Genomic DNA, 57671 nt, shown 5'->3' with positions numbered 1-57671 from the left:
TTGTGTTATTGGTTGTTGCTTTATTGTTAAATTTTGAAAGAGAGTAGAGAGTGCTTAGCGCCGTTTCAACTGATTAATACTCATCGGTTGATGAGTATTAATCATGCAAACAATAACCTTGTTTAATTATGTAGTTTTTGTTGCCCAGGAATAATACATGGATGACAAAAACTCATCCAAGCCCTCCGAAAAAGTCGTTTGTTTGTTGCGGTTTTGTTAATCAATATTGGCATCACTAACACAACACGATGTTGTACGCACTGGATGCAACTCGACTTTCGGAGATAAGAATATGAGCAATGTCAACCAAACCATTATTCCTGTTGAACTTGTTGATAAAGTACTAAACCCAATCAGCGAAGCGACAGGGATGCCAAACGAAGCCTACACAAATGCTGAGTACTTTACGTTTGAGCGTGATCAGGTGTTTGGTAACACATGGGTATGTATTGGTTTTGCCTCGGACCTTCTTAAAGATGGCTACGTGATGCCAATAGACTTCATGAACCTACCACTATTAATGATGAGAAACCGTCAAGGTGAAGTTCAAGTATTCCACAACGTGTGTAGTCACCGTGGTATGAAGCTGGTTCATGAAGCGGGTGAGGTGCAAGGCATGATTCGCTGTCCTTACCATTCATGGACTTATGATCTTGACGGCAACCTAAAAGGCACGCCACATATCGGCGGTATAGCGAAGCATAAAGATGACCGCTTTAAATGTGAAAAGCACGGTCTGAAACCATTGCGTTCAGCGGTATGGATGGACATGGTTTTTGTCAACCTGTCGGGTGATGCAGCAAGCTTTGAAGAACATATTGCACCGTTAGAACAACGTTGGCAGACATTCTTGGGTAAAGACGGTTTGGGCCTTCTGCGTCGTGTCAACATGGGTGGTAACTTAGAAATCGAAGTGAACAGCAACTGGAAGCTAACAGTGGAAAATTACTGTGAAGCGTACCACCTGCCATGGGTACACCCAAGTTTGAATAGCTACTCGCGTTTGGAAGATCACTATAACATCATGTTTGACGAACGTTTTGCAGGCCAGGGCAGCCTTGCATACAACCTGTCTGACACGGCGGGTACGCATCTTCCAAAATTTCCTAGTTGGCCAGAAGACAAACTACGCCATGCAGAATACGTAGCGTTATTCCCGAATGTGTTACTTGGCATTCAGGCCGACCACGCCTTTGCGATGATGATCGAACCAATTAATGCCGACAAGAGCATTGAGCACCTTCGCGTCCTTTATGTCGGCGACGAAGCAACCAAAGATGAATTTGCCGCTTGTCGCACTGCCACCGTTGAATCTTGGCGTGTGGTATTTGGTGAAGATATCGGTGCGGTAGAGGGCATGCAGCAAGGTCGCTATTCACCAGGCTTCGGTGGTGGCGTGTTCTCACCTGAAATGGATGTCCCAACTCACTTCTTCCAAACATGGTTAGCGAAACAAGTCAAAACGGCAATGGAGCAGTAATATGATGCATTACCTCAATTATATTGACGGTGAATGGTGCAATTCCGAGCATTCACTTATGGTCATAAACCCAGGCACCGCAGAAGCTTACGCGACAATTGCAGAAGCGACTATTGCCGATGCAGATCGAGCAATGGCAGCTGCTCGCCGAGTGGTTAATCAAGGTATTCTGTCGGACATTCGTCCTGCAGTAAGAACAGAATGGATGCTAAAAGCGGCCGTGGCGATTCGTGAAATGGTTGATGAAGGTGGGCTCGTTGCCTGTCGTGAAAATGGTAAATCTTTGCAAGATGCTAAAGATGAGTTTTTAGAATCGGCACGCTACTTCGAATACTACGCGGGTATGGCAGACAAGCTGGAAGGAACGTCGATACCACTGGGTAAAGACTATGTCGATTTCACTCAGTACGTTCCGTTTGGCGTTTCTGTGCAGATCGTACCGTGGAATTTTCCGGTATCGATTTGTGCTCGTTCCTTAGCACCAGCATTAGCTGCGGGTAATGCTGTGGTTATTAAGTCGCCTGAGATCTCACCACTGGCCATGACGTTACTGATTAAAGCGATTGAAAAAGCGGGCTTCCCGAAAGGCACGATTAACCTGCTATGTGGTAAAGGCTCTGTGGTTGGTAGTCATTTAGTGCAGCACCAAGAGGTCGATCAAATCGTATTCACAGGCTCGGTACCGACCGGCCAACGCATATTGAAAGATTCAGCGCAACGCGCCACACCATCAGTGATGGAGTTAGGTGGTAAGTCTGCCGCTATCGCACTGAAGGATGTAAACCTTGAAACACTGCTGAAAAGCGTTCAGGTCGGTATTTTCTTCAATGCGGGCCAAGTGTGTTCAGCGATGTCTCGTTTATTGATCCAAAAAGAACGTTATGAAGAAGTGAAAGCGGCTGTAGTCGAAATGGCCCAAGACCTGACCATTGGTCAAGGTGAAAGCCAGCCAGATCTCACACCGCTTGTCTCTGCTGATCAACAAGCGCGTGTACTTGAAATGATAGCGCAAGCGAAAGCAGACGGCGCGAAGATTCTTACTGGTGGCTACGCACCTGATCTATCGGGCTACTTTATCGCTCCGACGGTGATTGAAGCCACGCCGGATATGCGTATAGCGCAAGAAGAAGTGTTTGGCCCTGTGTTAGTGGTTATATCGTTTGAAACCGAACAAGAAGCCATCGAGATCGCGAATGGCACTGATTTTGGTTTAGTGGCTGGTGTATTTGGTGAAAAGCTAAACCAAACATTACGTGTGGCGCAGCAACTTCGTGGTGGGCAAGTGTTCATCAATGAATGGTTTGCTGGTGGTATTGAAACACCATTTGGTGGCGTGGGTTTGTCCGGCTTTGGACGAGAAAAAGGACAAGAAGCGATTTATAGCTATGTCCAGACGCGCAATATTGCCATTCGTTTACAGCAAGACGGCGACGTATAACTACTGTGTCATTTGATTTCATTACCTCGTACCGGCTTGGATTTCAGACCACAAGATCGGACGAGGTTGATGAAATAAATATAAATCTGACAGAGGTTTGTAGACACGGGAATTTAGAACAAGGTAGTTGGAGTAAAGTTGATGAAAAAGTGGCTCTGTATTATTTGCGGCTTAATCTATGATGAAGCACAAGGTTGGCCATCCGATGGTATTGCACCGGGAACAGCATGGGAAGACGTACCAGACGATTGGTTATGCCCGGATTGTTTAGTGGGTAAGGCCGATTTTGAAATGATCGACATCACCGATGATGCGCCGATCGAAGAGGTTACTGCGGTGTCTTCGGTATCAGTAGGCTCGGCTGTTCAGCCAAATACGGCTCAGCCATTGCCATCTGAAGTTACTCAGCCAGCATTCTCAAATGATCCTATCGTTATTATCGGCAGCGGTCACAGTGGTTATCAGCTAGCGGTCGCGCTTAGATCGCAATCTGCGACAGTTCCGATCACTGTATTTACCGCTGACGATGGCGCACTGTACAGCAAACCTGCGTTGTCTAATGCATTGGCCATGAATAAAGGCGGCGATGCATTACAAAGTGAAAGCGCATTGGAATGGGAAAGCCGCTTGAACATCCGTGTTTACCCGCATACCCGTGTAGAACAAATCGATCGTGCCAACTTAACGTTGCACACCTCCATCGGCAAATACGCATACAGCCGCTTGGTGTTGGCAACAGGTGCATCACCGATTGAAATCCCAATTGAAGGTGATCGCTCTTATGTTATGAGCGTGAACGATTTGGTCGACTACCGCCGTTTTAGAACTCAGCTACAAGATAAAAAGCGTATCGCGATTCTTGGCGATGGCTTAATTGGTTGCGAATTTGCGAATGACCTGATCGAAAGCGGCTATGAAGTCACGGTGATTGGTTTGGGGAAATGGCCAATGGAGCGTTTGATTCCACACCAACTCGGTGAGTCACTGCAAAGCGCGCTCACAGATCGCGGCGTGGAGTGGGCATTGCAAGACAGCATTGCCAGAATCGATGCTATGTCCGAATCAAGCGCGGTTTTACATCTTAATAGTGGGAAACAGATTGAAGCTGACTTAGTGCTAAGTGCGGTTGGTCTTAAGCCAAATGTTTCTCTGGCTGAGCTAGCGGGACTCGAAGTAGGCCGAGGTATTAAAGTGAATCAATTCGGTCAGACGAGTGATGAGAACATTTACTCACTCGGTGATTGTGTTGAAACAGATCAAGGTTGGCAACCGTATATTGCGCCAATTAATCAAATGATTCCTTCCGTGGCGAAAAGCTTGCTAGGTGATATTACGCCTATCTCTTTGACGCCAACACCAGTGATTGTGAAAACGCCGCTCCTTCCTTTGACGATTTTCCCTGTTGCGCCAAATGCACAAGGGCAGTGGTACATCGAACACCAAGGCGATGACCTCACGGCGGGATTTTATTCGCCAGAAGGAGTGATGCTGGGATTTGCATTGCTTGGGCGACAAGTACAGTCATTGCGCGCGCCTTGGTTAGAGCAATTGTCATTTAAGCAAACTGCAGCGTAACGGAGAAAGAAGATGATTCATTTACCCAACGATGATGCGACATGTGGTTGGTACCACGCGCTATCCAGTATCCCAGAAAAACCGACATTAAAAGGCAAACAAACGGCGGATTACGTTGTGCTTGGTGCAGGGTTTGCTGGCCTAGCGATGGCAAGACGCCTAGCGGAACACGCGCCGAATGCCCGTATTATACTGATTGATGCACAGAAAATTGGTCAAGGCGCATCGGGGAGAAACTCAGGCTTTGTGATCGACCTGCCGCACAAGTTTTCATTAGAGCATCCGGATCCTGCGCATAAACAAAAACTCTTAGCGTTAAATCGATCGGCGATTGCTCAATTAGATTGTTTGATCAGCCAATACAGCATTGATTGCCAGTGGTCAGCGAAAGGAAAATATCAAGGTGCGGTAGGTGAGCGTGGTGAAGCGTACCTCGATCACTTTGAACATCTGATGCAAGACCTTGGCGAACCATACTCTCACGTTGATGGTAGCGAGTTAGCAAAAGTGCTGGGGACGAACTACTACAGCCGCGCTATCTATACGCCAGGCGGCTATTTAATGCAGCCTGCTGCGCTGGTGCGAGGTTTGGGGGAAAGCTTGCCTGATAACGTAGAAGTGTTAGAAAACTCACCAATCCGCAAACTGAGCAAAGAGAACGGGCATTGGGTTCTGCATGGTGACGATGGCTTAGTTGAGACAACCGAATTGTTACTCGGCACCAGTATTTTTACCCGCGAGTTTGGTTACCTGAAAAACAGATTGCTACCTGTGATGACATTTGCGAGTTGGACTCGTCCACTAACTGATGCTGAAATGCAGCGTTATGGTGGCCAATTGAACTGGGGGCTAACCCCTGCAGACCACGCGGGAACCACATTACGTATGACAGCCGATCGCCGAATTTTGATCCGCAATACTTACAAACATGTGCCGAAGTACGGCTCAAGCATGAGCGATAAAGTCAGAGAGCAAATTCGCGACGATCATCGTCAAGTCTTTCTGGCTCGTTACCCCGAGCTGGCCGACGTACCATTCACCCACACATGGGGTGGGGTATATGCCATCTCACGCAACTTTACGAACTTCTTTGGACAATTAGATCAAGGTGTGTACGCCAGTGCGTGTGATAACGGTGTTGGAGCCGCTTGGGGAACGATTTCGGGCACACTGTTGGCTGACTACGTGATGGGCGCGACCTCCAACTCGTTAGGCGATATTCAAAGTGTAACTGGCATGCCGAGCATGAACCCACCAGAGCCTTTCTTAGGTATGGGCGTGAAAAGCCGCATTCAATTGGCAAAATGGCAGAGCCGGAGCGAACTATGAAACAAGTAAAACGAGTAGACAGTAAAGCGTTAGATTTCAATGTACGTGGTGACACGCCAGGAATGGCCTACGTTGCACGTGCACTTAGCTCCGAAATTTCGCCAAATATCGGGGTGGGCTTTGCTAAGTGGGAAGGCGCGAAAGTCGCATGGACCGTATTGTACGATGAAGTAATTTTTGTGATTGAAGGCTGTTTTGAGCTCACTGCAAATGGCGAAACACATTTTGTTCACCCAGGACAAATGCTCTGGATTCCAGAAGGAACCGAGCTGGTTTATGGTGGCCATGCGTTATTTGGTTACGTGGTTCACCCTGGTAACTGGAAAGAAATTCATGGTATCGAGTAACTATCTATCGTTCTCTTTAATTTTCAAAGGGTCCGCAGTGCTATGGTAGAAAACGCGGTTAGGAGGCTCCGATTTAGCCAACGTAGGATCGCCGGAATCAGAGGCAAGCGGAAAGAGTGAGTAATGTTAGAGCGAAAAATTGGAAAGTTATGTCTTACGCCAGAAAAACATAACAATAAAGCTTCCCTTTAGGGGAAGCTCAAATAGTAATTGGAATAGACGGTAAGCTCGTTGAGAGTTAAAGCTAAAGCGCGCTTTCTAATGTTGTTAGGAAAGTAGCAATGTCTTCTGCGCTAATGTCTCGGTGGGTAACAAAACGAATAGGGTTCCCTGGTGACATCGTAATGCCTTTTTCACCTAACTCTCGTGCGATACGGTTGATATCAACAGACTCATCTAATTTAGCAAACACAATGTTAGTTTGGATGAAATCAGGGTTAACCGAGAAGCCTTCTAGCTCGTTTAAACCAATCGCTAGATTTTTTGCATTGTCGTGGTCAGCTTTAAGTTGAGCAACGTTCTCGGTCAGCGCCATTTTACCTGCAGCAGCAAGGATGCCGGCTTGACGCATACCGCCACCGACCATTTTACGTAGTCGACGTGCTTTAGCGATGTACTCTTTGCTACCAAGTAGGAGGGAACCAATCGGAGCGCCCAAACCTTTCGATAGACAGATCGTCATCGAATCAAAGTATTGTGCGATTTCCTTGATGTGAACATCCAGCGCCACTGCTGCGTTGTATACGCGCGCGCCATCTAGGTGCATTTGTAGGCCGTGTTGGTTTACGAACTCACGAGCTTCGGCTAAGTAAGACATCGGCAGTACTTTGCCATTAATCGTGTTTTCTAGGCTTAAAAGCTTAGTGCGGGCGAAGTGGCTGTCGTTTGGTTTAATCGCAGCAGCGAGCTTTTTGAAATCTAATGTACCGTCAGGGTTGTTCTCGATTGGCTGAGGTTGAATCGAACCTAGTACCGCAGCGCCGCCAGCTTCGTACTTGTAGTTGTGCGCTTGTTGGCCACAAAGGTATTCGTCACCACGTTCACAGTGCGCCATTAACCCGAGTAGGTTGGCTTGCGTACCTGAAGAGGTGAACATAGCGGCTTCAAAGCCCGTTTCGTTGGCTGCCCACTGCTCAAGTTCGTTTACGGTTGGGTCGTCGCCATAAACATCATCACCTACTTCTGCGTTTGCCATTGCATCACGCATAGCTTGTGAAGGTTTAGTTACGGTATCAGAACGAAAGTCCATGTTTTCTCTCCTTGAGTACTTTAGGTAGTCATATAATTGGCTATAGATAACCACATAGTTGGGCTTTACTTAAACAAGCGATAGTTTTGGCATCAGTGATTTGGTCGTGTCGTATTTTGCCATGCAGTTCTTCTAAGCTTAGCTCGATTACTTCTATGACTTCATCTTCGTCACACTCAAAGCGGGTAGTGAGGCTAAGGTCTTTCGCGACGAATAGATGTTGTATCTCATCACAGAAGCCAGCCAAAGGCGTAACTTGCCCCAAGCTTTGAAAGGAAGTTGCACTGTAACCGGTTTCTTCTTCCAGTTCGCGTTGAGCGCATTGAAGAGGTGTCTCATCATTTTCCATGGTGCCCGCAGGTAACTCTAGAAGCCATTTTTTAAGAGAAGGACGAAACTGATTAATGAGGATAATCTTTCCAGACGAAGTGATAGGAAGAATAACGGCCGCGCCAGGGTGGCTGATTGTGGTATGTTTTACCACGACGTTCGTAGGGAGCGTCACGTTCTCTTCAATAAGAGAAATACTTTTCCATTGATGGATAACTTTACTCATGCAGTCTGGCCACATTCCTTGCCAATTTTTCGATAACTGAAGACGTGCACTACCATAACGTCTATGGTGTCGAAAATAAAAGAAAAATTGAGCTTAGTAATAGGTTTCGTTTCACGCCGTTCGTGATGTTACTCTCATATTTGGAATCTATGATTACATCAAAATTACGCCCCTAACCATCTGATATAAATGCAACTCAATAATAAAATGCACTTGTAACAAAGTGCTAACAAATGTATAAAAACGTATCTACACTCTCAACAGTTCAAAGATTTTCGGAGTAACGCATGAACCCTTCTATTTCCTCACATGCTGACAAAGCGCTACTCTCTGAAAGAATCAATAAATTAGCGCATGCTCTCTCAGATGGTGTCTATGAAAGAGAAGACACGATTAAGCTCTGTTTACTCGCGGCTCTCGCCGGCGAAAGTGTATTCCTATTAGGCCCTCCAGGCATCGCAAAAAGTCTTATCGCTAAACGCCTGATCCAAGCTTTTGACAACAGTAGCTATTTCGAATACTTGATGACACGTTTCTCTACGCCAGAGGAAGTATTCGGCCCGTTAAGTATCCAAGAATTAAAAGACAACGGTCGCTATGTACGACTGACCGAAGGCTATCTACCAACCGCACAAGTAGTGTTCCTTGATGAGATCTGGAAAGCAGGTCCTGCAATCCTGAACACACTTCTAACTGTGGTTAACGAAAAAACATTTAAGAACGGCAGTGACATTGAGCGTGTACCGATGCGCTTGTTGGTATCTGCATCGAATGAACTTCCAGACGAAGACAGCGGCTTAGAAGCGCTTTATGACCGTATGTTGGTTCGCGTGTTTGTAAACCGTATTCAAAACAAACAAAACTTCAAATCGATGCTGACGACTGGCACATCTCAAGAGGCTGTGATTCCAAAAGGTTTGGCGATTACTGATATTGAATACCACCAGTGGCAGAAAGAGCTCGACAAGCTAGAGCTGACCGATAACTCGTTTAACAAGCTGTATGAACTGAAAACCATGCTTGAGGAAACAGTTAAGAAGCAAGGTTCAGCATCAGAATCTGATTTGTATGTATCAGATAGGCGTTGGAAGAAAGCCGTTAAACTATTGAAAGCGAGCGCCTTCTTTAGTGGTCGAGACAGCGTAAACCCTCTGGATATTATGCTTCTGCAAGATTGTTTATGGCACAGCCCCGAATCACGTGATGTGGTTCGTAGCGTGGTAAAAGACTTTGCATTGAACCGTGCGTTCGATCAGCAAGAGTCAAAAGCACAAATCGAAATGTCCCGTGAAGAGCTAGAAGAGATTCAAGATGACGTTGAATCGACATTGTCAGTGTCGCTGTCAATGGAGTCTACCAGTGGCTTGCTGCGTAAAGGCGTTTACCAAAACGATATCAAGAACGCGAAGATGTACAGTGTTGGTAACGCGTACAACTTAGTGAAACTGGTTCTGCTGCAAAGCAACATGTCAGTTTCTGAATCTGAGAAAGGCGATAGCCGCTGGGTATACGTAGCCAAAGACGATTTTGACCGTGTGCTAAAAGAAGGCCATGGGGATATTTACGGTTACGTAAACGAAAACAAGAATCTGTGTCGCTTGAAGCTGGATCTTGATGCATCGAACCAATTGGTCATCAAAGATATCGCGAATCGTTCAGTATTGGTGAGTGTGGTTACCTCTGATGGTTTAAACCAAGATCTTTACAACAAGTGGCTGACTGGCGCAGAGAGAGTGTTAGAGCAGTTAACCGAAGCTGAGTTTAAGTTGAAACGAGTCCGCACTGAATTCCATGATGTACTGCCTCATAACTACATTGACCCGGAGCTCCCTAAAGCGATGGAATCAAGCTTACAAGCGGTCACACAAGATTTGGAAACCACTAAGGTGAAAAGCAGCAAGATCGCTCAACGCATCAAGTTCATGAGCCAGTACTTCGAGTAAGGGGAGACAAGTATGTTAGGAGCAGACGGCTTAAACCTTGCTTTAATGGTTGCTGACTCAGGCATCATAGATACCGCGATGAATGATCTCATCGCTCGTTCTCAGGTCATGATGGCCGCTGAGAACAAAGGCGTGAAAACGTCGGTAAAAAACCACTTGGTTAAATGGCGCGGCAAAGTGAAAAAACGCGTCACTAAGGTGTGTGAAACTGATCGATTCCAAGAAGAAATCGCACTTTACCAAGAAGTGATCCACTGGGATGAGTCCCAGTTTTTTGATGAAATTGACAGTGTCATCAAAAAATTGGAGTGGCACTCAGCGTTTTATCTTCAAGCTAGACGCCTAATGGAACACAATAAGGGCGTTTACAATGCGATGTTCCCGCACTATTTCTGCGACCAGTGGTATCAATCACTGTCCGACGCGATCAAGCAAGCGCAAGTTACCGAACTTGAAACCAGCAAAGAGAAAGTCTTAGCCGATCTATACCAGCGCATGGAAACCATGAAAAACATGGATAAAGTGACGGAGTCTGGTGATGAAGGCAGTGTGGGGCGCTTGTGGGATATGGCATCGGCTAAGTTGAGTAAAACTGACTTAACCGTAATGAAGCGCCATGCCGAGTTTTTAAATAAGCATAAAGGTCTTCAAGAGATCGCCGAAAAGCTTGGCCGTATGGCTGGTGAGGAAGATGATCCTTCGTTGCACAAAGCCCCTGTAGAAGAACTGCAAATGGTGGAAGAGAAAAGCGATGAAGCGGTTGATGACATTGTAGGGATTCACGAGAGCGATGACCTCAATAAAATGCTGCCAAACGAAACCATGTTTTTAGCTTACCCTGAGCTTGAAGTTATCTTCTATAAGCACTTGGCTGACAAGCGTTTATTGAGCTACCGTTCGCAAGGGAAGTCTCGTACGTTACGCAAAGTGAAGGCGCAAAAGCCAGATAGCAAGAACGTCGATATTGAAAAAGGTCCATTCATCGTTTGTGTGGACGCGTCTGGCTCAATGAGTGGCTTCCCAGAGCAATCAGCCAAAGCAATGGCGTATGCCTTGATGCAAATCGCGCTCGCGGAAGAGAGAGACTGTTACGTGATTTTGTTCTCTTCAGAACACATTACTTATGAATTGACTCGACAAGATGGCTTGCGCGAAGCGAGTGACTTTTTAAGTTACTCATTCCACGGTGGTACGGATCTAGAGCCTGTTCTGATGAAGTCGATTGATTTGATGATGGGCGATAAATATAAGAATGCTGATTTGATTGTACTTTCTGACTTTATCGCGCCTAAGCAGTCTGATGAGATGATTGCTCAAGTCGAGAAACTTAAAGCGCACAAAAACCGTTTCCATGCGGTGAGTCTTTCTAAATACGGCAACCCTCAACTTATGACGATGTTTGATCATTGTTGGGCGTATCACCCGAGCTTGGTTGGTCGTTTTATGAAGAAGTGGTAGTGCAAAAACACTTTAATTTGGCCTATTTTGCTGTGTATTTTTTGACTAAAGAGATCGAACATGCAGCAATTTGATTTAAATATCAGCAAGCGAAGTTTAAATTCACTTTTTTGTTTGACTATCGCCCTTCAATCCGTAAAGTAAGCACCCGAATGCAGCGGTGTGGCTAATCTAAGCCCTTAAAGCGTTGAATTAAAGGCGCCTTGGCAGAGTGGCTATGCAGCGGATTGCAAATCCGTGGACCTCGGTTCGATTCCGGGAGGCGCCTCCATTCTCTCCTACTTATTCTTGTTGTTTACAAGAAGGGATAAGCAAGAAGAATGACATTGCGATACTAGCTCAGTTGGTAGAGCGCAACCTTGCCAAGGTTGAGGTCATCGGTTCGAACCCGATGTATCGCTCCAAATTTTGTAATGTCGATTCATTTTGACATTAAGATGGTGTTTTACTTTTCAGTAATCGGCATCGCAATAAAGAATTGCGTGCCCTGGTGGTGGAATTGGTAGACACAAGGGATTTAAAATCCCTCGACGATCGCGTTGTGCCGGTTCAAGTCCGGCCCGGGGCACCATCTATTTGAATGTTACCTCTCTAGGTAGTATTCAAAAGAGTTGTTCTCTTAAAACACTATTGAAGGCGCCTTGGCAGAGTGGCTATGCAGCGGATTGCAAATCCGTGGACCTCGGTTCGACTCCGGGAGGCGCCTCCACCATTTAGAAGAAACCAGTCCTTGTGGCTGGTTTTTTTCGTTTCTGGCTTCCCCCGTTTTTGAGTCACGATTTTTTCTTAAACAATTTGCTTTGCATCACGTCACACCTTCTACCCTGAGTTATCTTCGATTAAATCTACAATTCATCTGTCGTTGATAAACCGGTAAATAAATCGAAGTCACAATTAAACATAATGCTCAATTTGTTTCATTTTTTTATGGGATACCCCTGATTAAAACATGCGTATGAGTGATAGTGTTCTTCTCTATATTTCTTTAATTGCTCTATAAGAGGTTCTTAATATGCAATTTAGTCTAAAGAGGAAAATGGTTTTCTCTGTCGTTTTGGCGATTGCAGTGACATCTGCCATTCTTCTTTTTATGGGTTATAAAACCTTTCAAAACAACAGCTGGCAAGCGATAGAAAGCGAGAGCCGCAATACATTGCAAGCACACGCGAAAGGGATCAGTGATTGGTTCCATGATAAGAAACAAGCCGTGCATGGCTTAAAACAGCAAGTGCAACTTAATCCATCATTAGATATTGTCCCTCATTTGCGTCAAACCCTTGTATCTGGTGGCTTTGGATTGAGTTATTACGGTAATAAAGAGGGGGAGATGTTTCGTCATGATCCTTCGCTTAATAAAGCGGGCTATGACCCAAGAGTCCGAGGTTGGTATAAAGAGACTTTGGCTCAGAATAAAGCCGTCACAACAAAGCCGTATGTTAGCGTCACAATGCAAGCGTTAGTGGTAACACTTACTGACCCTGTCACTGAAAACGGCTCTATTATTGGTGTTGCCGCTTCAAACCTTGCGTTAGATAAGCTGATTAAAGACGTATTGGCGATTCAGGTTCCAGGAAATGGACGTGCGATTCTCATTGATAAAGAAGGTACGGTCGTTGCGCACCAAAACAAAGAGTTCATTCTTAAACAAGTTAATGAGATCGCACCCGAACTCAGTGTTTCTGGTTTAAACAACGCTGCGCAGAGTCTAACGACGATCTTTACTCAAGTTGATGGTAACGAACGCGTGATCATGGCGGAACCAATCAATGGCACCGACTGGTTGCTTGTGATTGAAATGGATAAAGATGTATTGGAGCAACCACTGTTCGATATGTTAGTGAGCCAAGTTACAACAGGCTTGATTGTATTGATCGTGATGGCGGTAGCAACGTCTTGGTTTGTTGCTCGACAGCTGGTGGAGTTAGGGCGAGTAAGTGAAGCTTTGGCGGATATTGCTGAAGGCGAAGGTGATTTAACGAAGCGCCTCCAAGTATCGAGCAAAGACGAAGTAGGGCAACTCGCCGATAAGTTTAATGTGTTCGTAGACCGACTTCATGGAATGATGACAAACGTCACCCAAGTTTCAACTGCAATGAACAATGGTGCAGAACACGCCAATAGCAGCGCATTGAAGCGTAGTGATAGCGTAAGCAGGCAGCAAGACGAAATCACCATGGTGGCAACCGCAGTGACTGAGATGGCGACGGCGACCTCTGAAATTGCTGCTAACGCTGATAACACAGCCAAAAGTGCGACTCACTCTGTTGAATTGAGCGAGCAAGGCTTCCAACAAATGGCCAAGAGTCAATCTTCTATCAACGAGCTTGCAACCGAGCTAACCAGTGCTGTATCTATTATTAGTGAGTTGGAAGAACACGGTCAGCAAATTGCGTCTATTTTGGCAACAATACGTGAAATTGCTGAGCAAACGAATTTACTAGCGCTCAATGCAGCGATTGAAGCCGCTAGAGCTGGCGAACAAGGTCGTGGTTTTGCTGTGGTTGCGGATGAGGTTCGAGTGCTTTCTCAACGCACTCATGCTTCAACAGAAGAGATCGAAGACAAGATCAAGCGTTTGCAGCAAGCGACCAATGGTGCGGTGAAAGTGATGACACAAAGTCATGATATGGCGAAGACAAGCGTATACGATGTAGACATGGCGGGAGAGAGCTTGGCTCAAATCCGTGAAGCGATTCAGATGATCAGCGACATGGCGACTCAGATCGCTTCTGCTGCTGAAGAGCAATCACTGGTTACCGCGGAAATTAATACCAATACTGAGTCTGTGCGTGAAGTGAGTGATGTTATGGCGTTGGACGCAACTGATGCTGTTTCACAAGCGGATCAGCTCAGCCACTTAGCCAGCGATTTGAAGCAAGAGTTGTCACGGTTTAAGCTTTAATAGATAAATAAGCATCAACATAAGTTCGATACTAAAAAGAGCACAGGCTGTAATAAGTCTGTGCTCTTTCTTTATTCGAGTTAAGAGATGCTCAGTGTTGGTCAAAGAAATCCTTATTGCGGATATATTTGCTCATCAAGTGATAAGAGAAAGGTCGTATCAACCAGCTAAAAATAGATCGTCCAAGACGAATAAAGGTTGGCGTATTCTCATAGATTTTGCCGTTGTAGAGCCAAAGTACCTTTCCTACATGCCAATACAGTAAAGGTACGGGCGGCATGAAGGTCACGATGTCGATGTCACAACAGATGCGGTAGGTTTTCCTACGCAAACGATAGTGCTTTCGAAAACTCCAGTCACCAATCGCAGGTTGTCCAAAGGTCACGATTCGTTTGATGCAACCTGGGTATTTTTGGTCAAAGTAGTCGGCAAACACGCAACCAATCGCTCCACCGGAAGAGTGACCCGTAATGGAGATTCTTTTGCCTTGTTCTAAAAGAGGGATGAGCGTCGTTTCCAATCGTTCGATTACCGTCAAGCCGAGCTTATCTTCATTCCTGTTTGGTTGGCTTTCTTGAAACATTAGATGATAGAAACCTGCATGAACACGATAATTGAGCCCAATTCTTTTGCAACTTCTTGTCCATAGAGCAAAAGTCAGTAACCAATCTGAGATGCTGTGCGATCCTTTGATAACCACAACCACTTCATCTTTGTCGCTGCTCCACAACACGCGAATCATGGTTTTGCCAAACTGGTTCTTTATGATGCGTTGTCCATTAGGGTCGAAACCATAACGAGTTTGCTTGAAAACTCGGGGGTAGGCGAGGTTACAGAGAACGGCGTAGCGCTCATATTGGTATCGTTTTAATGGTTTCACATTTTTACTTCTTAATAAGAGTTACTTAAAACTTTAGTTGTTGAATGTGAAAAGCACATGAAAACACCATTTGTTTGATTCATTACAGAAAAGCCGAAATAGGCCGCAGTCGCTAAAGCTAATCATGGTTAGTCAATTACACTGTTAAACCAGAGAGTGGCGTATAAAAACCGTACAATCTGAATCAAATTTATTCTTTGGAGAGTGATAATTAATCATTTGAATTAAAAGATAAAACTTATTGTTGACGAATTTTTTTCATCCGTTAAAGTACATCTCGTTCTCACGGCTTAGGTCGCAGAGAGATGGTGTTTTACTTTTCAGTAATCGGCATCGCAAGATTGCGTTGCCCTGGTGGTGGAATTGGTAGACACAAGGGATTTAAAATCCCTCGGCGTTCGCGCTGTGCCGGTTCAAGTCCGGCCCGGGGCACCATCTATCTAGCTTCTACTTTTGAGTAGAGTGATGAACGAAGAGTTGTTCTCTTTAAACACTTCAATATATTGTTATGTTGATAAAGGCGCCTTGGCAGAGTGGCTATGCAGCGGATTGCAAATCCGTGGACCTCGGTTCGACTCCGGGAGGCGCCTCCATTCTCTCTTACTCTTTGTTTACAAGAAGAGGTAAGTACGAAGAATAAAATTGCGATACTAGCTCAGTTGGTAGAGCGCAACCTTGCCAAGGTTGAGGTCATCGGTTCGAACCCGATGTATCGCTCCAAACTATTCAGATATGGTAATTACGATATCTTGATGCTAAAAGCATTAACTAAAACCAGCGAAAGCTGGTTTTTTTGTATCTGAAGATTAATAAATTTATCTCTCTTCAATGATTTATCACTTGATTTATATCAGTCACTTTCAGGTGTTTTAGGTATTGGGTAAGCCTTGATAGTATCGAAAGATGTTACCAAGGCTTAGCTGTGGCTTCGTTATTTGAGGGAGTTCCGTAGTAATGACAACAACTAAAAAGATCGCATTGCCGCCGCGGCAATGATGCCTGCTGCGATTGCTGGTAGAGGCTTTTTGACGATGAACATGACGACAGCTGTCGAAAAGAGTGCCGCTCTAGCGCCGTTGTCACCTTCTACTGCAAGAGGTGCTAGAAGGGCAACTAATACAGAACCTGACATCGCACTGATGAAACGTTGAATACGTTCGCTAATTGGAACAAACGACATGACATACACACCACCCCAGCGGGTGATAAGCGTGACTAATGCCATTGCGATGATTATCAGTAGTGTTCCACCTACGCTCGTCTCGATATTCATGCTTTTTTCTCCTTCCAACAAGCACCCAAAACTCCGCCAGAGATAGCACCAACTACAACATGGCTATTTTCTGGTAAATACCAATACGCCAGCATTGAAGACGCTGCTGCAGTCGTCCAAATAGCAAAAATTCTTAAGCTTTTAGGCCCGACTACCACCATGGAAAGTAAAAAACAGCCCATAACCATATCGAGCCCAAGACTCACAGGATCTTGGATTGCGCTACCAAAGTAAATTCCAACCCAAGTGCCAATAATCCAAAATGACCAAAGTGCTAAACCACCACCAACGAGCAAGCCAAATCCCGGCTCTTTCCTCCCAAATGCATTGAGTGCCATTGCCCAGTTTGCGTCCGAAGCTACCAACATCACACCATATCGTTTTGCCGGTGGGAGTTGACGTAACCAAGGATATAGCGTGGCCCCCATCAAAAGGTGGCGAGCATTGATCGCAAACACGGTAATAAGAACTGGAATAAGGGGCACTTCTGCTCCCCACATATCCAACGTAGCAAACTGTGAAGCACCTGCAAAAACGAGAGTGCTCATTAACATAGTTGGAAACTCATCCAGCCCTGTTTGTGCTGCTGCAACACCGAATGCGAGGCCAAAAACGATCACAAACATAGAGAGAGGCAAAAGTTGGGTGAAGCCGTTCCAGACGTCGATTCGTGTAAATTCGTGTAATTCAGTTGAGGAGCGTTGAAGGTGTTGAGTATTTTCTGTCATAGAGGTTCCTAGCCAGCAGGCAAAAGGGCAGAGCCATGGAAGGATCTTGTTGTTATTTTGTGAACTGCATGTTTAACATCAATTGGATAGGCTTTCAAACGTTATGTCGCAGATGAAAACACATAAGCGTTAGCGAAGATAGAATCTTGAAAGCCTAATTTAATCAATAATATGGCCAAACCATTAAATTATAAAGCGAGCACGAGGCTCGCTTTATAATTCTGTTAGGAATATCGAATTAGTTTACTTTACATATACACGAGGGTTTGCAGTGCCCCAAATAGTGTATAGCTCAGGGAAGATCACTTGTGAGTTATTTTCAATTTCCGCAGCGGAAATGGTCTTGCCTTGCTGAGAACCGAATAGCACAACTTCGGAGCCCGGAGCGACATCTTTGATATCGGAGACATCAACCATGGTAGTGTTCATTGAAGCCACACCCGTAACCTTAGCGCGTTGGCCATTGATGAGTACTTCTGCTGTATTGCCCATTTTTCTCGGGTAACCGTCAGAGTAGCCAACAGGAATATTCGCCATTAAGCTCTCTTTACTTGTCTTGTAACTGCTGTCGTAGCCGACAGTACTATTCTTTGGTAGATGGTGAAGTGATGCGATGCGTGTTTTGAAAGAGACGATTGATGGGTATTCTGGGTTGGTTGGTAAATCACCATATAAAACGCCACCTGGACGAACCATATCAAGTTGTGCTTCTGGAACATTAAGCGCGGTATAAGAGTTTGCAACGTGCAATAAAATGTCTTCACGCTTTAGATCCGCTTCTTTAATAAGCCATGCTGAGCTGTTTTTAAATGAAGCTAACTTTTGACGAACATCGTCCGCATTGTAGTTTGGAAAGTGAGTCATAATACCGACAATGTTAACGCCATTTTGTTGAGCGATCTCTAGCGCTTCTTGTTGACCTTCTTCGGTTGTCATATCCACGCCATTTCGCCCCATACCGCCGTCGTTTAGAGCAAGGTGAATCTTAACTTCTTTATCGGTTTTTTCTGCTAACTTAGACAATGCTTTCGCTTGCTCAGTACTGCCAATAAGCTCTTCGACATTGAGGTCGATTGCCGCTTCAATTTCACCAATGTCAGCAGAGCGTACACGCATAAGTTGACCTTTAAAGCCACTATCACGAACGGTTTTCGCTTCTGCATTACTTGCGATCGCAACACATGGGATGTTCTGTTCTATGATGGTCGGCATGAGACCGGCGATGCCATTGCCGTAGGCGTCGGCTTTCATCACTGCGCATATTTTTGTTTTGTCATCCATGTGTGATTTAAACTGTTCAATATTTTCTTGGAACTGACTCAAGTTTACTTCTAACCAAGCGTTAGCACCTTGAACTTGCTCTGCTTTTACTGCGGCATTGGTGATCTGAAGAGGGGCTGCTGTTGCTTGCATCGCTGGCGCAAAAGTTGCCGCGGCGATGGTAAGTGCTAGTAAGGTTTTATTTAAGTGCATAAAGTCTCCGTACGCATTTTTATTGGTTATGTTATTGATTCTTTTAGGAGAATACCTGACGAAGTAAAACGCTCCAAGTGGTTATTTGGAGCGTTTTTTGAGGAGCGTGATTTAACCTAGTGTTAGATTAACCTAGAGTCGGATTAACTTAGTTTGAAGCGACCCATCACATCTTTAAGAGAAATAGACAGCTGGCTTAGCTCGCGGCAAGCTTGAGCGGTTTGATCTGAACCTTGTGATACTTCTTGAGAGGCCAAATGTATATTTTCAATGCTTCGGTTAAGCTCTTCTGCAACTGAGTCCTGTTGGTTACAAGCGGTCGCGATTTGGCTACCCATGTCTGAGATGTCAGAAATAGAGTGCTCAATGTCGCTCATCAGTTGTTTCGATTGAACTCCTTGATCTGCACATTCTGAAATGCTGCTTCTAGAAAGTTCTGTGGCAGATTTTGCGTCTTTCGCAAGCGATTGGAGCTGTTCAATGATCGCAGTGATTTCACTGGTTGAATCTTGTGTACGACCAGCAAGTGTTCGAACCTCGTCCGCAACCACCGCAAAGCCACGACCAGATTCACCAGCGCGTGCAGCCTCAATTGCAGCGTTAAGCGCAAGTAGGTTAGTTTGATCGGCAATGTCGCGAATAACATCTACGATAACGTTAATTTTGTTCGATTGCTGTTCTAGTTCCGCCACAGTATCCCCAGCAGCACCAATAACGTTTGAAACTTCTTGAATCGAGTCAACCATGCTTTGAGTTTCACGAACGCCGTGCTGTGTGCGACGGTTTGCTTCGTTAGCATGGTTCGCTGAATCTTCAGTGTTACGTGCTACGTCGGCTACCGCTGCTTTCATTTCTGTCATTGCAGTTGCAACGTGCGTGATTTGCATCTGTTGGTCTTTCATCCCTGATGCCGAAATATCAGAGATTTGGTTCATTTCTTCTACTGCGCTACTTAACTGAGTCACAGCTGAAATAACGTTGTCGATTACTTGTCGTAAATCGTCTTGCATCTTCGTGGTTGCATCAGCTAGCTCACCAAGTTCATCATTGCCTATCGCTTTACGGTCAATATCGCTTGATAAGTCACCGGTTGCGATCGCGTTTGCTTGCTCAACAACAAGTTTGAGTGGGCCGCAAATCAACAGTGTTAGGGCATACGTCATGCCAACCATAAGCAATAGAATAATTACATTGCTCGCGATCGATGAATTGCTTAATCCGTTTACAGAAGAAAGGATTCGAGTTTTATTGCTATCCATGGCATTTTTAAGCAGTCGGATCAGTTCGCCTAGCTCAGATTCAACCGCTTGAAACGAAGATAATGAATTGGCCAAGATTGGTTGGGCCTTGCTTTTGTCGTTGGCTATCATTGCTTCGTTGTATTGGTCCATAGTGACCAAATACTGTTTCCACTGACGCATAAGACGCTGGTAAGTTTGTTGCTCTTCACCTGGCCAAATTGTCTCACCGTAAGCGTGTAGGTCTTGACTGATTTTCTCGCGTTCGCGAATGTTACTGGCGATTTTATTTCTGATTTTGTCAGCATCTTCATAGGTATAAGTCGCAAATTGAGTACGGCGCCAGAGAGACATGTGATCTCGAATAGCGTCTACTCTTTCCATTGCAGGCAGAGTATCATCAGTATAATTTAATAGTTCAGTTTTAATACTTTTGAGCTCTGTAGATAAAAATACGCCAAACGCAATGTTGACAATGGCAATAAGTAAAAATGATAGCGATATCTTTTTCGCTATAGAAAGGTTCTTGATAGACATTGGTGATATACCTTGTTGGTCTTATGTTGTGTCGCCAAAGTAAACCACTTCCCTATATGTGATATTTGTCCATTAAATTACTGCAACGGATGTAACGTACCATTTATTACTGATATTTTCGATAATGAATTGAGCTTCAAATGAAAATAAAAAATGTCAATGATTTTGTAAGAGTTTGATTATACTAGTTATGGATTTGTCAGTAGTGAGTTCTAATGTTTGGTAAGAATGAGTGTCAGGCTAAGGGCCTTAATTATTAAGGGGGGAGTTAAGACAGTGAATGTTTTTTTTGAAAATCAATGCTAACTGGTTGCTTTACGAACAACGTTTGTGAGCCATATACGTATTGATGCTTCTTGCGTTATTCTTGTTCTATGTGAGATTGAAAGATCGTTGGTTAGATTGTTTTATAACCGGTTGAATAAAATAAATAAATTTATTATTGACTCATTACTTTAATCAGTTAAAGTGCATCTCGTTCTCAGGCAATGGCCCTAGAGAAAGTAATCTTACGAAAATTGGATGTAAGTCTGTTTAGACTATGGTGCCGATTATCGCAATAAAGAATTGCGTGCCCTGGTGGTGGAATTGGTAGACACAAGGGATTTAAAATCCCTCGACGTTCGCGTTGTGCCGGTTCAAGTCCGGCCCGGGGCACCATCTATTTGATTGTTACCTCTCTAGGTAGTATTCAAAAGAGTTGTTCTCTTAAAACACTATTGAAGGCGCCTTGGCAGAGTGGCTATGCAGCGGATTGCAAATCCGTGGACCTCGGTTCGACTCCGGGAGGCGCCTCCATTATTCAAAGTGAAAGGTCAGCTAAAATGCTGGCCTTTTTGCTATCTGCAATTTGATATATTTTCGTTTTCTATCATCGTTCTACGCTTGTTTGTCTAAGTCGATAAGTTCTTCACATTTATATACAGTTACTCATGATTCTGTAACGCTTTCATCCGTTATTACATATCTTATCGTTATAAATGAAAATGATTGTTATTTATTTTTGTTGTTACTAGTCTATTATGAAATATTACAACGCACTCTGTCGTACATCAAAGTGACGATAAACCGCCCTTAAACCTTGTCATATCTATGGTTATTCGTTATGGATAATGAAAGGGCAGCGACTTCTACCTCTTTTGTTCTACCCCTTTTGGGTAGTTCGATTTCGTAATTGATTTACATCATATTTTCATTTTCTTTCATAATTCATTATTCGCTCAGTTAAGAAATATATAACCTTCAGGAATTCTTATGAGCAAGATGAAGCTAGTCGTAATCGGTAATGGGATGGTTGGCCATCGCTATATCAAAGATTTAGTCGAGAAGACAGATGTGGCTAACATGGATATCACGGTGTTCTGTGAAGAGCCTCGTGTAGCCTATGATCGTGTACACCTTTCTTCTTATTTTTCACACCACACTGCGGACGAACTTTCTCTAGTTAAAGAAGGCTTTTACGAGAAACACGGCATCACCATGCTGATCGGCGAACGTGCTATCAACGTTAACCGTGAAAAGAAAACCGTTTACTCAAGCACTGGTCGTGAAATCCAATACGACAAACTCATCCTTGCTACCGGTTCTTTCCCGTTCGTACCGCCAATTAAAGGCAACGAAGGCAAAGACTGTTTCGTGTACCGCACTATTGAAGACTTAAAAGCGATTGAAGCAACGGCTAAGAACTCTAAGTCGGGTGTTGTTGTTGGTGGTGGTTTGCTTGGCCTTGAAGCGGCGGGCGCACTGAAAGCGCTTGGCGTGACAACACACGTTGTTGAGTTTGCTCCTAAGCTAATGGCTGAGCAGCTTGACCAAGCAGGTGGCAACCAACTTCGTCAAAAAATCGAACGTATGGGCGTAAACGTACATACAAGCAAAAACACGCTTGAGATTGCTCCTGAAGGCACTGAAGCTCGTAACGTGATGCGTTTTGCAGACGGTACCGAGCTAGACACTGATTTCATCGTATTCTCTGCTGGTATCCGCCCACAAGACAAACTTGCTCGTCAAATGGGTTTGGGTATCGCGCCTCGTGGCGGTATCGAGATTAACGATCACTGTCAAACGACTGATAAAGACATCTACGCTATCGGTGAGTGTGCGTCTTGGAACCAAACGTTCTACGGCCTTGTTGCTCCTGGTTACAAAATGGCGACAGTTGCTGTTGACCACGTTGTTGGCAATGAAAGCACATTTGAAGGTGCTGACATGTCTGCGAAGCTGAAGCTTCTTGGCGTGAAAGTGGGTTCTATCGGTGACGCAAATGGCCGTACTCCTGGTTGTAAGAGCTACGTTTACCAAAACGAAGAATCAGAAGTTTACAAACGCCTAATTGTTTCTGAAGACAACAAGAAACTGCTTGGTGCGGTAATGGTTGGTGATACGTCTGACTACGGCGATCTTTTACAGCTTATGCTGAACGAAATCGACCTACCAGAACACCCTGATGTATTGATTCTTCCTGCTCACGCTGGCGCTGAAAAGCCAACACTTGGCGCGGACTCGCTTCCTGAATCTGCAGTTATCTGTTCTTGTTTTGATGTGACTAAAGGCAAGATCGCTCAAGCGGTTGCTGAAGGTCATCACACCATCGGTGATATCAAAGCAGTAACGGGTGCGGGTACGGGCTGTGGTGGTTGTATACCACTGGTGACTTCAGTACTAAACGCTGAACTTGCTAAAGCTGGTGTAGAAGTGAAGAACGACGTGTGTGAGCACTTTGCTTACTCTCGCCAAGAGCTTTTCCACCTGATTCGTATTGAAGAAATCAAAACATTCGACGAGCTACTTGAGAAGTATGGTAAAGGCTACGGCTGTGAAGTATGTAAGCCTCTAGCGGGTTCTATCCTTGCTTCTTGCTGGGGTGAACACATCCTTAAGCCTGAACTAGTGAAGCTGCACGATACCAACGATAACTTCCTAGGTAACATGCAAAAAGACGGTACTTATTCTGTTATCCCTCGTATGGCGGGTGGTGAAGTAACGCCTCAAGCGTTAAGCGTTCTTGCTGATGTGGCGGCTGAATACAATCTGTACACCAAGATCACGGGCGCACAGCGTATCGGTCTATTCGGTGCTCAGAAAGATGACTTACCAGCAATCTGGAAGAAGTTAATCGCTGCAGGCTACGAAACGGGTCAGGCTTACGCAAAAGCACTTCGTATGGCGAAGACATGTGTAGGTTCTACTTGGTGTCGTTACGGCGTTCAAGATTCAGTTGGCCTAGGCGTGATGATCGAGAACCGTTACAAAGGCATCCGTACTCCTCATAAGATGAAGTTTGGTGTGTCTGGTTGTACTCGTGAATGTGCAGAAGCTCAAGGTAAAGACTTAGGTATTATCGCGACTGACGCGGGTTGGAACATGTACGTGTGTGGCAACGGTGGTATGAAGCCTCGTCACGCAGACTTACTGGCAAGTGACCTAAACCAAGAAACGCTGATCAAGTATATCGATCGTTTCATGATGTTTTACATCCGCACGGCTGCGCCATTACAACGTACATCGGTATGGATGGACAACCTAGAAGGCGGCGTTGATTACCTACGTGAAGTGATTGTAGACAACAAGCTTGGCATCAATGACCAGCTTGAAACTGACATTGCAGGCTTGGTTGATAACTTTGCTTGTGAGTGGACAGATACACTCAACGATGAAGCTCAACTTCAACGCTTTGCACACTTCATCAATGCTGACGAACGTGATGAAAACGTTGTGTTTGTTGACGATGGCCGTGAACAACACCGTCCAGCGACATTCACTGAGAAATATTCTGAAGCCATTACTTCAAGGCATCAAGGCGACATCATTCACGTAGAAACTGTGTAACGGGAGAAGACATCATGGCATTTACCAAAGTTTGTAAGATCGAAGATATTATTCCAGGTACCGGTGTTTGTGCGTTGGTTGGTGGTGAGCAAGTGGCTGTCTTCCGCCCAACTAAGGCTGATGAAGTATTCGCGATTAGCAACACAGACCCTTTCTTCCAATCAAATGTGTTATCACGTGGTTTGATTGTAGAGCACAAAGAAGAACTTTGGGTGGCAAGTCCGCTTAAGAAGCAACGCTTTAACCTAGCAACAGGTACGTGCATGGAAGACGAAAACTTCAACGTAAAAGCGTACAAAGCTCGTGTTACTAAAGGCGCTGTAGAAATCTCTGCGTAGTTAATTGGAATCTTATACATACATAGTTAGTTAGCAAGATTTGATAGTTCAAGGGTTCTAGCTCTCGATATTGCCTTAACTCGGCAACTAGAGCCTTTTCCTATCCAATTTTAACTTTTTAAGGACAACCTTATGTCTACTGATTTTAAACCCGCTGAATTCGTTCAAACGATGATCGATGTGGGTGAAGCAAAAACGAAAACAAGTACTCGTGATCTTCTGATTCGAAGCACTATGGCTGGTATCATTCTCTCGCTTGCTGTCGTTGTGGCAATCACGACTATTGTACAAACAGGCATCGGCACTGTTGGCGCACTTGTGTTCCCAGTGGGTTTTGTGATTCTAAGTGTGATGGGTTACGACCTAGTAACTGGCGTATTTGGCCTTGCCCCTTTAGCTAAGTTTGATAACCGCCCAGGCGTGACTTGGGGGCGTGTTTTACGTTGTTGGGGTATTGTTGGCCTTGGTAACCTTATCGGCTCTCTCATCGTTGCCGTACTGATTGCTATCTCATTGACAGGTAACTTCTCTTTAGATCCAAATGCAGTCGCCCAAAAATTCATTGCGGTTTCAACAGCTCGTAGCTTAGGTTTTGAAAACATGGGTCTGGACGGGTGGATCACGTGTTTCGTACGCGGTATCTTCTGTAACCTCATGGTATGTCTAGGTGTGATTGGTAACATAACAGCACGTACAGTGTCTGGCCGTGTAGCAATGATGTGGTTTCCTATCTTCATCTTCTTCGCGCTAGTATTCGAGCATACAGTAGTCAATATGTTCCTATTCCCATTGGGTATGATTCTAGGCGCTGACTTTGGTATCGCGACATGGTTGAACTTCAACCTTATCCCTACCATTCTTGGTAACATCGTTGGTGGCCTACTGTTAACGTGTGTTCCTCTATACCTAACTCACGCTAAAACGGCTCCTTCTCTAGGTGCTAAGTAAATCTGAATACGGTGAAACGTAATTTAGTCTGAGGATTGAAAGCCCCAACAAATTGTTTGGGGCTTTTTTGTTCGAACGTTTTAAGCACTATTAATGTGTTGATTGTTATTGAGCAAAATACCTGCAATAGATTGTTTTGTTATAATTACTTCTATCTTCGTTAGTATTTAGACAGAATATTTAATTCAACACCTGATAGTCTAAGGGTTAAGGATTTGGATAAGTCATCACAAATACAGTGACTTACCACATAGATTGAAGCTTGAGAAAAAACAAGCAAACCTTCGGAGCACAGCATGTCAGAAGTATCGTCATCGAATGTTAAAGAAGTAACCAAAGGATTGGTTTCATTAGTAGGGGCTGGCCCTGGTGACCCAGATTTACTTACCCTAAAAGCGGCACGTGTTATTCAACAGGCTGACGTGGTCGTTTATGACCGCTTGGTATCTAAAGATATTTTGGCAATGGCCAACTCCGATGCAGAAATGCTGTATGTGGGAAAAAAGCTCGACCATCACTGTGTACCACAAGATCAGATCAACCAACTGCTCGTGACTAAAGCGCAAGAAAATAAGCATGTGGTTCGCCTGAAAGGTGGTGACTCGTTTATCTTTGGTCGTGGAGGTGAAGAGTGTGAAACCCTAGCGGAGCATGGCGTCAGGTTTGAAGTGGTACCCGGAATCACCGCCGCAGCAGGCGCGACGGCTTACGCGGGCATTCCACTAACACATCGAGATCACGCACAAAGCGTCCAATTCATTACTGGACATCTAAAGAAAGATGGTGAAGATATTGATTGGCGCTCGCTTGCTCAGCACAATCACACGATCGTGTTTTACATGGGTCTGAAAGAGAGCCCGAACATTCAGAAAAACTTATTGGATAACGGTATGCGAGCAGACATGCCCGTTGCGATTATTGAAAATGGTACACGCCAAGAACAGAAAGTGTTCCGAGGTGGATTGAGTGATTTAGCGAACCTTGCTGGCGTTGCAAAAAGTCCTGCGTTGATTGTTGTCGGCAGCGTGGCTCAACTTCATGAAAAATTAGCTTGGTTTAACACGCAAGTTTAACGACGTAACCTCAAAGCCGATAAACAATCAGCCAGTGAATAAATCAAGAATCAAATACTGCAGCGACTACTTTGTCGCTGCATTTCTCGTTGGCGCATTGGCATTTCGTCAATGATATTGGTGATTTTCTGCCAATCTGTTTTACCACTCCATCTGTATTTCTCTTTACCGTCTTTACCTATCAACACAGCGGTGTGTGAACCTTTAGGTATCTCATAAATACGGGTTACGGCATCTAAGTTAAACTCTTCTTCTAGCCAAGTAGGCACAGTGTAACCGCTCTCTGCTATTACCATGATGACGACATCTCGTTCGTCTAATTGACAGTTATTGATCAACACTTCATTGAGAAACTCTTTAACCACTGAATCTTCTTTTGGTGCGAAATAAATCACACTGCGGTGTGGTAATGAATTGGTGTGAGAACTCGCTGGATAGGCGAGTGCTGAGCTGATGGTTAAGCTCATTATCAGTATCATGCTGATGGTGAGAAACTTAAGTAAATCAGAGCAAACGTTTGAGTTATCGCTTGTTTGTGCCGATCTGGCTGTGTTGAGGCTTACACACGGTTTATGTGTTTGTCGGTGTAGCATGGCCAACCTCCCTTTAATAACACTGAGCCTGAGTACGATTTGATTGAAACGTGAATGTAGTTATGCGAAGAATAATTCCGGGTAACTGGGGAACAAATCGACCTACATTAAGCATAGTTAGGTTTACGTTGAAGATGCTTAGATTTACGTTGACGCTAGCTAAAGGGTTCATTTTTTTTTAAATAAAGCGACTCGCATTTCCTCATTGAATAGAATAGGGTATACGGAAAATCTAAAGGTATGAATTTATGGAAAACATAGCAATTCTGGTCGACGTTCAAAACGTTTACTACACCACTCGTGACAAATATCGTTCTAACTTCGACTATAACCAGTTTTGGTATGTTGCCACGGAAGGGCGTAACGTTGTTACAGCGAATGCTTACGCAATCTCTAGCCAAGATCCTAAACAGCGTCAATTTCACCATATCCTCCGTGGTGTTGGTTTTAATGTGAAGCTAAAACCATTTATTCAGCGCCGAGATGGCAGTGCAAAAGGAGATTGGGATGTGGGTATTGCGTTAGATGCTATAGAGCTTGCAGAAACGGTTGATACGATTGTTTTGGTCTCTGGCGACGGTGATTTCGAAATCCTTGTAGAGCGAATCAAAGAACGTTTTGGCAAACCGGTTGAAGTATATGGAGTTCCTGGGCTAACCGCGCAAAACCTTATCGACTCTGCCTCAAAATTTGTTCCGATTGAAAAAGATTTTTTATTATAGAGTAAATCTCACATTTATAATTGAAATCAATAATAACGATTATTAGAATGCAAACTATTATTATTTATTGGTTTGAGTGATGTCGCGCGTTTTAGTTGTTGATGATGATATTCAGTTGTGTGAGCTATTGGGTGAAGTGTTAGAAAATGAGGGGTATCACGTTGATACTGTTCATTGCGGAGAGTCCGCGCTTGAGTTTATTCAATCGCATCCTGTCGATTTGGTTTTACTCGATGTAATGCTTCCAAACCTAAGCGGTATTCAAGTGGCAAGACGCATTTGTCAGCGTTTTGCTACTCCTATTCTTATGTTAACTGCGCTTAATGATGACGCATCTATGCTCGATGGCTATCAAGCGGGTGCCGACCAGTACATAGCTAAACCTTTCAATGTTCCTGAACTCTTAACCCGTATTAAGGTGATCTTGCGCCGCGTTGGGTTTGAACGTCAGAGACAGTCTTTGGCTTCGTCCGATCGTGGCTTGTGCGAACAGTTCTCTCGTTTGCCATTAACCGGCACAGAAAAAGACCTACTTGACTACCTCATTAAACACGATGGGATCGTCGTATCAAAATCAGATTTACAAATCCATGTGCTCAAGAAGGAGCTGTGTCCGTTCGATCGTAACTTAGATATGCATATCAGTAATATACGACGGAAATTGGTTCAGGCTGGCTTATCAAAACAACATATTAAAACGGTGCGTGGTAAAGGATACAGTTATCTAGAGTCAGTTGGAGCATGAGCGCTAAGTTACTGCGCTGCCCAGACTATATAGCTAAGCGTAAGGATGGCTTAACGTTCCAACTATTCAGTTACTTGACAGTCATTCTGGTTAGTATACTCATCCTTCAAGGCGTGGCTGAAAGAGCGCTGATGAAAGCGCTTTTGAAAGTCCCTGAATCCGTTAAAGCTGAAATGCTTGACCTTGCCTATCAAGCCAATGTGTTGATTGAAGAAGGTGATATGGATGAGTTAGCCGATTGGGGGAACGCTCAAGAGTATTACTTGTTTGTGATTGATAAAGATAACCAACCGATTACGCACCGACACATGCATCCGCACTTTGAATTCAAGCTTCAATATCTACGAACTTTGGATCACCAACTGAGTGACCGTGTGAGCAAGCCTATATTTGGTCTACCGCTTAATAACGGAAATACCTTGGTTATCCAATTGCCGCACCAGTTCCACCCCGCCAAATCTTTTGCACCTTATTCTTATCTAATTAAAGCTTTGATTGCTCTTATCGTGTTGACACTGTTCTCGATTATTATGGCGAAGAGTCTACAGCAACCTCTCGATCGCCTAAGGGAAGCCAGTCGAAGGTTAGCGCAAGGGGACTTTTCGGTGAGTGTTGTGTCTGAGCTCGATTCAACCACACGTGAATTTAACGAATTAGCCCATGATTTTGATCATATGACGTTCGAGATAAAGTCATTGGCTGAAAAGCAGCGTCGTTTGATCCGTGATGTGTCACATGAGCTTAGAACGCCATTGGCAAGGCAAAATCTCGCATTACATTTATTGCGAAGCAAGGTTGACGACAAGAGCGTCGGTTTGCTTGAACGACTCGAAAGTGAAACGGAAGAGATGAACAAGCTAGTGGGAGAAATCCTTGAATTCAGCCGTTTAGAAACGTCTCGTTATGACCCTAAGTTAAGCTTGATGCATCTTGAGCATTACTGTTCGATGCTTATCGCGCAAATGCAAAGCGACCTAAAGCCGAATCAAACCTTAGTCGGCGATTTAGAAACGCCGACATCAATGGTTAATGTTGACGAGAGACTTCTTCTTCGAGTCGTTGGTAACTTGGTTGGTAACGCGATTAAATACGCAGGAGAGAATGCTCATATTGTCGTTACTACATATGAACTATTAGCAGACAGACGTTACAGTGTCATATCTGTAGAAGATGACGGTGATGGCATTCCTGATAACAAGATTTCAGGTATCTTCGACCCGTTCACGCGTATTGAATCAGCCCGAGATAAACAGTCTGGTGGTTATGGCTTAGGGCTTGCGATTGTTAAGGAAGCGGTGGGTGTGATGAATGGCTATGTTACTGCTGAGAATAGAGAAAGTGGGGGACTTCGAGTAAATCTGATGTTTCCCGCTATTAATTGAATCTACCACTTAATAAAAACGCCACTGCATCTGCAGTGGCGTTTTAGTTTATACGCTTTAGCTTGAAGGTAAGAGCGACAGATAAGCTAGATTATGCCTGTTGACGTGTTAGCTTAACTTCTTCTTCTTTCTCACCAGCAGCCGGGTCATTGAAGCGAGCTTCGTCAAAAGAACCTTCAGACTTAGCCACAATGATAGTTACGGCACTATCTCCAGTGATGTTTACTGCGGTGCGAATCATGTCAAGAAGACGGTCAACACCCATGATAAGCGCGATACCTTCCAGTGGTAGGCCTACTTGGTTCAATACCATCGCCAGCATAACAAGACCAACACCAGGAACACCCGCTGTACCAACAGACGCTAATGTCGCCGTTAGGATAACCATTAGGTAGTCACCCATCGTCAAGTCAATGTTGTACGCTTGCGCGATAAATGCAGTAGCCACACCCTGCATGATAGCTGTACCGTCCATGTTTACAGTCGCACCTAGTGGTACTGTGAACGAAGCAACTTTATTATCTACGCCCATGCGGTTCTTCGCTGTTTCCATTGTAACTGGAATCGTTGCGTTCGAAGAGGCCGTTGAAAACGCAAACATGATCGCATCTTCCATCTTACGTAAGAAGGTGATTGGGCTTAAACCTGTGAATCCTTTAAGCATTGCACTGTAGGTAACCAAACCGTGCAACAGTAGGGTACCAGCCAGAACTAAGAAGTATTCCGCTAGGTTCCAAATTGCGCTTAAGCCAAGGCTAGAGAACAGTTTCGCCATTAAGAAGAAAACACCGTAAGGCGCTAGGTTCATTAGTAGTGCGACAAGCTTCATGATAACTTCGTTCAAGTCAGAAAAAACCGCAGCAATACGTTCACCAGGTTTACCCGCCGCACTGATAGCAATACCAAACAACACAGCAAATACGATAACTTGCAACGTTTTCCCTTCAGCCATTGCCTGGATAGGGTTGGTAGGGAACATGTCGATAATCACTTGGCCCAAAGAAGGGGCATCCGTTGATTTGAAAGAACTTGCTGCAGTAAGATCCGCACCAGCTCCAGGTTGGAACAGGTTACCGATAGTGAGTGCAAGGGTAATAGCAACGGCTGTTGTACCGATATAAAGTGCAAGTGTTTTGCCACCCATACGGCCAAGAGTTGATAAATCTTTAAGAGAGCTCGTACCGCACACTAGTGAAACGAAGACTAGCGGCACAACAAGCATTTTTAAACTGGCGACGAATATCTGTCCGCCAACTTCAAAGAGTCCGTTAACGATGTAATTGTTGACAAATCCACTTTCTGCAAAAAGGGATTGAATGGCAAATCCCGTCAATATACCTGCGACCATACCGAGAATAACTCGTCCAGTCAGAGACATAGGTTTCTTGGTATTCATTTAGAACACTCCTTATTATTGATAACTTTGACACCTTTTCAAAGTGAGCAGGAGATTATCAGCCTGTTAAAGAAATCGAAAAACAAAAAATCGCCTTGGGATTCTAGATGTGATCAAAATCACTGATAAATCTATAAATTAAACAAATTAAAGCAAAGTTATTCACTGTTTAATTACATTTATCGAGAGTTTTATACACAAATTAAGGAGCTTGAAAGGTAATAAATAAGACAACCGGATTATTGATGAAATAATGTTCGTTAAATCGACGTTATTCATAATGCGGATAGCGATAGTTTCTACCCATAAACCTATCTTCTAACGGTGGGCATATAACCTGTTGTATCAAATGAACTTTGTTAATATGCAAGTAATCAATATCCCTTCGTTCCTTTACAAAGCCTTACAAATGCAAAGAATGTAAATTTAATGCAAATAGTAATGATTATCACTTATATTCACTTGCGAAATAATTCAGTGGTGCCGGTAACGGCCTAATGAGCACAGCGAATAAATAAAAAAGTGCTCGGATAAAAAGAATAGCGGAGTAAAGGACATGTTTTCAAAGAGCCCATTGGCTTTAGTGATCGGCGCGGTATTGGCTTCACCAACAGTATTGGCAGAAACAGCACAAACAGACGAGCATATGGTCGTAGAAGGTCGTGATTATGGCTACAAGGCCGATACGAACACCACTGCAATGCGCATGGAAGCAACTCAGTTAGAGACTCCGGGACAAGTTTCAGTAATCGATGAGCAAATCATCGATGAACAGCGTGCAACAACGCTTGGTGACGTTCTGAAGAATGATGCGAGTGTAAGTGCGGGTGGTACAAGCCGTAACCGTGAGCGTTTTTCTCTACGTGGCTTCTCTGTAGGGAGCTCTTCAGGCTTCCTTAAGAATGGCCAACAACACTGGTCTCACTACCGCCAACCTATCGAATTGCTAGAGCGTGTTGAAGTATTGAAAGGCCCTTCAGGTCTTCTTTATGGTATTTCTGCGCCAGGTGGTCTGATCAATATGGTCAGCAAAAAGCCAACTTACGATACGCAAGTGAGTGTTAGTCAAGATATTGGTTCTAATGATCATTCTCGCACAACGGTCGATGTAAGCGGTGCGTTGAACGAGGCTGAAACTCTACGTGGTCGTGCAATCTTATCTAAAGAAAGTTACAACTCTTGGAGAACGTATGGTGACGGCTCTGAACCTCAAACAGAACGTTTTGTTGGTGGGGTAGTTGTTGATTACGATGTAACTAAAGACGTAACGGTTTCTGTTCATTACGACAAAACTAACGACGATGGCAGTGTCGATTCGGGCTCTTTATACACCCTAGATGGCAATCGAGTTGGTAGCGACAAGCACATTTGGGATGCGCAGTGGTCACAGATTGAAAACGATGTTGAGAACGTTGGTTTTGATATTGCCGCTAACCTAACGGATATATGGTCAGTAAAAACAGGTTTTAACTACCAAGATTTCGAACGTATTGATATGGAAAGCTACCCAAGCTTTAAAAATATGAACCCTGATGGTACGGGTACCGTGACTCAAGGCGGTAACTACCGTCATGACAAATGGCGTTTCAGAACGGCTTATGTCGATCTTACAACAACTGCTGAGCTCGCGGACACAGAGCACAAACTATTATTCGGTGCTAACTGGTTGGGCTACAGCTACTATCGCGGTATGGACCGTTTCAATAGTGGCGAATATGCACCAGATGCAACAGTACCAGCTCCGTCAGTGGGTCCAACATCGTTAGGCAAGATGAGTACTTACGATACTTGGGGCTTCTATATCCAAGATTTGGTTACTATTAACGATGAATGGCAAGTTCTTGCGGGCGCTCGTTTCGACCGTAAAGTCAGTTCTGGTGTGGCAGAAGAGAACGTAGCACCTAAGCTAGGCGTGATTTACCATCCAGCTTCAAACGGTAGCATTTACGCTTCTTACTCTGAAAGCTTCGAACCTCAAGGTGTTGTTTCTAGTGGCAGACGCACGTACACCAATGATGGCCAACTTCTTGATGCCGCAACTGGTGTATCGTACGAAGTAGGCACTAAGTGGGAGTTGATGGACGAGCGCCTATTTGTATCGGGTGCAGTCTTTGACATTACTCAAGAAAACATCTCAATGGACGTAGAAGATACTGCGTCTGGTGATTGGACTAAGACACAAGGTGGTGAGCAAGTTCACCGTGGCGCTGAGTTAGGTGCGCAAGGTTTCATTTCGGAAAGATTCTCAATGTCTGGTTCTGCAATGTACTTAGACGCTGAAATTGCTAACCATGAAACATATGGAGGTAATCGCCCTGCAGATGTACCTGAGTTTGCAGCAAGTGTTTGGTCTACTTATGCCGCAACCAACGAAGTTGATGTGAATTTAGGCCTTATCTACGAAGGTTCACGCTACGGTGATAGTGCGAACACATTTAAGAAAGATGGCTATGCTCGTGTCGATATGGGAGCTGCATATACGATGAAATACGATGATTCTTTAGATTTTGTTGCTCGTCTAACGGTTGAAAACGTATTTGATAAAGAATACCTAGCAGGTGGTGGTTCTACTTCGTCAAGCCATCAATTTGCAGAAGACGTAGTAATCGGCGAAGGCCGTAACTACATGGCCACACTACAGATAAAATACTAATTTGTTGGTAGGGTGTCATTGGTAGTATAAATATTTAGGGGGAAGTTTAGGCTTTCCCCTTTTGTTATTTTGCTACTTCATAAAATATACCTAGTAATGTGAGTGACTTTTAATGATAATGAGACTGCTTATCAATAAAACTCATTTGACCTTCTTCTATAGTAAATGACTACAATTATGAATCTTTTAAAAATTAGCCTAGCACTTACCATTAGTTTGGTTGCTGTGCCTTCTATGGCAAACAGCTTGGATCAAGCTCAATCTATTCAAAATAAGACCAATAACGCGTCGGCATCGAGCCAGAAAGTTATTGATAAAAGCTCACAAGCCACTTTGATGCTTCAAGCTGAGATTGAACGTCTGCAAGAAGAAGTGAAAAATCTCGAAGTCTATCACGATCATCTTGCCGCATTGGTTGAGAGCCAAAACAACGAAGCCCAAAGTATTAAAGGGCAGATCGACGAAATCAAATATACACGCCAGGGTGTTGTACCTTTGATGTATCAAATGATTGATGGCCTTCAACAGTTAGTAGAGCAAGATGTGCCAATCAAGAAAGAGCAACGTCTAGAAAGAGTTGAAAAGCTACAAGCAATGATGACTCGTGCTGATGTCAGTGATGCAGAGAAATATCGCCGTATTTTAGAAGCGTATCAAATCGAGATGGACTACGGCATTAAGTTGGGTGTTTATCAAGGCCGAGTAGCATTAACTAGCGAGAAAACAATTGAGGCCGATGTTTTGTATCTGGGACGAATTTCTCTAGTGGCTCGTAACTTGAATGGCAGTCAGTATTGGTCTTGGGATCAAGTAAAAGATCAATGGCAAGAGCTTGATTCATCAATGAAACCTGAGCTAGATAAGGCTTATGATGTTGCTAGTCAGCAAGCGGCACCAAGCTTAATTACTTTACCTGTTTCTTTAACTGTTGCGGAGGTTAAGTAATGAACTTACAGCCATTAGCAGTATTACTTTGTATTACATCACTTTCATTTTCTGCTTTTTCTGCATCAGATACGACGGCTCAACTCGTTAATAAAGCTAAATCAGAGAGTCGTGCTCAAGCTTCCCACAACGTTGTTCGTGAATCTGAATTCAAAAGAACAGAGCAAGAGCTGAAAGTGATCAAAGCACAACTGGCAACGAAGCGAGCTTCAATCCAAGCCGCTACAGATGCGTTGACCAGAACCTTCAGTGAAAATGAAAACAAACTTGCACGTTTAGAAGAGAAGCTTCGTTTAGAAACGGGCAGTTTAGGCGAGTTGTTTGGTGTTGTTCGTCAAAATGCAAAAGAGTTAGGTGCCGAATTAAATTCCACGATCAATAGCGTGGATCGTGGCGCACATACAGAGACTGTCAATCAGATCATTGACGCTAAATCACTGCCATCAATGCCACAACTATCGGGTCTTTGGGCGAGCATGAATGAGCAGATTCAAGCGAGCTCAGAGCTTAGCAAATCTCAAATTGCGTTCATCAATGGTGAAGGAAACACACAAACCGTTGATGCTTACCGACTAGGTTCAATTGGGCTAGTTACAGAGCAAGGCTACGTGAGCTGGAACACCCAACGTGAGGATGCGATTGCGTATCTAAAACAGCCATCGAATGGCCCGACTTTGGCGTCACTTTCTTCGTTAGCGAATGGTGAAGTGTCTAACGTGGTTGTCGACCCTTCTCGCGGATTCATGCTAGAGCAATTAGCACTTACGCCAAGCCTAGCCGATCGCCTTCAAGCTGGTGGCGTAGTCGGTAAAGTGATTCTTGGTTTACTTGCAATTGGTTTGATTATCGCGCTGGTTCGTGGTGTTTCTTTGATGATTGCTCGTCAAAAAATTCGTTCTCAATTGAAAAATTCAGAGCAAGCGGGTGACAACCCACTTGGCCGTATCCTTGCCGTTTATGACAAAGAGCAAAACCAAACGGTTGAAGCCCTTGAGCTAAGACTGCTAGAAGCGGTGGTTGATGAGCAAACTCATTTAGAGAAAGGTTTATCAATGCTGAAATTGCTTGCTGCTCTTGCCCCTATGCTTGGCCTACTTGGTACGGTTACCGGCATGATCGAGACATTCCAAGTGATCACCCAGTTTGGTAATGGCGACCCTAAAGTGATGGCGGGTGGTATTTCTATGGCTCTAGTGACCACCGTGCTTGGCCTTGTTGCAGCCATGCCACTTCTTCTTGCACACAACATTCTTAGCACTCAGGCAGAAAATATTCGCAATATTCTAGAGAAACAAGGTATTGGCCTTGTGGCTGAGCAAGCAGAAAAGACGATTGAATCAAACGCTGTTGTTTCATCAGTTGGGACTGCTGCGTAATGGATATTTTGTCGGGTTCTCTATTACCAGCGAGTTGGTTAACGAGTGACTGGCTGCTGTCTTTATCAAGCTTTATGGAGCAGGGCGGTTTCGTTCTGTGGTGGCTAGCGGCTGTTGTCCTTGTTTATTGGGTGCTTGTGGTAGAACGCGTGCTTTATCTTGCGTTCTACTTTCCAAAGCAACGTAAAGTGTGGGTTGAGAAGTGGCGTGAAAGAGAAGATCACTCTTCTTGGCATGCTAAAGCCATTCGTGAAGGCTGGTTGGGGCAGGCAAGTATCTTGCTACATCAAAATTTGAACTTTATTAAACTGTTAGTCGCTATTTGTCCGATGTTGGGTCTGCTAGGTACCGTAACCGGTATGATCTCTGTTTTTGATGTCATGGCGACTCAAGGCAGCAGCGACCCTAAATTAATGGCTTCAGGTATCTCGTTGGCGACACTGCCGACCATGGCAGGTATGGTCGCGGCATTAGCGGGGATGTTTGTTCATGCTCGCTTAGCAAAAGTGTGTAGCCGCTTGGAATTAAAATTAGAAAAATCTTTAAGGAGTCAACGATGAGACTCGGTCGACGTCATTCTAAAAACGAAGAGGCTCAAATAGACCTAACTTCGATGCTTGATATTGTATTTATCATGCTCATTTTCTTTATTGTGACCAGTTCATTCGTGCGTGAATCCGGAGTTGAAGTCAATCGTCCGCAAGCTTCTAACGTGGTTAGCCAAAAAGATGCCGGTATCTTCGTTGCTATCACATCGGCTAACGATATCTTCATTGATAAACGTGTTGTGGATGTAGAACGTGTTCAAGCAACACTAGAACACTTGTTGCTAGAACAACCTGATGCATCTTTAGTGATTCAAGCGGATGAACACGCATACAACGGTACGGTTGTTAAAGTAATGGATGCCGCTAAAGGTGCAGGCGTGAAAAACATAGCGCTTGCTGCTGATAAGCGATGATCTTGGAGGATCTTTATAAATGATTCGCCTATTTCTTGCTCTACCGTTAGCGGGAGCATTGGGCTTAGCTCTGTTTTCTTTCATGGCTTGGATGGTTGATAATGGCCATCAACGTTCATCAGATAACAGCGAAACGTTAAGTTTCAACATGGTGATGGTGGAACAAGAACAAGAAGTTCAAAGAAGACAGCGCGCAGTTCCTGAAAAACCTGAAATGCCTGAACCGCCACCGGAAGCGCAAACGTCTCAGTCACAAGCTGAAGTTACGCCTCTGAATTCGATGTCTTCTTTGCCTTCACTGGATTTGAATACATCCATTGATGGTCTAGCGATTAACGCACCGACATTTTCTGATTTTGGGTCAAACCAACAGGCAATGCCTCTGTATCGAGTAGAGCCTCGTTACCCAGCAAAAGCGCTTAAGCGCGGTGCTGAAGGTCATGTGATTATGTCTTTTACTATCGATGAAACGGGACGCCCAGTTGACATTGAAGTCACTGATGCAAACCCACGTCGTATGTTTGAACGTGAAGCGATGAGAGCACTTAAAAAATGGAAATATCAACCGAAAGTCGTCGATGGAAAAGCGATAGCTCAGGTTGGTCAAACCGTGAAACTAGAGTTTAAGTTGGCAAAATGATGAAACAGATATGGATATTAGTGGGCTTGTTGTTCATGCCCCTTACAACACAAGCAAAAGACCTAACCCAATATACTGCAATTCGTGTTCAAAAGGCGCATAAGCTGGCTCAAGATGAACAGGTTAAACAAGCGATTGACGTACTTGCAGGCTTGGAGCTTTCTAAAGGCTACGATAAGGCGTACGTTGCTCGAATGTTGGGTGTGTTTTATTGGCAAGAGGGTAAAACGGATGCGGCAATTAAACAGCTTACTTATGCGGTCGACAGTAATTTACTGGTGGATGAACAAGCTTGGGTAACGAAGCGCATGCTTGCTGATTTGTTGTTAAATGATCAGCAGTTCAAAAAAGCGCTTCCGCACTACTACCAGCTAGTAAAAACGGCCCCAGAAACGGAAAAGAAAGACACGCTTTGGATGCGAATTGCACAAGCGGAATACCAAATTGAAAACTGGTCGAAAGTCCTAGTTGCCATCGGTAACCACGACAAGTTTAATTCGAAACCAGAGTTATCATCTCTATCGCTAAAACTCGGCGCACAGCTCCAGTTAAAGCAGTGGAAGCAGTCTATTCCTACACTGGAAAGCCTCATTGAACTTCAACCAGAGAAAGATAACTGGTGGCGTCAACTTGTCGGTATTCAGCTAAGATTGGAACGTAATCGTGATGCATTGAACACGTTAGCACTGGCTGATTTACAAGGCGTTGAGCTGAAAAACTCAGATCGCCGCTTGTTAGCACAGCTTTACGCTAAACGCGGCATTCCAGAGCGTGCTGCTCAAGAGATCGCTAAGTTAGATGATGCGAACAGTGATGTTCAGCTTCTGGCTGAGCAAGCAACCTACTGGCAGTTAGCTAAAGAGTGGGACAGTGCCATTGAAGTGTGGACGCTAGCGGCTAAAAAAGACATCCAATATCATTGGAATGTCGCTCAGCTGTTGGTTCAGCAAGGTTACTATGATCGAGCGCTGGTTGTTCTCGACAAAGTGAAAGACAAAAACAAACAGGCCGACGTTGCTTTAGCGAAAGTACGATCATGGTATAAGCTAAAGAACCTAGATAACGCTCTTGCTCAAGCAAAGCGTGCGAACAACATCGATCCCTCGTCTGAAGCAAAAGGTTGGATTAAATATCTGACTCAGCTTAGAACAGTCAGCGATAACGGAAATGTCTAACTGCTGATAGTGAAAAAAGAAGATAAAAATAAATAAGCAAAAGGGTGTCATCTGATGGTTCAAATGACACCCTTTTTAATTCTGGCGGCTAAAGTTCATTCCGTTTTACTGTTTGGATAAATTGCTTAAGGGCTGCACATCGTGCCACTAGACGTTGCGCTTTGAATCACGCCTCCGGTGCCAGCTATCCAGTTAATGGTACAATCTCGATAAGGATTCTTAAATATATATAAAGTATAACCATTATCTAATGGCTTCTTCATCTCAATCCAAGCATAGTTTCGAGATGCCCAAAAACTGATAGGGCGTGAGCGTTCAGTTAGATACTGTTCTTGTACATCAGTTATGTCTGAACCGATATATTCTTGGATGCGCTCTTCCGTGTTGGTTATTTGGCTAGTACACGCAGTTGCTAGCGTAGCAAAAGCCAAAACAATAATACGCATTTCAAAATCCCTTTCAGCTTAATTAGCTATCTCTAAATCGGTTATGGGTTCTATTTTTTAGCAAACCATATCAACCGATGAGTCCATCGTTTGTTCTTGATCGTCAAAATGTTCCAACGATCAAATAGTCCTAACTTTCGTTCCTTAACGCCACAGCGCTTATTTTAAACCCACCTCAATCGAGCATGTTGAGGCTAAGGTTTTTTTGAGGTTTGACGCTGTTATCAGTCATCTCCAATACAAGTTATCAATTACCTCTAGTACAAGCTAGCAAGAATATGCATACAGCTCGATGACTTCCGATGTAATGTTATGTAAATCTCCTTATATCGCTCGGCAAACGTAAACAATGTAAATTGAATGCCAATACGAATTATTATCAACTAAATTGACGCCATAAAAATTATAGGTATTGGTTCGTATGTCGCTAAAAAGTAGGGAAGTTCAATCATGGGCTCGTCGACTTCATGTTTATATTTCAATGGCGCTTCTGTTCGTTGTTCTTTTCTTCTCAGTAACAGGTATAACCCTCAATCGACCTGAGTTATTTGAATTAAGTCATCCCAATATCCAGCGCTCTACGTTAACGCTTCCTACGAGTTTGTTCACGATCCAAAACGGTCGATTAAAAGCTGATGAGCCTGCTTTTGAGATGTTTCTGTTTGAAGAAGCCAATCTGTCTGGTGTTCCTTCCGGCTTAGACATCTACGCGGAGATTGAAGACGGTGAGTTGCTGATCGGGGAAGTGTCCATGGACTTTAAAGGGCCAGGTTACAACGCTTCTGTATTTGTCGACGTGACGTCTGAAATGGTCGAAGTCGAAACCACCAATTACGGCGTTATCGCGCTTTTGAATGATCTACATAAAGGGCGTAATAGTGGTGAAGTTTGGAAATGGTTTATCGATATCACAGCACTACTGATGATCTTCTTTGTACTTACTGGCGTGTGTTTACTGTTACCTAAGAAAAAAACACTGAATACCTCTATAAAATGGACTGTGTTTGGGTCTGCAATCTCACTTGTTATCTATTTTGTCGCCGTGCCTTAACGCTTATTCGATTGATGAATCGGATTGAGTAATGAAGAAAAGGTTAAACGGATTTAAAGGTTGTTAAACATGAAAAAAATGAACTGGAGCAAGGTACTTCTTGCTTTGTCTCTTTTGCCAAGCCTAGGTATGGCACAAGCAATTCCTGACGCGGCAAAACTGGATGTGAACTTCGAGCTACCGAAGATTGATACTTCAATGTATGCCCGTCCATACGTTGCGGTCTGGATTGAAAACAGTGAACGAAAGTCAGTGAAAACGATTGAACTTTGGGTCGGTAAAGACGAATGGCTTAAAGATTTGCGTAGCTGGTGGCGAAAGGTTGGACGCTACGATCGTGAATTGGTTGATGCTGTGACATCAGCTACACGTCCTGCCGGGAACTATCGATTTGTTTGGGATGGTAAGAGTGACAGCGGTGAAATCCTAGAGCAAGGCGAGTACACGGTTCATATTGAAGTCGTTCGCGAACATGGTGGTCGTAACTATCTTCGTCAAAAAGTATCACTTACTGATACAAACGCGTCTTATGAATTAAAGGCAACGGAAGAGACGGGGAAAATCACTCTGAACTATATCGCTAAATAAAAAAGCGTGAACAAAATAAACAGCATCCCTCGCAGGCTTAGGTTAAGCGACACGGCAAAAAATTATAAATAATGGAATTGAACATGATGAAACAGACAAAAATCAAAGCACTTGCACTAGCGGGTGTGATGGCATTCGGCCTAGCGGTAACGACAACAGCACAAGCGCACCCGCGTTGGATCCTGCCGTCTCACTTTACTGTGTCTAAAGAAGGTGGTGACTGGTTAACGTTCGACGTGACTGCATCTCACGGTACGTTTGTTTTTGATAAGCCTGCTGGTAGCGAAAATGCTCATGTCATCATGCCTGATGGCCGCAGCGAGCGTCCTAACTTTGTGATTCGCGGCAAGCGTCGTTCAATCTTCGACTTCTATTTTGAAGAAGAAGGCACACATAAAGTAGCGATCAACAACCAGCCGTCTTACTACACGCAATACAAGGCCGGTCGTCGTGACACGGTGAAATGGATTAAAGCAAACAAAGCAGAGCGTGATTCTGTTCTGCCTGAAAAATCACGTGACGTTGTGACTCAAGTCGGTTTCACTCGCGCAGAAAGCTACATCACGGTAGGTAAGCCATCGGATTCAGTCTTCAAAATTGAAGGCAAGCTACTTGAAATGAAGCCAGTAACGCACCCTTCAGACATCATTGAAGGCGAACCAGTGACATTCCAATTCTTCTACAACGGCGAAATTCAAAAAGACGTGAAAGCTGAGATCACTCGTGAAGGCACGCTTTACCGCAACCACCAAGAACAGATTGATGTCGTGAGTGATGAGAACGGTGAAATCACGTTCACTCCAGACGTAGCGGGTCGTTACGTAATGAAAGCGAACTACAAAGGTGAGTTGATTAACAACCCACTGGCTGACAAAGCAAGTGCGAATGTTCACCTAACGTTCGAAGCTCTGCTTCAATAACCTGTGATATCGGGCTAGATCCCTGATTAAGAACCAAAAAACTTAAGGGCTCATTTGAGCCCTTTATCGCTCAGTTTACTACTGAGAATTTGCACCGTGGCTGAGGTATGAACCATGACAATAAAAACAAAACTAAAATCGCTCATCACTCCATGCTTGGCTCTGGGACTTGGTTCCGCTGCATTACCTGTGCAAGCACACTTTCCACTGATGAGCTGCTGGTTTGAAGGCAAAACTGTTGCCTGTGAAGCGGGTTATTCGGATGGCAGCAAAGCGATTGATTACGCGGTTGAGATGTACGATTACGAAGACAATTTGATTGCCAAAGAGATGACAGATAAGCGTTCTATTGTTGAATTCCCAAATCCTGACACTGAGTTCTACCTTGTATTCGATTCAGGCCATGAGTTTCCTGTTGAAGTAGACGTTGTCGAGATCAGCGAAAAATGATGATTCAAGGTGTACGTGCTGACACGGGTGGCAGAGAAGGCAAATGGGTAGGGTTAATCATTTTATTCATCTTGAGCTTTTCCACGGTCGCTATCCCATTTCATCAAGCAGAATCTCACGTGAAAGCGGTACTTGATCATCAAATTTTGGTGACCGATGTTGAGCAAGAAAATTTGGCAATGTTGTCAGAGCTGCGTTTAGCTCATGAAGAAATCCGTGACCTACGCATGGACTCAGACGGTGAATGGCCGAGTGTTGCATCACTTAAAGATGAATGGGTTGCCCCGTTTGTAGAAGATCAGAGTTGGAAGCGCAAAGGTTCTCATGCTTGGGTACTGGACGAGCGTGGTTATTACTTTTCTAGTCCAAGTGAGCAAGCTACGCCAACCGAGCATGGTTCTGCGGATTCCTTTATTTTAAATGCGAACAGCGTTTCTCCTGAGATCTGGATCTTCTTGGGTGGTGTAGCGAAACAGCCAGCTACTTTTGACCAACACACGCTTGAGTCTACGGGTTGGAAAATGGTCGTGAACGAATCAGAAATTGAACAGCATCATGAAAGCGATGCTCACTAATAATAAGAGAATTACTATGCGAATTATGACTCTGTTCATGTCGTTATTGGCGGTGTTAATGACACCCAATGCATTGGCAAAAGAATACAAGATCGATAGCGATAAGCTAACGATTGGCATAACCCTCCAACCTTACTACAGCTATGTAAAAGCGGTGGTGGGTGACAAAGTGAACATTCTTCCTTTGGTTGACGCAGGTTTCAACCCACACAATTATTTACCACAACCCAATGATTTAAAGCGATTGAGCCAGATGGATGCAATCGTAGTAAACGGTATTGGTCATGACGACTTTGCGCTTAAAGTGATTTCAGCCGCGCAACGTGATGATTTAGTCGTGATTGAGGCAAACAAGGAAGTGCCTTTGCTTCCTGCTCTTGGCCAGTCTGTTGGTCAAGGTGCCGTTAACCCGCATACCTTTGTTGGGCTTTCGACAACGATTCAAAAGGTTTACACCATTGCCAGTGAAGTCTCTAAACTCGACCCAGACAACGCTACGTTTTATCGCAAGAACGCACGTAAGTACGCCAAGCAATTTCGCTTTATGAAGCGTGATGCGATGTTGTCATTAGGTGAGTTAGATACATCAGGTATGAAAGTAGCGACTACGCACAATGCTTATGGCTACATTCTTCAAGAATTTGGTGTTGATGTGGCGGCAGTGATAGAACCTGCACACGGTGTGGAACCAAGTGCTAGCCAACTGCAAGAGACGATCGAGAAGATCCGCGCATCAGGCATTGATGTTCTGTTCTACGAGCTCAACATGCCAAACCGTTTTGTTGACACCATTGAAGCGGAAACTGGCGTTCAGCTTTACCGTTTCTCTCACATGACGCACGGCGAATATGAAGACGATAAAGTCGAAGTTGAGATGAAGAAGAACCTAGAAACGTTAATCGAAGCAATGAAATTTGCGGCAGCGAACCAAGATAAAAGCGGGAACGCATAATGCTGGGTCCATCGATTTCAATTAATCAACTCGGTCTGCAATACGACAACAATGTGATTCTTGATGATATCTCGCTAGAACTTAAAGCGGGTCAGTGTCACGTGATCATGGGGCCAAACGGCGGTGGCAAAACCTCTTTGCTGCGTTCAGTTCTTGGTCTTACGCCTTTCTCTGGACAAATCAATATTCATTGGCCAGAAAAGCCAAGTATTGGTTATGTTCCTCAAAAGGCGACCTTCGAATCGAGCTTACCTCTGACGGTCATGGATTTTGTGTTACTCAATCAAACTCGAATCCCACTGTTTTGGCGTCGCAAATCCAAGCAATTGGATCTTGCATTAGCGCAGCTAGACCGTGTTGGTATGGCGACTCGTAGTGACCGTCGTATGGGGCAGTTATCGGGCGGTGAACAACAACGTGTGTTGTTTGCACAAGCCTTATTGGATAACCCAAGCTTACTGGTGTTGGACGAACCGACTACTGGTATGGACGAGCAGGGCGTTCGTTATCTTGAATCTCTCATTCGTGAATGCGTTGATGAAGGCTGCACGATTCTTGCGGTTCACCACGATGTCACCGCAGTGCGTCGCCTTGAAGCGAACGTACATGTCATTAATCGATTCTTGGTTGATAGCGGTCCACACGAACAAGTATTGCATCAAAGCAAAATTGAAAGCTTATTCCAGCATTACAGCAGTGGTACAGCCATCGTTAACTCGAAGGAGGTGGCGTAATGGATTGGTTACGACAACTTGCCGTAACTGGTGTTGAAGCGGGTTGGTTATCAGACAGCTTCATGTATGCGTTCATGGTGAATGCACTGGTTGCCGCGTTATTACTTGGCCCATTACTAGGTGGCCTTGGTACTTTGGTGATCGCGAAGCGTCTGGCTTTCTTCTCTGAAGCCGTCGGTCACGCAGCGTTAACCGGTATCGCTATTGGTGTTCTGCTTGGCGAGCCACCAGAAAACCCAATTATTGGTTTGTTTAGCTTCTGTATGATCTTCGCTCTGCTTCTTCATTTTGTAAGAAATAGGACCAACGTCCCATACGATACCTTAGTCGGTGTTTTCCTTGCACTAGCGTTAGCGGTTGGTGCGGCATTGCTGATGTATGTGGCACGTAAGATCAATATTCACATGCTTGAGAACGTACTGTTTGGTTCAATTCTTACCGTAACGGACCAAGACTTGATGATTCTCGCAGGCAGTTGCGCACTCATCATTTTGCTCTTGATACCAACGTTCAACCGTATTCTGCTGACTTGTATCAGCCCTGATATTGCAAAGGTACGTGGTTACAACACCAGTTTCTATGATTACTTGTTTGTCATGATGATCACCTTAGTGACGATTGCTGCCGTGAAGATAGTGGGTGCGGTTCTGGTTGGCGCGTTATTGCTGATCCCAGGAGCAACAGCTCGACTGCTAACCAAACGCATGGGCAGCTTTGTTTTACTGTCTGCGTTATTGGCAACTATCGCATGTTTGGTCGGAACAGTATTGCCGATGGAGCTAAAACTGCCAGTGCCATCGGGTGCGTCAATCATCATCGTTTCCGCAACGTTTTTCCTAGCGGCAACGCTATACCGAATTGTAAGAAAGGCATAATCATGACTTCTTTAATGAATCGTATTTCAAGTTCACTAAAAGTAACGGCTCAAGTGACTGCAGTCAGCAGCATATTGTTAGGTACCCCAATCGTATCTTTCAACGTAAACGCAGAGGATATCCTCACCAGTACGCCCGTGACCTACGCATTAGCGACAGAGCTAACCAAAGGCACTGACATTACGACCGAGTACCTACCACCAAAACGCTACGGTATTGATCGTCTGCCGAATTGGTTTGGTACTAAGGGCGTAAGCAAAGTACTTAAATCAGGTGAAAAGGCGACCGTTGCGTTAACGTTGTCATCCATCTGGCAAGCTGATCCTACCTTTGTATACGCAAGACAAGGTAATATCCGTTTGGTTGAGGTGGATGCGGCTCAAGCGATTACACCGCGTGCACAAGGTGTTGCAGCGATTAAATTGTCGAATGGTGATGTGTCTAAATACGCGTGGTTAAACCCAACTAACTTAACGCGTATGGCGGCAATTGTAGCTGACGACTTTAAGTTATTGTGGCCAGCACAATCTGAGACGATTGATAGCAACCTACAACGCGTGATGCTTGATGTTCGTGAACTGATTAACAAGCAACAAGCGGTGTTATTGGATAACGACGTAGATTCAGTGTTGTTGCTTTCAGAAAGCTTGGAAGATTTTGCGTCTGGCAGCCAACTGTTTGTTGAAGAGCGCATGTTCAAAGCTGAGCTTGAGTGGACTGAGCAAGACAAAGCCAAGCTTAAAGAGATGTTTTCTGAAGACGATGCGCTTTGGTTAGTCACCGCGAAAAAGCCTACGACTTTGATTAAGTCACTGGTGCCTAATGAGCGAATTCTTGTTGTTGACTCGGTAGACCGCTGGGGAAGAGCAGGGATTAACGCAAAAGCGCCATTTGCCCGTTGGGAAGTACAGCCTTTCAAAAGTTAATCAGTGAAATTAAAAGCGGTAGGATCAAAAAAGCAGCCCAAATAAAGGCTGCTTTTTTGTACTTGTCCATTGGCTCCGTTCAGAGTGTTAGACAAGAGAACTGCGAGTTTACAATTTACTCTACAGCTTTTTTCTCTTCAGTTTCGATACCGGCTTCTTCAGCTTCAACAGTTGCTTCGACTGCCCCCTCAACTTGTTCTTGAGCGGCTTTCTCTTGTTCTTCCGCTTCCATTTTTGCGCGGTCAGCTTTAGAAATGTAGCGAGGTTTGTTGCTACCATGCAGTTTTGAATTCGCCTGTTTCTGCTTCTTTTTTAGAATTTGATTAATTTTTTTCTTACGGTTCATTGCTGCATAGCCTTGTATTTAGTTTAGGCGGTGGAGGATAATCATTTTAGTTCTAGAACTCAATATTTACATGGTACTCAGCAAGGAAAATATCACTATGCAGGCAGTCGAGACCGAACGTTTACGATTAAGAATGATTACCTATCAAGATGCGGCGTTTATTCAACGATTATACAGCTCAGAAGATTTCCTGCGTTACATTGGTGATAAGGAAATCAGCGATACTGAAAAGGCTGTGGAGTACATCGAAAACAACATTCTTAAGATGCATGAAGAGAGAGGCGTCTGTTTGTTGATGGTTGAAATCAAGGATTCTTCAACGCCAATTGGTATCTGCGGATTAATCAAAAGGGATACCTTAGAGTCGCATGATATTGGTTATGGTCTCGTTCCTGAGTTTTATGGTCAAGGCTTTGCCCAAGAAGCAGCGGAGGCGATAATTGAACAAGCTAAGCAGAATGCTGATATCGATCATTTAGTTGCCATCACTACCTCTGATAATATTCGAAGCATCGCACTACTGACTAAGTTAGGCTTTGTGTTCGAGCGAGTTGAAGATGTGATAAGCGAAAGCGTTAATCTCAACCTGTACGGTTTCTCATTAGGTAATTAAACATGTTCCAACATAACAATATTCTACAAGGCGAGCTGGCAACGGAGTACAAAACCGTTATTGCGATGGTGCACATCTATTGCAAAGATCACCACGATGAAGTTCGCCAGAATAATGCGTTATGTGAAGAGTGTGAGCAATTGTTACGTTACGCCGAAACACGGCTCGATCGATGTCCTTATGGCGAAGCAAAGCCGACCTGTAACAAGTGTCCGATTCATTGCTATAAACCGGATCCGAAAGAGCAAATGCGTTTGGTGATGCGTTATGCTGGGCCAAGAATGCTACTCAAGCATCCGGTTTTAGCGATTCGACATTTGATTCATGAAAAACGGAAAGTGCCAGAGAAGCCACTGCCAAACGTGTCTAATCGCCATATCCGAATGAATAAGAAGTAACTGGCGATCTAAAAACGGTTGTACCAAAAATGAAAAAGGTCTGAGAAATCAGACCTTTTTGTGTTTATAGCCGATGCCTAAACCTAGAACCTTGAACGTAAGAGATTACGCCGCTTGTGGTTCTTCGTAGGTCACTGTCAGGTTGTTGATCCAGCGTCGACTCAGGTAACGGTGTGAACAGATAGTGAGCTTCACTAATTCTTCCACGAGCATCAGACCATAGATGTATTTGAAATCCCATCCCGCGACAAACGCGCCGTAAACACACACTGGAATACCAACCATCCACATCGCAATGAAATCCATACGCAGACAAAATGCATTGTCTCCACCAGCACGAATAATGCCGTTGATGATCACCATATTTAACATACGGATCACTACCGCAAAGCACATGATCATCATCGCTGGCGAAGCGAGTGGGTATAGTTTCTCGTCCGTTAAGTTCAGCCAATTCAATACGTGTTCTTTTCCTAGGAAGAGAATAAGGCCGACAACTGCGCCAAACCCAACCACGGCCTTAATAAATGTCAGCCCCATGCTCATTGCGTCATCAAATTCATCACGACCCAGTGAGTGACCAAGTAGCACTGAACATGCCACCGAAATACCAAAGAAAATCGAGTAACATAGCGACTCAAAAGGCGCCAGCATTGAGAAGACTGCCAGTTCTGTTGTGCCCATATGACCAAAGATCATTTGATACGCCATCGTCCCCATTGCCCACAATACCGCATTCATCGTTAGCGGCAGAGCAATACGACGATAAGACAACCCAAGTGATGGACGATGTGGTGAGCTAGGCGTGGTTAACAACCAATGGTTGCGCATACGCATGTAGCCATACATCAGGCCCACTTGAATCAAGCGCGCTAGGGTGGTTGCTAGTGCCGCACCCGCAACTCCCATCGCTGGAATACCAAAGGCCCCTTTGATGAGTACGAAGTTAAGCGCAATGTTGAGGGCAATCGTCACCGCACCGAGCAATAGTGGGGTGACGGTGTCACCTGATGAGCGCATGCTCGCTTCTACCACGACCACAATGTGAGTAAGCAGCAAAACAGGGAAGCCGTACCAAAGATAAGTAGCACCAAGCTCAATGACGGTTTGATCGCTGGTTTGCAACATCATTAAAAACTGGGAACCAAGAGTGATGATTGCAGTGACAGGCAGCAGAACTTTTAAGCCAAACACCATTGCGATGGATGACACGGTGCGCGCACTTTTTCGGTCATTCTTCCCCCAGTATTGAGCGACTAATGTGCCGTTTGCTGAGGCCAACCCTGCCATAATCATAATCGCAACGAAGTGCCATTTTGATGCAATTCCCACAGCGGCGGCTGCTTCCATACCAAAATCACTGACCATTAAGACGTCAGCAAGGGCAAGAATAGCCACCAGTGCACTTTGCAAAGCAACGGGCAAACCAAGTTTCACGATACGAGGTAAGATGCTCTCTGGCTTGTTATTCATAGATGAGTTAGGGTTGATGTTAGTTGTCATAAGCTCTCCGATTTATGGCAGAACTATAGTGACTTGAGTGAAGTAACAACATGTTTAAAAAACAACAAAACCTGTGCGAATCCGTCATTGATGTTATGAAACCTAAAACAACGTGGCAAGATGAAGTTTTTCTCGCAGAGCGTTGCAAAGAACGTTTTTTGACCGTTGAAGATATTCCAGAGATGAAAAGCTGCGGTGTTTATATGGGTGGCATGGCAAAGCTGTATGACGCGTATTGGGTTGAGCGTGAATCTGTGAATGTTCATACGTTGATTTTTACTCAAGAAGGAGGAGGAATCCTCACCACTTCAACCTCGGTACAAGCCATCACGCCATACACGCTTGTGGTTCTGCCTGCGGGAACGTCATTTCGCTTCGAGCTTGATCCTCAATACAATTATTGGAAAATGGCGTGGATGCTGACGCCCGATACATTGCAATGGCAACATATTGCGGGCTTGGGTCAGAGTATTGTGCCTTTCGGAGAGTGCGAACAGGTTTGGTCGCTGATGAACTTGATTCACTTTGAAATTGGCGGCCGTTCAAGTTACAGAAAACTCCTCATGAGCGAGATCATTCGAACCCTAACGGGGTTTGAGCCTAAATCGACCAACACCACGGCACGTGTTCAAGCGTTATACAACGAAATCGAAAGTAGTCTGCATTTAACGTGGACAGTGGCAGGTATGGCGGAGCGGGTGTTTATTAGTGAAGAACAGCTAAACCGAGTGACTAAATTGTTGTTTAACGTTTCCCCTCGTAGCAAGTTGATCCAGCTTAGAATGGACAAAGCGACCAGTTTGTTGAAACATCAAGATTGGTCGGTGTCGATGATTGCCAATCGATTAGGCTACAAAGATCCTTATAATTTCTCACATCGTTTCAAAAAGCATTTTGGGCTGTCACCAAGTCAATACCGAAAGAGTCACCGAGTCACAAGTTAAGCGACTGCTCTTTTGTTTAAAGGGTTAGGAAGGTTGTGATGTTGATGTTTTTCAATTTTGGCGTCGAATTTTATGTATTTGTGGGCTTTCTTATCGAGGTTGATTTCCTAAAATTGAAAAGGGGGCTTCTCCTTAAGACTAAATAGTCTGAATGAAGAGCCCCCAAACATCATCAATTATCACAATGCAGCGACTTGTGTGATTATAATTCAATTATACAGACGCGATTTAATTACTCGCCTGCGATTTGAAGAGGAGAGCGTTTGAGGCTCGCCATAAGCATGTAAATAGTTGTCGCAAGCAGAGACGCAAATAGGTAAGTAAATAGACCTGCTTGTGAATTCATGAAGCTGTCTGCTACTAGTGGGCCTGCAACCGAACCGATGCTGTAACAAAGCAGCATGATTTGAGTCACTGAAACCAGATAGCTTGGGTCTAAGTTACGGCAACCTAAGTTAATTGCTATAGGGTAAAGGGCAAATGTCGCCATCCCCAACACAAACAAGCTCATGCCTAACATTTGAAGCTCGTGATTCATAGTTAATGCAGCAATGCTCGCGACACCGAGTAAGCTGAACAAAGCCATCAATAGAACTTGACCTACATAACGTGATAACCAAGTCACCATAGGCTGAACAGCCATACCCCCCATAATAACCAAAGCCATTAAGCTTCCAATGTCAGATTGAGAAATGTTGCGCTGAGCTAGCTCAACAGGCATCAAGCCATAAATCGCGCCTAGCGTTAGGCCCGATACGATACAACCAATTAGAGCGCTGTGGCTCAACTTGCTGACTTGCTTAAAAGACAAAGACTGCGCATCGTGGATCGGTGGTGGTGTCGCTTGTCCGTATATTAATACAATGATTGCCCCAAACAACAGGGTGAAAATTGCGATGAAAGGGACACCGCCTGTAATACCTAGGTAACCAATGCCAAGCTGACCAATAGCAGAGCCACCGTAGAGTGAACACATATAGATAGCTAAGCGTTTTGCTCGTTGTGACTCTTCACCGCTCATTAACCAAGATTCAACGATCACGAAAATGCCTGCCACAGATACACCTGCGACAAAGCGAGCAAGTAACCATACTGCCTGGTGTGGAAGCATTGGTAACACAATGATTGTAGCGATGAAAATGCTCAGTGCCATCACAAATGCGTCTTTGTGACCAACACGAGCAATTGCACGTTCAATCAATAACGTACCAGCCAGTAGACCCGCATAGAATGCACTCGCCAGCCAACTCGATAAACTACTGTCTAAGCCATACTCAGAAAGCATTAATGGTAGTGAGCTCATTAAGTAACCTGAAGCGATCGCGTAAAAAGACAGCGCAATAACCGGAACGGTGATGCGAGTTGGTGGTTGAACGTTTTCCAATGCAGGAGCCTCTATCTAAAGTGAAAGAAATTAAGAATTTCCCGCGACTATGTAGTAGAAAGTGAATTGGGTAAAACGAATAAAAATGGTCGTTAAGATAAAAGAGATCTATCGTATATACACCAAAATACAATGAAGATATTTTATGATCTGGTATCAATTTATAAGGTTAGAAAAGCCGTTAATTATTTTCTCATTGGCTTTTAATTTGGAAGAGAAGAGACCGTTGACTTGAACTTAGTTACAAAACAAATTCAATGAACCGTATATAGACACGCGTGTATCCGTGAGAAATCGAAGAAGTGTTGATGTGCCACCTCGATGTGGAACTGGTCGCGGCTGTCGGAAGACCCTAGTGTTACGGTTTGCTTGTTAGAAGAACAGGTTAGAGAAAACAGGCAGATTTACAATAGGTTAAAGAGCCTTATCCATTAAGGCTCCTTAACCTATTTTGTTTGCTGATTACTGAAAGAATCGGAGTAAACTTACTTAGTGAGAGCTTGATTAAGCCATTGATCAAATTGACCTTTTGGTAATGCACCGTTGATCGTATCGACACGTTTACCGTCTTTAAAGACCATTACCGTCGGAATACTTCTGATTTGATGCATTGCGGCAAGCTGTTGCTGAGCTTCAGTATCAATCTTAACGAATCGAACATCTCCAGAACGTTCTTTTGCAACGTCGCTGAACACTGGCGCAAAACCCACACATGGGTTACACCATGTCGCCCAGAAATCGACAACTACAGGCTGTGAACTGTTCAAGATAGATTGGAAATTAAGTGAAGTGCCTTCGACAGGCGCACCGTCTAGCAGTGCTGTTTTGCATTTACCACAAGTTGGGCTGTCTGAAACTCGTTCTGAAGGAACTCGGTTTACGCCATTACAAGATGGGCATCGAGTGTTGAATGTTGACATAACTTTCTCTTTTTATTGTAACTCCGTGGCTAACTCGATTTACGAATTGCGTACGGAGCGCTTATACTGTTTAAAACTAGGATACGATACTTAAATAAAAACAAACAATAAATAGGTAAATGATGACAAAATTTTACGCTGAGATTACAGGTTGGGGAAAGTGTCTGCCACCAGCTGTGTTGTCCAATGATGATTTAAGCACTTTTATTGATACGTCTGACGAGTGGATTCGTACTCGAACTGGTATCGAAAACCGTCGTATCAGTCATGTAAATACCTCTGAGCTTGCGACCGTTGCAGCCAAGCATGCAATGGCATGTGCTGGCCTGACAGCTGAAGATATCGATATTGTGATCATTGCAACGTGCAGTCCAGATTCTCTTATCCCAAATACGGCGTCTAAGGTTCAACAGAACTTAGGTATTAAGAGTGCAGCGGCTTTCGACCTTAACGCAGCGTGTACTGGCTTTATCTACGGCGTTGAAACCGCGACTCGATTGATTCAAGCGGGCAATTACCGCAATGCAATCGTTGTGGGTGCAGAGCGCTTGTCATTCTTCATCGACTGGACCAAGCGTGATACTGCGGTTCTTTTCGGTGACGGCGCTGGCGCTGTGGTTCTATCTCGCACTGAAGAGCAAGTTGGCCTACAAGAAGCTCAGATCGGTTGTGACGCCGAAGGCCGCGATATTCTAGCAGTACCAAAGTTCGGTACTTCTATGGATCGCTTCGCGGCTGACAACGGTTACTGGGACTTTGATTTCGTAGGCAAAGAGATCTTCAAACGTGCGGTGAAAGGCATGGGTGCTGCAGCGCACACCGTATTGAGCCGTACTGGCATCTCAACAGATAACATCGATGTTGTGATTCCACACCAGGCTAACATCCGAATCATTCAAACTCTGTGTGATATGGCGGGTATCGATCGCGAAAAAGCGTTTGTGAACATTCAAAACTACGGCAACACGTCGGCTGCGACTGTGCCAATTGCATTGTGTGAATCGTTAGAGCAAGGCTTTGTTAAACCTAACGACAACATTCTTGTTGCGGCATTTGGTGCCGGTTTAACTTGGGGGGCTGGTCATATTAAATGGGGTAGCCGTGTTGAACCGTTAGGCCAATCGGACGCTAAGCTGCCAGAAGCGGATAAGTCTGCTTTAGAGCTTTTAGAAAGAGCCATTTTACACTGTAAAACGCGTCCTAATTCTGAGAACGAGTAGCCGCATGGTGCAAGTTCGTTTAATGACAGAAGCCGACCTCGATGGGGCGGCTTTAGTTCACCAAGCTACTTTTGTTCGACAGCAAAGCTCGAAAGGTTGGTTACAATGTAACTTAAATGCTGCGCCACGCTTTCTTAACTTCGTTGCCGAGAACGAAGGCGAGATTGTCGGCTACATTATTTGGGTTCAGAAGAGTGGGTTTAGACCTGAAGCTGTTTTGGAGCTAGAGCAACTTGCCGTGTTACCGAGCGCGCAGGGGCAAGGGTTGGGTAAAAAGCTGATTCTAGACTCCTTGCCGCAAGTGAAGCAGAAACTAGCAGAGCAAGGCTCGACACTAAAACATGTATTAGTGACCACCAGAGCAGACAACTTTGCACAAAAGCTTTATCAATCGACGTTAGGTGCAGAAGTCGAAACCACGATTTCAAACCTGTACTCTGCGGATGAAGTGCTTATGACAGCTCGCAATGTAGGTGAGCGAATCTGATCGCTGAGTTCTTAGAACTCATTATAATCAGCGGTATAAATCGATTTACGTTTAATTAGGGACTTCTACAGTCCCTTTTGTTATTTCTTAGGAAGTGTTTTGAAGAAAGTTTTAGCAATTGGCTACGTTTGGCCAGAACCGAATTCATCGGCGGCTGGCAGCCATATGATGTCACTTTTACGCCTGTTTAAGAGGCAAGGCTGGTCCGTTGAATTTGCAACGCCAGCTCAAGAAACCGAGCACATGATTGATCTCTCTGAAGAGGGAATCACAAGCCAATCTATTCAGTTAAATTGCGATAGCTTTGACCAATACATCGAAGAGCTGCAGCCAGATATCGTGATGTTTGACCGTTTTATGATGGAAGAGCAGTTCGGTTGGCGCGTTGAGAAGGTATGTCCGAACGCGTTTAAGCTGTTGGATACTGAAGATTTACAGTTCTTACGTAATGCCCGACATGAAGCCGTTAAGAAAGAGACAGAACTGACCAAAGAGCACCTGTACAGTGATTTGGCGAAACGTGAAATTGCCGCGATTCTGCGCTGTGATCTTTCGTTGATCATCTCAAGCTACGAGATGGAATTGCTGCAATCTGAGTTTAATATCGATCCAAAGCTATTACATCATCTGCCGTTCATGGTTGACCTCACTACGCTGCCTGAAAGTACAAAAAGCTTTGAAGAACGTAAGCATTTCATGACGATAGGTAACTTTAGACATGCACCGAACTGGGATGCTGTACTTCAATTACAGAAGATTTGGCCAAAGATTCGTAAGCAGTTGCCTGAATCTGAGCTTCATATTTACGGATCTTACCCGCCGCCGAAAGCAACGGCTTTGCATAACCCTAAAACCGGTTTCCATATCAAAGGTTGGGCGAAAGACGCTCAAGAAGTGATGGAACAGGCGCGTGTTTGTGTTGCGCCATTACGTTTTGGTGCTGGCATTAAAGGTAAGTTGCTTGATGCAATGAAGCTGCAAACTCCAAACGTGACAAGCGAGATCGGCAGTGAAGGCATGCTACCGCAAGGCGAATTGCAATGGCCGGGCGCGGTTGCTGATGATATCGATGAGTTTGTTCAACAAGCTGTCGCTCTCTATAAAGATGAAGAGAAGTGGCTTAAGGCTCAAAGCCAGTGTCACTCAATTCTTGAAGCGTACTATGAACAGAATCAACTGGGCGACACATTGATTGAGCGATTAACTGCGTTAGAGTCTGAACTTGATTCTCATCGACTGGATAACTTCTTTGGCTCGATGCTCAAGCACCACAGCATGGCAAGTACTAAGTACATGTCGCAGTGGATTGCTGAGAAGAACAAGATCAAATAACTGTTAACAAAGACAGAATAAATCTTAAGCCCTTAGGTTAACGTCTAAGGGCTTTTTTATGCGGCAAGCTTTTTACAAACCGAAATATAGCGCCTTTACATTAGCATTGACTAATTTATATTTATTAGTAAACTCTAATTTATAGGTTGTTATGAGTTTATGATGTTTGTGAATAGGAGAGGTCTGTGCTTAGTTTAATTCCTTTGGATGCGTTTTTCGGTGGCATGCTGTTAGGTGTGTCGGCCATTGTTTTAATGTTGGGCATTGGTCGAGTTGCTGGCATTAGTGGGATTGTTAGCCGACTGTTGCCAGTTGGCCCCAGTAAAAAAGAGAGTGAAGACGCGGATACAGAAAACACTGAAAAGCGTTGGCGTATCGCGTTTGTTGTTGGAATGGTCGTAAGCGGTTGGTTGCTAATTCCTACCGGTTACCAACTCCCTCAACTGGAAGAGATGAACCTCTTGGTGGTCGTTATTGCTGGTCTGTTAGTTGGCTTTGGCACTAAAACGGCGAATGGGTGTACCAGCGGGCATGGCATTGTCGGAATGGCACGTTTGTCTAAACGTTCAATTATCGCAACGTGTGTATTCATGGGTGTAGCAATAGTCACCGTGCTTATCAAGAACCTGATGGGGTTGGGGGCATAATGAAAAATTCTTCATTTACTATCTTTGTTGGCTTACTTGCTGGAATCTTGTTTGGCTCGGGAATGATCATCTCAGGCATGGTTGATCCTGAGAAGGTACTCGGTTTCTTAGACATTACAGGTAACTGGGACATTAGTTTGGCATTCGTCATGGGTGGCGCGCTATTGGTCTTTGCACCGTTTTATCATTTGGTCATTAAAAAGCGTGCTAAAGCGATTAATGGTGAACCGTTAGATAGCCGCAACAATCCATTAATCGACAGAAAGTTGATTTTAGGTTCAACAGCGTTTGGACTAGGTTGGGGGCTTGCAGGCTTTTGTCCAGGGCCTGCGGTGACGAGTCTCAGTGGCGGTAACCCAACAGTGTGGGTGTTTATGATAAGCATGCTGGTGGGAATGTGGTTGGCAGGTCGAACGGATAAAACTTGCTAGTGCTAAATTTATCGCTGATCGAATAGGATTGATATGAGCATTTGAGAGGCTGACTCGTTTTAATAAGAAAGCCCGTCAGCCTCTTTCTATATTTACTATTTCTATTATTTTCAGTTATCTACAATCTGCTGTTATCTAAAATCTACTATTTAATAGTCGTTGATACTGGGCAGTGGTCGCTGAGTTTGTAGTCCAGTACATCTTGCGTTTCAAATACCTTTTGCTTTGCAGGAGAGGCATCCAAGGACTCGCTCACCACAATATGGTCAATCACAGAGCGGAATTGGTGCGTGCGATGGTTATTACGGTTTGAGCGAACCTTACAATCTGCACGGGTCTTTCTTGTCGCCAAACGAGCATCGGTACTTTCAGTTAAATCCTTCCACATCCAATCTCTTGAATAGGAGAGGTTATGGTTAAAGTCGCCCAGAATCGCGTACGCTTCACCTTTACGTTCTCTCTGTTGTATCCACTCATTCAGTCGCTGAGCTTGGTCTTTTAGGCGTGAACAATCGCGGTTAGACTTATACGCTCCGCTGCAGCCTGCCTTCAAATGCACAGACAACATGTGAATTGGTTTTGAGTCTGTTTCAACGACCACATAACTGGCAAACCTGAGCTTGCTGTTAGCACTCGACTCCAGAGGAAAGTCGGCGTAGTCGGTCAGTGTGATTCCTTTACGAACCGCAAAGCCAGTGTATTGATTCACTTCTTTGAACTGATGGTTACTATTTTCTGGTAATGCTCG

At 44.4% G+C, this 57671-nt stretch carries 54 protein-coding genes and 9 tRNA genes (1 of these 63 running past the window's edge); 48 read left to right on the top strand and 15 right to left on the bottom strand.

Annotated elements, in window-relative coordinates:
• Positions 1–292: 292 nt before the first annotated feature.
• The 5 genes from OCT63_RS09045 to OCT63_RS09020 all read left to right on the top strand — a co-directional run bounded on the left by OCT63_RS09045 (position 293) and on the right by OCT63_RS09020 (position 6169).
• Positions 293–1480 (top strand): aromatic ring-hydroxylating oxygenase subunit alpha, encoded by a 1188-nt coding sequence (locus tag OCT63_RS09045; RefSeq protein WP_060469645.1) that lies wholly within the window; start codon positions 293–295, stop codon positions 1478–1480.
• 1 nt (position 1481) lies between these two features.
• Positions 1482–2918 carry an aldehyde dehydrogenase family protein gene (locus OCT63_RS09040; protein WP_269983609.1) on the top strand — a complete coding sequence of 479 codons (1437 nt, stop codon included), beginning with the start codon at positions 1482–1484 and terminating at the stop codon, positions 2916–2918.
• Positions 2919–3059: 141 nt separating this feature from the next.
• The gene (locus tag OCT63_RS09030) at positions 3060–4493 is read left to right on the top strand and encodes an FAD-dependent oxidoreductase (RefSeq protein WP_443088548.1); all 1434 of its coding nucleotides are present in this window, start codon (positions 3060–3062) and stop codon (positions 4491–4493) included.
• Between the two features lie 12 nt (positions 4494–4505).
• Positions 4506–5822, top strand: coding sequence for an NAD(P)/FAD-dependent oxidoreductase (locus tag OCT63_RS09025; protein WP_269983608.1), 1317 nt, complete (start codon positions 4506–4508; stop codon positions 5820–5822).
• A complete protein-coding gene (locus tag OCT63_RS09020) occupies positions 5819–6169 on the top strand; it encodes an ethanolamine utilization protein EutQ (protein ID WP_060469649.1) in 351 nt (116 codons plus the stop codon). Before OCT63_RS09025 ends, OCT63_RS09020 begins: the two co-directional genes overlap by 4 nt.
• Positions 6170–6413: 244 nt before the next feature.
• On the opposite strand, the gene ltaE is transcribed toward OCT63_RS09020, so the two are convergent.
• Positions 6414–7418 carry a low-specificity L-threonine aldolase gene (ltaE, locus tag OCT63_RS09015; protein WP_269983607.1) on the bottom strand — a complete coding sequence of 335 codons (1005 nt, stop codon included), beginning with the start codon at positions 7416–7418 and terminating at the stop codon, positions 6414–6416.
• Between the two features lie 40 nt (positions 7419–7458).
• A complete protein-coding gene (locus tag OCT63_RS09010) occupies positions 7459–7974 on the bottom strand; it encodes an NUDIX hydrolase (protein ID WP_269983606.1) in 516 nt (171 codons plus the stop codon).
• Positions 7975–8261: 287 nt separating this feature from the next.
• On the opposite strand from OCT63_RS09010, the gene OCT63_RS09005 reads away from it, so the two are divergent.
• From OCT63_RS09005 to OCT63_RS08975, 7 genes are all read left to right on the top strand, one after another.
• Positions 8262–9917: an ATPase RavA domain-containing protein gene (locus tag OCT63_RS09005; RefSeq protein ID WP_269983605.1), complete on the top strand. Its 1656-nt coding sequence runs from the start codon at positions 8262–8264 to the stop codon at positions 9915–9917.
• A 12-nt stretch (positions 9918–9929) separates the two neighbouring features.
• Positions 9930–11375: an ATPase RavA stimulator ViaA gene (viaA, locus tag OCT63_RS09000; RefSeq protein WP_060469653.1), complete on the top strand. Its 1446-nt coding sequence runs from the start codon at positions 9930–9932 to the stop codon at positions 11373–11375.
• A gap of 197 nt (positions 11376–11572) precedes the next feature.
• Positions 11573–11646, top strand: a tRNA-Cys gene (locus OCT63_RS08995).
• A 57-nt stretch (positions 11647–11703) separates the two neighbouring features.
• Positions 11704–11779 (top strand) — tRNA-Gly (locus tag OCT63_RS08990).
• 80 nt (positions 11780–11859) lie between these two features.
• Positions 11860–11946: transfer RNA gene (locus OCT63_RS08985), tRNA-Leu, on the top strand.
• 64 nt (positions 11947–12010) lie between these two features.
• Positions 12011–12084: transfer RNA gene (locus OCT63_RS08980), tRNA-Cys, on the top strand.
• Between the two features lie 303 nt (positions 12085–12387).
• Positions 12388–14277, top strand: a complete 1890-nt coding sequence (locus OCT63_RS08975) for a methyl-accepting chemotaxis protein (RefSeq protein ID WP_443088547.1) — start codon at positions 12388–12390, stop codon at positions 14275–14277.
• A gap of 91 nt (positions 14278–14368) precedes the next feature.
• Here the strand turns inward: OCT63_RS08975 and OCT63_RS08970 are convergent, their stop codons facing one another.
• On the bottom strand, positions 14369–15157 hold the full coding sequence (locus OCT63_RS08970; RefSeq protein WP_269983604.1) for a lipase family protein: 789 nt from the start codon (positions 15155–15157) through the stop codon (positions 14369–14371).
• Between the two features lie 348 nt (positions 15158–15505).
• Here OCT63_RS08970 and OCT63_RS08965 point away from each other — a divergent pair.
• From OCT63_RS08965 to OCT63_RS08955, 3 genes are all read left to right on the top strand, one after another.
• Positions 15506–15592 (top strand) — tRNA-Leu (locus tag OCT63_RS08965).
• 84 nt (positions 15593–15676) lie between these two features.
• Positions 15677–15750 (top strand) — tRNA-Cys (locus OCT63_RS08960).
• Positions 15751–15801: 51 nt separating this feature from the next.
• A tRNA-Gly gene (locus OCT63_RS08955) sits at positions 15802–15877 on the top strand.
• Between the two features lie 244 nt (positions 15878–16121).
• Here the strand turns inward: OCT63_RS08955 and OCT63_RS08950 are convergent.
• The 4 genes from OCT63_RS08950 to OCT63_RS08935 all read right to left on the bottom strand — a co-directional run bounded on the left by OCT63_RS08950 (position 16122) and on the right by OCT63_RS08935 (position 20406).
• Entirely contained in the window at positions 16122–16430 is a 309-nt protein-coding gene (locus OCT63_RS08950) for an AzlD family protein (protein WP_017058216.1), read from the bottom strand.
• Positions 16427–17158 (bottom strand): AzlC family ABC transporter permease, encoded by a 732-nt coding sequence (locus OCT63_RS08945; RefSeq protein WP_017058217.1) that lies wholly within the window; start codon positions 17156–17158, stop codon positions 16427–16429. The genes OCT63_RS08950 and OCT63_RS08945 overlap by 4 nt, the downstream gene beginning before the upstream one ends.
• Positions 17159–17401: 243 nt before the next feature.
• Positions 17402–18631 carry an alanine racemase gene (gene alr, locus OCT63_RS08940; protein WP_269983603.1) on the bottom strand — a complete coding sequence of 410 codons (1230 nt, stop codon included), beginning with the start codon at positions 18629–18631 and terminating at the stop codon, positions 17402–17404.
• Positions 18632–18774: 143 nt separating this feature from the next.
• Positions 18775–20406, bottom strand: a complete 1632-nt coding sequence (locus tag OCT63_RS08935) for a methyl-accepting chemotaxis protein (protein WP_269983602.1) — start codon at positions 20404–20406, stop codon at positions 18775–18777.
• A 573-nt stretch (positions 20407–20979) separates the two neighbouring features.
• On the opposite strand from OCT63_RS08935, the gene OCT63_RS08930 reads away from it, so the two are divergent.
• The 6 genes from OCT63_RS08930 (at position 20980) to cobA (ending at position 26593) form a co-directional block, all read left to right on the top strand.
• Positions 20980–21066: transfer RNA gene (locus OCT63_RS08930), tRNA-Leu, on the top strand.
• Positions 21067–21130: 64 nt separating this feature from the next.
• Positions 21131–21204, top strand: a tRNA-Cys gene (locus tag OCT63_RS08925).
• 456 nt (positions 21205–21660) lie between these two features.
• Positions 21661–24234: a nitrite reductase large subunit NirB gene (nirB, locus tag OCT63_RS08920; protein WP_269983601.1), complete on the top strand. Its 2574-nt coding sequence runs from the start codon at positions 21661–21663 to the stop codon at positions 24232–24234.
• A gap of 14 nt (positions 24235–24248) precedes the next feature.
• Positions 24249–24572, top strand: coding sequence for a nitrite reductase small subunit NirD (nirD, locus tag OCT63_RS08915; RefSeq protein ID WP_269983600.1), 324 nt, complete (start codon positions 24249–24251; stop codon positions 24570–24572).
• A gap of 132 nt (positions 24573–24704) precedes the next feature.
• Entirely contained in the window at positions 24705–25520 is an 816-nt protein-coding gene (locus OCT63_RS08910; RefSeq protein WP_269983599.1) for a formate/nitrite transporter family protein, read from the top strand.
• Between the two features lie 296 nt (positions 25521–25816).
• Positions 25817–26593 (top strand): uroporphyrinogen-III C-methyltransferase, encoded by a 777-nt coding sequence (cobA, locus tag OCT63_RS08905; protein ID WP_161684455.1) that lies wholly within the window; start codon positions 25817–25819, stop codon positions 26591–26593.
• 50 nt (positions 26594–26643) lie between these two features.
• Here cobA and OCT63_RS08900 read toward each other — a convergent pair whose 3' ends face one another.
• Positions 26644–27186, bottom strand: a complete 543-nt coding sequence (locus tag OCT63_RS08900) for a DUF4174 domain-containing protein (protein WP_269983598.1) — start codon at positions 27184–27186, stop codon at positions 26644–26646.
• Positions 27187–27434: 248 nt separating this feature from the next.
• Between OCT63_RS08900 and OCT63_RS08895 the strand changes: the two genes are divergently transcribed.
• The 3 genes from OCT63_RS08895 to OCT63_RS08885 all read left to right on the top strand — a co-directional run bounded on the left by OCT63_RS08895 (position 27435) and on the right by OCT63_RS08885 (position 30035).
• Positions 27435–27908 (top strand): LabA-like NYN domain-containing protein, encoded by a 474-nt coding sequence (locus OCT63_RS08895; RefSeq protein WP_046223538.1) that lies wholly within the window; start codon positions 27435–27437, stop codon positions 27906–27908.
• Positions 27909–27987: 79 nt separating this feature from the next.
• On the top strand, positions 27988–28653 hold the full coding sequence (locus tag OCT63_RS08890; protein WP_017058226.1) for a response regulator transcription factor: 666 nt from the start codon (positions 27988–27990) through the stop codon (positions 28651–28653).
• Positions 28650–30035, top strand: a complete 1386-nt coding sequence (locus tag OCT63_RS08885; RefSeq protein ID WP_269983597.1) for a sensor histidine kinase — start codon at positions 28650–28652, stop codon at positions 30033–30035. Before OCT63_RS08890 ends, OCT63_RS08885 begins: the two co-directional genes overlap by 4 nt.
• 91 nt (positions 30036–30126) lie before the next feature.
• On the opposite strand, the gene OCT63_RS08880 is transcribed toward OCT63_RS08885, so the two are convergent.
• Positions 30127–31431 carry a dicarboxylate/amino acid:cation symporter gene (locus tag OCT63_RS08880; protein ID WP_161749298.1) on the bottom strand — a complete coding sequence of 435 codons (1305 nt, stop codon included), beginning with the start codon at positions 31429–31431 and terminating at the stop codon, positions 30127–30129.
• A 556-nt stretch (positions 31432–31987) separates the two neighbouring features.
• Here OCT63_RS08880 and OCT63_RS08875 point away from each other — a divergent pair.
• From OCT63_RS08875 to OCT63_RS08845, 7 genes are all read left to right on the top strand, one after another.
• Entirely contained in the window at positions 31988–34084 is a 2097-nt protein-coding gene (locus OCT63_RS08875) for a TonB-dependent siderophore receptor (RefSeq protein ID WP_269983596.1), read from the top strand.
• Between the two features lie 177 nt (positions 34085–34261).
• Complete coding sequence (locus tag OCT63_RS08870; RefSeq protein WP_161679681.1) at positions 34262–35029, top strand: DUF3450 domain-containing protein; 768 nt, start codon at positions 34262–34264, stop codon at positions 35027–35029.
• A complete protein-coding gene (locus tag OCT63_RS08865; protein ID WP_269983595.1) occupies positions 35029–36405 on the top strand; it encodes a MotA/TolQ/ExbB proton channel family protein in 1377 nt (458 codons plus the stop codon). The genes OCT63_RS08870 and OCT63_RS08865 overlap by 1 nt, the downstream gene beginning before the upstream one ends.
• Complete coding sequence (locus tag OCT63_RS08860; protein WP_017058232.1) at positions 36405–36965, top strand: MotA/TolQ/ExbB proton channel family protein; 561 nt, start codon at positions 36405–36407, stop codon at positions 36963–36965. Before OCT63_RS08865 ends, OCT63_RS08860 begins: the two co-directional genes overlap by 1 nt.
• Positions 36962–37366 carry an ExbD/TolR family protein gene (locus OCT63_RS08855; RefSeq protein WP_004739212.1) on the top strand — a complete coding sequence of 135 codons (405 nt, stop codon included), beginning with the start codon at positions 36962–36964 and terminating at the stop codon, positions 37364–37366. The genes OCT63_RS08860 and OCT63_RS08855 overlap by 4 nt, the downstream gene beginning before the upstream one ends.
• A 19-nt stretch (positions 37367–37385) precedes the next feature.
• The gene (locus tag OCT63_RS08850) at positions 37386–38006 is read left to right on the top strand and encodes an energy transducer TonB (protein WP_060466709.1); all 621 of its coding nucleotides are present in this window, start codon (positions 37386–37388) and stop codon (positions 38004–38006) included.
• Positions 38003–39181 carry a tetratricopeptide repeat protein gene (locus tag OCT63_RS08845; protein ID WP_269983594.1) on the top strand — a complete coding sequence of 393 codons (1179 nt, stop codon included), beginning with the start codon at positions 38003–38005 and terminating at the stop codon, positions 39179–39181. Before OCT63_RS08850 ends, OCT63_RS08845 begins: the two co-directional genes overlap by 4 nt.
• Before the next feature lie 125 nt (positions 39182–39306).
• Here the strand turns inward: OCT63_RS08845 and OCT63_RS08840 are convergent, their stop codons facing one another.
• Positions 39307–39627 (bottom strand): hypothetical protein, encoded by a 321-nt coding sequence (locus tag OCT63_RS08840; protein ID WP_269983593.1) that lies wholly within the window; start codon positions 39625–39627, stop codon positions 39307–39309.
• Positions 39628–40048: 421 nt separating this feature from the next.
• Between OCT63_RS08840 and OCT63_RS08835 the strand changes: the two genes are divergently transcribed.
• From OCT63_RS08835 to OCT63_RS08795, 9 genes are all read left to right on the top strand, one after another.
• A complete protein-coding gene (locus tag OCT63_RS08835; RefSeq protein ID WP_161684443.1) occupies positions 40049–40678 on the top strand; it encodes a PepSY-associated TM helix domain-containing protein in 630 nt (209 codons plus the stop codon).
• A 69-nt stretch (positions 40679–40747) separates the two neighbouring features.
• Positions 40748–41266: a DUF2271 domain-containing protein gene (locus tag OCT63_RS08830; RefSeq protein WP_161754895.1), complete on the top strand. Its 519-nt coding sequence runs from the start codon at positions 40748–40750 to the stop codon at positions 41264–41266.
• An 83-nt stretch (positions 41267–41349) separates the two neighbouring features.
• On the top strand, positions 41350–42186 hold the full coding sequence (locus OCT63_RS08825) for a DUF4198 domain-containing protein (protein WP_269983592.1): 837 nt from the start codon (positions 41350–41352) through the stop codon (positions 42184–42186).
• Positions 42187–42300: 114 nt separating this feature from the next.
• A complete protein-coding gene (locus tag OCT63_RS08820; protein ID WP_269983591.1) occupies positions 42301–42636 on the top strand; it encodes a hypothetical protein in 336 nt (111 codons plus the stop codon).
• Positions 42633–43211, top strand: coding sequence for a DUF6162 family protein (locus tag OCT63_RS08815; RefSeq protein WP_161684439.1), 579 nt, complete (start codon positions 42633–42635; stop codon positions 43209–43211). Before OCT63_RS08820 ends, OCT63_RS08815 begins: the two co-directional genes overlap by 4 nt.
• A gap of 16 nt (positions 43212–43227) precedes the next feature.
• A complete protein-coding gene (locus OCT63_RS08810; RefSeq protein ID WP_060466716.1) occupies positions 43228–44163 on the top strand; it encodes a metal ABC transporter solute-binding protein, Zn/Mn family in 936 nt (311 codons plus the stop codon).
• Complete coding sequence (locus OCT63_RS08805) at positions 44163–44897, top strand: metal ABC transporter ATP-binding protein (protein ID WP_269983590.1); 735 nt, start codon at positions 44163–44165, stop codon at positions 44895–44897. Before OCT63_RS08810 ends, OCT63_RS08805 begins: the two co-directional genes overlap by 1 nt.
• Positions 44897–45772, top strand: coding sequence for a metal ABC transporter permease (locus tag OCT63_RS08800; RefSeq protein ID WP_017058243.1), 876 nt, complete (start codon positions 44897–44899; stop codon positions 45770–45772). The genes OCT63_RS08805 and OCT63_RS08800 overlap by 1 nt, the downstream gene beginning before the upstream one ends.
• 2 nt (positions 45773–45774) lie before the next feature.
• Positions 45775–46698, top strand: coding sequence for an ABC transporter substrate-binding protein (locus OCT63_RS08795; protein ID WP_269983589.1), 924 nt, complete (start codon positions 45775–45777; stop codon positions 46696–46698).
• A 115-nt stretch (positions 46699–46813) separates the two neighbouring features.
• On the opposite strand, the gene OCT63_RS08790 is transcribed toward OCT63_RS08795, so the two are convergent.
• Entirely contained in the window at positions 46814–47044 is a 231-nt protein-coding gene (locus tag OCT63_RS08790; protein WP_017058245.1) for a DUF2986 domain-containing protein, read from the bottom strand.
• Between the two features lie 97 nt (positions 47045–47141).
• Here OCT63_RS08790 and OCT63_RS08785 point away from each other — a divergent pair, with 97 nt between their 5' ends.
• Positions 47142–47657, top strand: coding sequence for a GNAT family N-acetyltransferase (locus OCT63_RS08785; protein ID WP_060466719.1), 516 nt, complete (start codon positions 47142–47144; stop codon positions 47655–47657).
• 2 nt (positions 47658–47659) lie between these two features.
• Entirely contained in the window at positions 47660–48055 is a 396-nt protein-coding gene (locus OCT63_RS08780) for a nitrous oxide-stimulated promoter family protein (protein ID WP_269983588.1), read from the top strand.
• Between the two features lie 105 nt (positions 48056–48160).
• On the opposite strand, the gene OCT63_RS08775 is transcribed toward OCT63_RS08780, so the two are convergent.
• Positions 48161–49558, bottom strand: a complete 1398-nt coding sequence (locus OCT63_RS08775; protein ID WP_161673606.1) for an MATE family efflux transporter — start codon at positions 49556–49558, stop codon at positions 48161–48163.
• Between the two features lie 50 nt (positions 49559–49608).
• On the opposite strand from OCT63_RS08775, the gene OCT63_RS08770 reads away from it, so the two are divergent.
• Positions 49609–50502: a helix-turn-helix domain-containing protein gene (locus tag OCT63_RS08770; protein WP_269983587.1), complete on the top strand. Its 894-nt coding sequence runs from the start codon at positions 49609–49611 to the stop codon at positions 50500–50502.
• Positions 50503–50734: 232 nt separating this feature from the next.
• On the opposite strand, the gene OCT63_RS08765 is transcribed toward OCT63_RS08770, so the two are convergent.
• Together OCT63_RS08765 and trxC are read right to left on the bottom strand one after the other, a co-directional pair.
• Complete coding sequence (locus OCT63_RS08765; RefSeq protein ID WP_269983586.1) at positions 50735–51886, bottom strand: MFS transporter; 1152 nt, start codon at positions 51884–51886, stop codon at positions 50735–50737.
• Between the two features lie 485 nt (positions 51887–52371).
• On the bottom strand, positions 52372–52806 hold the full coding sequence (gene trxC, locus OCT63_RS08760) for a thioredoxin TrxC (protein WP_269983585.1): 435 nt from the start codon (positions 52804–52806) through the stop codon (positions 52372–52374).
• Positions 52807–52928: 122 nt separating this feature from the next.
• On the opposite strand from trxC, the gene OCT63_RS08755 reads away from it, so the two are divergent.
• The 5 genes from OCT63_RS08755 to OCT63_RS08735 all read left to right on the top strand — a co-directional run bounded on the left by OCT63_RS08755 (position 52929) and on the right by OCT63_RS08735 (position 56923).
• Positions 52929–54026 (top strand): ketoacyl-ACP synthase III, encoded by a 1098-nt coding sequence (locus tag OCT63_RS08755; protein WP_060466725.1) that lies wholly within the window; start codon positions 52929–52931, stop codon positions 54024–54026.
• A gap of 22 nt (positions 54027–54048) precedes the next feature.
• A complete protein-coding gene (locus OCT63_RS08750; protein ID WP_269983618.1) occupies positions 54049–54513 on the top strand; it encodes a GNAT family N-acetyltransferase in 465 nt (154 codons plus the stop codon).
• A gap of 99 nt (positions 54514–54612) precedes the next feature.
• On the top strand, positions 54613–55845 hold the full coding sequence (locus tag OCT63_RS08745; RefSeq protein ID WP_060466726.1) for a glycosyltransferase: 1233 nt from the start codon (positions 54613–54615) through the stop codon (positions 55843–55845).
• Positions 55846–56030: 185 nt separating this feature from the next.
• Positions 56031–56492, top strand: coding sequence for a YeeE/YedE family protein (locus OCT63_RS08740; protein ID WP_082710303.1), 462 nt, complete (start codon positions 56031–56033; stop codon positions 56490–56492).
• A complete protein-coding gene (locus OCT63_RS08735; RefSeq protein ID WP_060466727.1) occupies positions 56492–56923 on the top strand; it encodes a YeeE/YedE family protein in 432 nt (143 codons plus the stop codon). The genes OCT63_RS08740 and OCT63_RS08735 overlap by 1 nt, the downstream gene beginning before the upstream one ends.
• Positions 56924–57068: 145 nt before the next feature.
• Here OCT63_RS08735 and OCT63_RS08730 read toward each other — a convergent pair whose 3' ends face one another.
• Positions 57069–57671, bottom strand: the 3' portion of a protein-coding gene (locus OCT63_RS08730; protein WP_269983584.1) for an endonuclease/exonuclease/phosphatase family protein. It continues 273 nt past the right edge of the window; the window shows 603 of its 876 coding nt (coding positions 274–876); the start codon falls outside the window, past its right edge; the stop codon is at positions 57069–57071.

Source organism: Vibrio sp. RW (assembly GCF_027587105.1).
GTDB classification, from domain to species: Bacteria; Pseudomonadota; Gammaproteobacteria; order Enterobacterales; family Vibrionaceae; genus Vibrio; species Vibrio toranzoniae.
This window is presented reverse-complemented; position numbering and strand designations above follow the sequence as displayed.

What these genes read in the sequence shown, in the direction of transcription:
- OCT63_RS09045 (WP_060469645.1), top strand. Translation starts at nt 293, where the DNA reads ATGAGCAATGTCAACCAAACCATTATTCCTGTTGAACTTGTTGATAAA.
- OCT63_RS09040 (WP_269983609.1), top strand. Translation starts at nt 1,482, where the DNA reads ATGATGCATTACCTCAATTATATTGACGGTGAATGGTGCAATTCCGAG.
- OCT63_RS09030 (WP_443088548.1), top strand. Translation starts at nt 3,060, where the DNA reads ATGAAAAAGTGGCTCTGTATTATTTGCGGCTTAATCTATGATGAAGCA.
- OCT63_RS09025 (WP_269983608.1), top strand. Translation starts at nt 4,506, where the DNA reads ATGATTCATTTACCCAACGATGATGCGACATGTGGTTGGTACCACGCG.
- OCT63_RS09020 (WP_060469649.1), top strand. Translation starts at nt 5,819, where the DNA reads ATGAAACAAGTAAAACGAGTAGACAGTAAAGCGTTAGATTTCAATGTA.
- ltaE (WP_269983607.1), bottom strand. Translation starts at nt 7,418, where the DNA reads ATGGACTTTCGTTCTGATACCGTAACTAAACCTTCACAAGCTATGCGT.
- OCT63_RS09010 (WP_269983606.1), bottom strand. Translation starts at nt 7,974, where the DNA reads ATGAGTAAAGTTATCCATCAATGGAAAAGTATTTCTCTTATTGAAGAG.
- OCT63_RS09005 (WP_269983605.1), top strand. Translation starts at nt 8,262, where the DNA reads ATGAACCCTTCTATTTCCTCACATGCTGACAAAGCGCTACTCTCTGAA.
- viaA (WP_060469653.1), top strand. Translation starts at nt 9,930, where the DNA reads ATGTTAGGAGCAGACGGCTTAAACCTTGCTTTAATGGTTGCTGACTCA.
- OCT63_RS08975 (WP_443088547.1), top strand. Translation starts at nt 12,388, where the DNA reads ATGCAATTTAGTCTAAAGAGGAAAATGGTTTTCTCTGTCGTTTTGGCG.
- OCT63_RS08950 (WP_017058216.1), bottom strand. Translation starts at nt 16,430, where the DNA reads ATGAATATCGAGACGAGCGTAGGTGGAACACTACTGATAATCATCGCA.
- OCT63_RS08945 (WP_017058217.1), bottom strand. Translation starts at nt 17,158, where the DNA reads ATGACAGAAAATACTCAACACCTTCAACGCTCCTCAACTGAATTACAC.
- alr (WP_269983603.1), bottom strand. Translation starts at nt 18,631, where the DNA reads ATGCACTTAAATAAAACCTTACTAGCACTTACCATCGCCGCGGCAACT.
- OCT63_RS08935 (WP_269983602.1), bottom strand. Translation starts at nt 20,406, where the DNA reads ATGTCTATCAAGAACCTTTCTATAGCGAAAAAGATATCGCTATCATTT.
- nirB (WP_269983601.1), top strand. Translation starts at nt 21,661, where the DNA reads ATGAGCAAGATGAAGCTAGTCGTAATCGGTAATGGGATGGTTGGCCAT.
- nirD (WP_269983600.1), top strand. Translation starts at nt 24,249, where the DNA reads ATGGCATTTACCAAAGTTTGTAAGATCGAAGATATTATTCCAGGTACC.
- OCT63_RS08910 (WP_269983599.1), top strand. Translation starts at nt 24,705, where the DNA reads ATGTCTACTGATTTTAAACCCGCTGAATTCGTTCAAACGATGATCGAT.
- cobA (WP_161684455.1), top strand. Translation starts at nt 25,817, where the DNA reads ATGTCAGAAGTATCGTCATCGAATGTTAAAGAAGTAACCAAAGGATTG.
- OCT63_RS08900 (WP_269983598.1), bottom strand. Translation starts at nt 27,186, where the DNA reads ATGCTACACCGACAAACACATAAACCGTGTGTAAGCCTCAACACAGCC.
- OCT63_RS08895 (WP_046223538.1), top strand. Translation starts at nt 27,435, where the DNA reads ATGGAAAACATAGCAATTCTGGTCGACGTTCAAAACGTTTACTACACC.
- OCT63_RS08890 (WP_017058226.1), top strand. Translation starts at nt 27,988, where the DNA reads ATGTCGCGCGTTTTAGTTGTTGATGATGATATTCAGTTGTGTGAGCTA.
- OCT63_RS08885 (WP_269983597.1), top strand. Translation starts at nt 28,650, where the DNA reads ATGAGCGCTAAGTTACTGCGCTGCCCAGACTATATAGCTAAGCGTAAG.
- OCT63_RS08880 (WP_161749298.1), bottom strand. Translation starts at nt 31,431, where the DNA reads ATGAATACCAAGAAACCTATGTCTCTGACTGGACGAGTTATTCTCGGT.
- OCT63_RS08875 (WP_269983596.1), top strand. Translation starts at nt 31,988, where the DNA reads ATGTTTTCAAAGAGCCCATTGGCTTTAGTGATCGGCGCGGTATTGGCT.
- OCT63_RS08870 (WP_161679681.1), top strand. Translation starts at nt 34,262, where the DNA reads ATGAATCTTTTAAAAATTAGCCTAGCACTTACCATTAGTTTGGTTGCT.
- OCT63_RS08865 (WP_269983595.1), top strand. Translation starts at nt 35,029, where the DNA reads ATGAACTTACAGCCATTAGCAGTATTACTTTGTATTACATCACTTTCA.
- OCT63_RS08860 (WP_017058232.1), top strand. Translation starts at nt 36,405, where the DNA reads ATGGATATTTTGTCGGGTTCTCTATTACCAGCGAGTTGGTTAACGAGT.
- OCT63_RS08855 (WP_004739212.1), top strand. Translation starts at nt 36,962, where the DNA reads ATGAGACTCGGTCGACGTCATTCTAAAAACGAAGAGGCTCAAATAGAC.
- OCT63_RS08850 (WP_060466709.1), top strand. Translation starts at nt 37,386, where the DNA reads ATGATTCGCCTATTTCTTGCTCTACCGTTAGCGGGAGCATTGGGCTTA.
- OCT63_RS08845 (WP_269983594.1), top strand. Translation starts at nt 38,003, where the DNA reads ATGATGAAACAGATATGGATATTAGTGGGCTTGTTGTTCATGCCCCTT.
- OCT63_RS08840 (WP_269983593.1), bottom strand. Translation starts at nt 39,627, where the DNA reads ATGCGTATTATTGTTTTGGCTTTTGCTACGCTAGCAACTGCGTGTACT.
- OCT63_RS08835 (WP_161684443.1), top strand. Translation starts at nt 40,049, where the DNA reads ATGTCGCTAAAAAGTAGGGAAGTTCAATCATGGGCTCGTCGACTTCAT.
- OCT63_RS08830 (WP_161754895.1), top strand. Translation starts at nt 40,748, where the DNA reads ATGAAAAAAATGAACTGGAGCAAGGTACTTCTTGCTTTGTCTCTTTTG.
- OCT63_RS08825 (WP_269983592.1), top strand. Translation starts at nt 41,350, where the DNA reads ATGATGAAACAGACAAAAATCAAAGCACTTGCACTAGCGGGTGTGATG.
- OCT63_RS08820 (WP_269983591.1), top strand. Translation starts at nt 42,301, where the DNA reads ATGACAATAAAAACAAAACTAAAATCGCTCATCACTCCATGCTTGGCT.
- OCT63_RS08815 (WP_161684439.1), top strand. Translation starts at nt 42,633, where the DNA reads ATGATGATTCAAGGTGTACGTGCTGACACGGGTGGCAGAGAAGGCAAA.
- OCT63_RS08810 (WP_060466716.1), top strand. Translation starts at nt 43,228, where the DNA reads ATGCGAATTATGACTCTGTTCATGTCGTTATTGGCGGTGTTAATGACA.
- OCT63_RS08805 (WP_269983590.1), top strand. Translation starts at nt 44,163, where the DNA reads ATGCTGGGTCCATCGATTTCAATTAATCAACTCGGTCTGCAATACGAC.
- OCT63_RS08800 (WP_017058243.1), top strand. Translation starts at nt 44,897, where the DNA reads ATGGATTGGTTACGACAACTTGCCGTAACTGGTGTTGAAGCGGGTTGG.
- OCT63_RS08795 (WP_269983589.1), top strand. Translation starts at nt 45,775, where the DNA reads ATGACTTCTTTAATGAATCGTATTTCAAGTTCACTAAAAGTAACGGCT.
- OCT63_RS08790 (WP_017058245.1), bottom strand. Translation starts at nt 47,044, where the DNA reads ATGAACCGTAAGAAAAAAATTAATCAAATTCTAAAAAAGAAGCAGAAA.
- OCT63_RS08785 (WP_060466719.1), top strand. Translation starts at nt 47,142, where the DNA reads ATGCAGGCAGTCGAGACCGAACGTTTACGATTAAGAATGATTACCTAT.
- OCT63_RS08780 (WP_269983588.1), top strand. Translation starts at nt 47,660, where the DNA reads ATGTTCCAACATAACAATATTCTACAAGGCGAGCTGGCAACGGAGTAC.
- OCT63_RS08775 (WP_161673606.1), bottom strand. Translation starts at nt 49,558, where the DNA reads ATGACAACTAACATCAACCCTAACTCATCTATGAATAACAAGCCAGAG.
- OCT63_RS08770 (WP_269983587.1), top strand. Translation starts at nt 49,609, where the DNA reads ATGTTTAAAAAACAACAAAACCTGTGCGAATCCGTCATTGATGTTATG.
- trxC (WP_269983585.1), bottom strand. Translation starts at nt 52,806, where the DNA reads ATGTCAACATTCAACACTCGATGCCCATCTTGTAATGGCGTAAACCGA.
- OCT63_RS08755 (WP_060466725.1), top strand. Translation starts at nt 52,929, where the DNA reads ATGACAAAATTTTACGCTGAGATTACAGGTTGGGGAAAGTGTCTGCCA.
- OCT63_RS08750 (WP_269983618.1), top strand. Translation starts at nt 54,049, where the DNA reads ATGACAGAAGCCGACCTCGATGGGGCGGCTTTAGTTCACCAAGCTACT.
- OCT63_RS08735 (WP_060466727.1), top strand. Translation starts at nt 56,492, where the DNA reads ATGAAAAATTCTTCATTTACTATCTTTGTTGGCTTACTTGCTGGAATC.